This window comes from Cupriavidus laharis, assembly GCF_914271435.1.
Lineage (GTDB): Bacteria > Pseudomonadota > Gammaproteobacteria > Burkholderiales > Burkholderiaceae > Cupriavidus > Cupriavidus laharis.
This window is the reverse complement of record NZ_CAJZAI010000005.1, coordinates 115,344-173,014: the sequence shown is the minus strand read 5'-3', so window position 1 is coordinate 173,014 and position 57,671 is coordinate 115,344. Positions and strand designations below refer to the sequence as shown.

The 57,671-nt window shown below is 66.6% G+C and carries 46 protein-coding genes and 1 tRNA gene (2 of these 47 cut by a window edge); 13 read left to right on the top strand and 34 right to left on the bottom strand.

The window, feature by feature from the left end; translation table 11 throughout:
• The 8 genes from LDO29_RS12930 to LDO29_RS12895 form a co-directional block, all read right to left on the bottom strand.
• On the bottom strand, window positions 1-8 hold the 5' end (the start) of the coding sequence (locus LDO29_RS12930; protein ID WP_224080183.1) for a sulfite exporter TauE/SafE family protein. 751 nt of this gene lie to the left of the window's left edge; 8 of the gene's 759 nt are visible here — the first part of the coding sequence; it begins with the start codon at window positions 6-8; the stop codon falls past the left edge of the window.
• Between the two features lie 61 nt (window positions 9-69).
• A complete protein-coding gene (locus LDO29_RS12925; protein ID WP_224080182.1) occupies window positions 70-573 on the bottom strand; it encodes a hypothetical protein in 504 nt (167 codons plus the stop codon).
• 311 nt (window positions 574-884) lie between these two features.
• On the bottom strand, window positions 885-1,913 hold the full coding sequence (locus LDO29_RS12920) for a branched-chain amino acid ABC transporter permease (protein WP_224080181.1): 1,029 nt from the start codon (window positions 1,911-1,913) through the stop codon (window positions 885-887).
• Window positions 1,913-2,797: a branched-chain amino acid ABC transporter permease gene (locus LDO29_RS12915; RefSeq protein ID WP_224080180.1), complete on the bottom strand. Its 885-nt coding sequence runs from the start codon at window positions 2,795-2,797 to the stop codon at window positions 1,913-1,915. Before LDO29_RS12915 ends, LDO29_RS12920 begins: the two co-directional genes overlap by 1 nt.
• 94 nt (window positions 2,798-2,891) lie before the next feature.
• Complete coding sequence (locus tag LDO29_RS12910) at window positions 2,892-4,100, bottom strand: ABC transporter substrate-binding protein (protein WP_224080179.1); 1,209 nt, start codon at window positions 4,098-4,100, stop codon at window positions 2,892-2,894.
• 87 nt (window positions 4,101-4,187) lie between these two features.
• Window positions 4,188-4,907 carry an ABC transporter ATP-binding protein gene (locus tag LDO29_RS12905; RefSeq protein WP_224080178.1) on the bottom strand — a complete coding sequence of 240 codons (720 nt, stop codon included), beginning with the start codon at window positions 4,905-4,907 and terminating at the stop codon, window positions 4,188-4,190.
• Window positions 4,908-4,920: 13 nt separating this feature from the next.
• Window positions 4,921-5,697 (bottom strand): ABC transporter ATP-binding protein, encoded by a 777-nt coding sequence (locus tag LDO29_RS12900; protein ID WP_224080177.1) that lies wholly within the window; start codon window positions 5,695-5,697, stop codon window positions 4,921-4,923.
• A gap of 334 nt (window positions 5,698-6,031) precedes the next feature.
• On the bottom strand, window positions 6,032-7,651 hold the full coding sequence (locus LDO29_RS12895) for a GMC family oxidoreductase (protein ID WP_224080176.1): 1,620 nt from the start codon (window positions 7,649-7,651) through the stop codon (window positions 6,032-6,034).
• 306 nt (window positions 7,652-7,957) lie between these two features.
• On the opposite strand from LDO29_RS12895, the gene LDO29_RS12890 reads away from it, so the two are divergent.
• Window positions 7,958-8,845: a LysR family transcriptional regulator gene (locus LDO29_RS12890; RefSeq protein WP_224080175.1), complete on the top strand. Its 888-nt coding sequence runs from the start codon at window positions 7,958-7,960 to the stop codon at window positions 8,843-8,845.
• A 5-nt stretch (window positions 8,846-8,850) separates the two neighbouring features.
• Here the strand turns inward: LDO29_RS12890 and LDO29_RS12885 are convergent, their stop codons facing one another.
• Genes LDO29_RS12885 through LDO29_RS12875 form a run of 3 tightly spaced genes read right to left on the bottom strand, consistent with a single transcriptional unit; the run spans window position 8,851 to window position 12,768 of the window.
• Window positions 8,851-9,795 carry an alpha/beta hydrolase gene (locus LDO29_RS12885; protein WP_224080174.1) on the bottom strand — a complete coding sequence of 315 codons (945 nt, stop codon included), beginning with the start codon at window positions 9,793-9,795 and terminating at the stop codon, window positions 8,851-8,853.
• A 55-nt stretch (window positions 9,796-9,850) separates the two neighbouring features.
• Window positions 9,851-10,312, bottom strand: a complete 462-nt coding sequence (cueR, locus tag LDO29_RS12880; RefSeq protein ID WP_224080173.1) for a Cu(I)-responsive transcriptional regulator — start codon at window positions 10,310-10,312, stop codon at window positions 9,851-9,853.
• A complete protein-coding gene (locus LDO29_RS12875) occupies window positions 10,309-12,768 on the bottom strand; it encodes a heavy metal translocating P-type ATPase (RefSeq protein WP_224080172.1) in 2,460 nt (819 codons plus the stop codon). The genes cueR and LDO29_RS12875 overlap by 4 nt, the downstream gene beginning before the upstream one ends.
• Window positions 12,769-12,969: 201 nt before the next feature.
• On the opposite strand from LDO29_RS12875, the gene LDO29_RS12870 reads away from it, so the two are divergent.
• Complete coding sequence (locus tag LDO29_RS12870; protein WP_224080171.1) at window positions 12,970-13,170, top strand: heavy-metal-associated domain-containing protein; 201 nt, start codon at window positions 12,970-12,972, stop codon at window positions 13,168-13,170.
• 79 nt (window positions 13,171-13,249) lie between these two features.
• Here LDO29_RS12870 and LDO29_RS12865 read toward each other — a convergent pair whose 3' ends face one another.
• A complete protein-coding gene (locus LDO29_RS12865) occupies window positions 13,250-13,975 on the bottom strand; it encodes an OmpW/AlkL family protein (RefSeq protein WP_224080170.1) in 726 nt (241 codons plus the stop codon).
• 278 nt (window positions 13,976-14,253) lie between these two features.
• Window positions 14,254-16,215, bottom strand: a complete 1,962-nt coding sequence (locus LDO29_RS12860; protein WP_224080169.1) for an alkyl/aryl-sulfatase — start codon at window positions 16,213-16,215, stop codon at window positions 14,254-14,256.
• A 218-nt stretch (window positions 16,216-16,433) separates the two neighbouring features.
• On the opposite strand from LDO29_RS12860, the gene LDO29_RS12855 reads away from it, so the two are divergent.
• Window positions 16,434-17,054, top strand: a complete 621-nt coding sequence (locus LDO29_RS12855) for a TetR/AcrR family transcriptional regulator (RefSeq protein WP_224080168.1) — start codon at window positions 16,434-16,436, stop codon at window positions 17,052-17,054.
• Between the two features lie 6 nt (window positions 17,055-17,060).
• On the opposite strand, the gene LDO29_RS12850 is transcribed toward LDO29_RS12855, so the two are convergent.
• Both LDO29_RS12850 and LDO29_RS12845 read right to left on the bottom strand, forming a co-directional pair.
• The gene (locus LDO29_RS12850) at window positions 17,061-18,017 is read right to left on the bottom strand and encodes a delta(1)-pyrroline-2-carboxylate reductase family protein (RefSeq protein WP_224080167.1); all 957 of its coding nucleotides are present in this window, start codon (window positions 18,015-18,017) and stop codon (window positions 17,061-17,063) included.
• A gap of 71 nt (window positions 18,018-18,088) precedes the next feature.
• Window positions 18,089-19,102: an aldo/keto reductase gene (locus tag LDO29_RS12845; RefSeq protein WP_224080166.1), complete on the bottom strand. Its 1,014-nt coding sequence runs from the start codon at window positions 19,100-19,102 to the stop codon at window positions 18,089-18,091.
• 96 nt (window positions 19,103-19,198) lie between these two features.
• Between LDO29_RS12845 and LDO29_RS12840 the strand changes: the two genes are divergently transcribed.
• Complete coding sequence (locus LDO29_RS12840) at window positions 19,199-20,137, top strand: LysR family transcriptional regulator (RefSeq protein ID WP_224080165.1); 939 nt, start codon at window positions 19,199-19,201, stop codon at window positions 20,135-20,137.
• Here LDO29_RS12840 and pbpC read toward each other — a convergent pair.
• The 4 genes from pbpC to LDO29_RS12820 form a co-directional block, all read right to left on the bottom strand.
• Complete coding sequence (pbpC, locus tag LDO29_RS12835; protein WP_396022659.1) at window positions 20,114-22,372, bottom strand: penicillin-binding protein 1C; 2,259 nt, start codon at window positions 22,370-22,372, stop codon at window positions 20,114-20,116. The two genes, LDO29_RS12840 and pbpC, sit on opposite strands and share 24 nt — an antisense overlap.
• The gene (locus tag LDO29_RS12830; RefSeq protein ID WP_224080164.1) at window positions 22,369-23,079 is read right to left on the bottom strand and encodes a lysoplasmalogenase; all 711 of its coding nucleotides are present in this window, start codon (window positions 23,077-23,079) and stop codon (window positions 22,369-22,371) included. Before LDO29_RS12830 ends, pbpC begins: the two co-directional genes overlap by 4 nt.
• Window positions 23,076-29,138, bottom strand: coding sequence for an alpha-2-macroglobulin family protein (locus LDO29_RS12825; RefSeq protein WP_224080163.1), 6,063 nt, complete (start codon window positions 29,136-29,138; stop codon window positions 23,076-23,078). The genes LDO29_RS12830 and LDO29_RS12825 overlap by 4 nt, the downstream gene beginning before the upstream one ends.
• 97 nt (window positions 29,139-29,235) lie before the next feature.
• The gene (locus tag LDO29_RS12820) at window positions 29,236-29,709 is read right to left on the bottom strand and encodes an Lrp/AsnC family transcriptional regulator (RefSeq protein WP_224080162.1); all 474 of its coding nucleotides are present in this window, start codon (window positions 29,707-29,709) and stop codon (window positions 29,236-29,238) included.
• A gap of 156 nt (window positions 29,710-29,865) precedes the next feature.
• Here LDO29_RS12820 and phhA point away from each other — a divergent pair, with 156 nt between their 5' ends.
• From phhA to LDO29_RS12800, 4 genes are all read left to right on the top strand, one after another.
• Window positions 29,866-30,816, top strand: a complete 951-nt coding sequence (phhA, locus tag LDO29_RS12815) for a phenylalanine 4-monooxygenase (RefSeq protein ID WP_224080161.1) — start codon at window positions 29,866-29,868, stop codon at window positions 30,814-30,816.
• Between the two features lie 98 nt (window positions 30,817-30,914).
• Window positions 30,915-31,217: a 4a-hydroxytetrahydrobiopterin dehydratase gene (locus tag LDO29_RS12810; RefSeq protein WP_224080160.1), complete on the top strand. Its 303-nt coding sequence runs from the start codon at window positions 30,915-30,917 to the stop codon at window positions 31,215-31,217.
• Between the two features lie 175 nt (window positions 31,218-31,392).
• A complete protein-coding gene (locus LDO29_RS12805) occupies window positions 31,393-32,097 on the top strand; it encodes a response regulator transcription factor (RefSeq protein ID WP_224080159.1) in 705 nt (234 codons plus the stop codon).
• Between the two features lie 59 nt (window positions 32,098-32,156).
• The gene (locus LDO29_RS12800; RefSeq protein ID WP_224080158.1) at window positions 32,157-33,788 is read left to right on the top strand and encodes a sensor histidine kinase; all 1,632 of its coding nucleotides are present in this window, start codon (window positions 32,157-32,159) and stop codon (window positions 33,786-33,788) included.
• A 19-nt stretch (window positions 33,789-33,807) separates the two neighbouring features.
• Here the strand turns inward: LDO29_RS12800 and LDO29_RS12795 are convergent, their stop codons facing one another.
• A complete protein-coding gene (locus LDO29_RS12795) occupies window positions 33,808-34,329 on the bottom strand; it encodes an SET domain-containing protein (RefSeq protein ID WP_396022658.1) in 522 nt (173 codons plus the stop codon).
• A 1,053-nt stretch (window positions 34,330-35,382) separates the two neighbouring features.
• On the opposite strand from LDO29_RS12795, the gene LDO29_RS12790 reads away from it, so the two are divergent.
• Both LDO29_RS12790 and LDO29_RS12785 read left to right on the top strand, forming a co-directional pair.
• Window positions 35,383-35,661 carry an HU family DNA-binding protein gene (locus LDO29_RS12790; protein ID WP_224080157.1) on the top strand — a complete coding sequence of 93 codons (279 nt, stop codon included), beginning with the start codon at window positions 35,383-35,385 and terminating at the stop codon, window positions 35,659-35,661.
• Window positions 35,662-35,911: 250 nt separating this feature from the next.
• On the top strand, window positions 35,912-36,886 hold the full coding sequence (locus LDO29_RS12785) for a DUF2272 domain-containing protein (RefSeq protein WP_224080156.1): 975 nt from the start codon (window positions 35,912-35,914) through the stop codon (window positions 36,884-36,886).
• Between the two features lie 75 nt (window positions 36,887-36,961).
• Here the strand turns inward: LDO29_RS12785 and dinB are convergent, their stop codons facing one another.
• The 4 genes from dinB to ltrA form a co-directional block, all read right to left on the bottom strand.
• Window positions 36,962-38,047 (bottom strand): DNA polymerase IV, encoded by a 1,086-nt coding sequence (gene dinB / locus LDO29_RS12780; RefSeq protein ID WP_224080155.1) that lies wholly within the window; start codon window positions 38,045-38,047, stop codon window positions 36,962-36,964.
• Between the two features lie 151 nt (window positions 38,048-38,198).
• A complete protein-coding gene (gene rarD, locus LDO29_RS12775) occupies window positions 38,199-39,110 on the bottom strand; it encodes an EamA family transporter RarD (protein WP_224080154.1) in 912 nt (303 codons plus the stop codon).
• A 166-nt stretch (window positions 39,111-39,276) separates the two neighbouring features.
• On the bottom strand, window positions 39,277-40,410 hold the full coding sequence (locus LDO29_RS12770; RefSeq protein ID WP_224080153.1) for a TRAP transporter substrate-binding protein: 1,134 nt from the start codon (window positions 40,408-40,410) through the stop codon (window positions 39,277-39,279).
• Window positions 40,411-40,713: 303 nt separating this feature from the next.
• Window positions 40,714-42,426: a group II intron reverse transcriptase/maturase gene (gene ltrA, locus LDO29_RS12765; protein WP_224080152.1), complete on the bottom strand. Its 1,713-nt coding sequence runs from the start codon at window positions 42,424-42,426 to the stop codon at window positions 40,714-40,716.
• Window positions 42,427-43,829: 1,403 nt separating this feature from the next.
• Here ltrA and LDO29_RS12760 point away from each other — a divergent pair.
• Window positions 43,830-45,437 carry a carbohydrate porin gene (locus LDO29_RS12760; RefSeq protein WP_224080151.1) on the top strand — a complete coding sequence of 536 codons (1,608 nt, stop codon included), beginning with the start codon at window positions 43,830-43,832 and terminating at the stop codon, window positions 45,435-45,437.
• On the opposite strand, the gene LDO29_RS12755 is transcribed toward LDO29_RS12760, so the two are convergent.
• The 10 genes from LDO29_RS12755 to def all read right to left on the bottom strand — a co-directional run bounded on the left by LDO29_RS12755 (window position 45,421) and on the right by def (window position 55,655).
• On the bottom strand, window positions 45,421-46,149 hold the full coding sequence (locus LDO29_RS12755) for an aquaporin (RefSeq protein WP_224080150.1): 729 nt from the start codon (window positions 46,147-46,149) through the stop codon (window positions 45,421-45,423). The genes LDO29_RS12760 and LDO29_RS12755 overlap by 17 nt on opposite strands.
• Before the next feature lie 336 nt (window positions 46,150-46,485).
• On the bottom strand, window positions 46,486-46,977 hold the full coding sequence (locus LDO29_RS12750) for a hypothetical protein (RefSeq protein WP_224080149.1): 492 nt from the start codon (window positions 46,975-46,977) through the stop codon (window positions 46,486-46,488).
• 215 nt (window positions 46,978-47,192) lie between these two features.
• A tRNA-Phe gene (locus tag LDO29_RS12745) sits at window positions 47,193-47,268 on the bottom strand.
• A gap of 52 nt (window positions 47,269-47,320) precedes the next feature.
• A complete protein-coding gene (locus tag LDO29_RS12740; protein WP_224080148.1) occupies window positions 47,321-48,031 on the bottom strand; it encodes a response regulator in 711 nt (236 codons plus the stop codon).
• A gap of 51 nt (window positions 48,032-48,082) precedes the next feature.
• A complete protein-coding gene (locus tag LDO29_RS12735) occupies window positions 48,083-50,512 on the bottom strand; it encodes a sensor histidine kinase (RefSeq protein WP_224080147.1) in 2,430 nt (809 codons plus the stop codon).
• A complete protein-coding gene (locus LDO29_RS12730; protein ID WP_224080146.1) occupies window positions 50,509-51,375 on the bottom strand; it encodes a DUF4390 domain-containing protein in 867 nt (288 codons plus the stop codon). The genes LDO29_RS12735 and LDO29_RS12730 overlap by 4 nt, the downstream gene beginning before the upstream one ends.
• A gap of 9 nt (window positions 51,376-51,384) precedes the next feature.
• Window positions 51,385-52,758 (bottom strand): 16S rRNA (cytosine(967)-C(5))-methyltransferase RsmB, encoded by a 1,374-nt coding sequence (gene rsmB, locus LDO29_RS12725; RefSeq protein ID WP_224080145.1) that lies wholly within the window; start codon window positions 52,756-52,758, stop codon window positions 51,385-51,387.
• Window positions 52,759-52,941: 183 nt separating this feature from the next.
• Window positions 52,942-53,802 carry a zinc metalloprotease HtpX gene (htpX, locus tag LDO29_RS12720; RefSeq protein ID WP_041680095.1) on the bottom strand — a complete coding sequence of 287 codons (861 nt, stop codon included), beginning with the start codon at window positions 53,800-53,802 and terminating at the stop codon, window positions 52,942-52,944.
• Window positions 53,803-53,997: 195 nt separating this feature from the next.
• Window positions 53,998-55,002: a methionyl-tRNA formyltransferase gene (gene fmt / locus LDO29_RS12715; RefSeq protein WP_224080144.1), complete on the bottom strand. Its 1,005-nt coding sequence runs from the start codon at window positions 55,000-55,002 to the stop codon at window positions 53,998-54,000.
• 146 nt (window positions 55,003-55,148) lie between these two features.
• Window positions 55,149-55,655: a peptide deformylase gene (gene def / locus LDO29_RS12710; protein WP_224080143.1), complete on the bottom strand. Its 507-nt coding sequence runs from the start codon at window positions 55,653-55,655 to the stop codon at window positions 55,149-55,151.
• Window positions 55,656-55,816: 161 nt separating this feature from the next.
• On the opposite strand from def, the gene LDO29_RS12705 reads away from it, so the two are divergent.
• Together LDO29_RS12705 and dprA are read left to right on the top strand one after the other, a co-directional pair.
• Complete coding sequence (locus LDO29_RS12705; protein ID WP_224080142.1) at window positions 55,817-56,986, top strand: LysM peptidoglycan-binding domain-containing protein; 1,170 nt, start codon at window positions 55,817-55,819, stop codon at window positions 56,984-56,986.
• A protein-coding gene (gene dprA / locus LDO29_RS12700; RefSeq protein ID WP_224080141.1) for a DNA-processing protein DprA crosses the window boundary here: on the top strand, window positions 56,983-57,671 show its 5' portion. Its footprint extends 451 nt past the window's final position; the window shows 689 of its 1,140 coding nt (coding positions 1-689); the start codon lies at window positions 56,983-56,985; its stop codon lies beyond the right edge, outside the window. The genes LDO29_RS12705 and dprA overlap by 4 nt, the downstream gene beginning before the upstream one ends.

Genomic DNA, 57,671 nt, shown 5'->3' with positions numbered 1-57,671 from the left:
AACTCCATGATTGCAGGAAGAGAGAAACGAAAGGGGAAAGAAGAAGGGGGAATGCGACGGGCTGGGCGTTCAGCCCAGTACCTTGGGTGCCGGTGCCAGGTTTCGGTGCCACAACCCGTTGGCGTGCCGGGCAAATCCTGCCGGCGGGGTATCGTCGGCCAGGCCGGGTGCAAGCAGGATATGGCGGATGCCGTGGGCGCGGCACCACTCAGCCAGCGTGGCCAGGCAGGCCTCCAGGCGATTGTCACTGACGCCTGGCACCGCCGCGGCATCGGCCCACCACTCTGTCGCGCACGCCACTAGCCCGCCGAGCGCGAGGCTTGGCAGCAACGCCACCGGCAGGCAGGCGGCGATATCGCCACCGCTGGTTGCCGCCAGCAGGCATACCCCCTGCCCGGACTGCGCCAGCAGCCCTTCCAGCACCAGCCGCCGCGCTCGCGCCGCCGGCACGGGCAGCGGTGCGGCCGCCTGCAGCCAGGCGTCCAGCCGTGGCGCGTCGGCACTAGTGCCAAGGCGTACCTGGTGCTGCGGGAACGATTCGGAAGGATGGGAAGCGGCGGGATGGGACGGCATGGCAGGCTGCAAGGCAAGCCCGCATTGTCTCATGTGACCCCGAGCCCTGTTATGCCGTTACGGCATCGGCGCCCGGAATTGGTGCGGGTGAGGCAAAAGTCACCCAGGAATGAAAAAAGCGTTGCCGAGGATCACCCGGCAACGCCCTTTATTTTATAACGCTGCTACCCGACACCGGGTGCGCGCCTGTCGTCTCCTCGCTTCCGCCTCCATTTAACCTGCGAAAACCGTGTGTGAAATGTAACGAAGCGGTGCAGATGGGACAAGCTAGAAGAAACCCTAGCCCCAATATCGGGCATGTCGACCGGTGATCACTCCTGCTTGCGGCCGATGCGGGCGATCAGCTCGCCCATGATGCCGCGGCGGAAGGTCAGCACGCAGATCACGAAGATCGCGCCGATCACCATGGTCACGGACTCGCCAAGCGAATTGAACCACTCGATGCCCGTTGCCGAAGCCAGGAACGAGCCGATGTCGCCAAGCTTGTTTTCGAGCGCCACCACGATGAAGGCGCCAACAATCGGGCCCGACAATGTGCCCAGGCCGCCCACCAGCGTCATCAGGATCACCGAGCCCGACATCGACCAGTGCACGTCGGTCAGCGTCTCGAAACCCAGCACCAGCGCCTTGATCGAGCCCGCCAGCCCGGACAGCGCGGCCGACAGCACGAAAGCGGTCAGCTTGAAGCGGTCGACATCGTAGCCGAGCGAGATCGCCCGCGGCTCGTTCTCCTTGATCGCCTTCAGGATCTGGCCGAACGGCGAATGCACGGTGCGCACGATCAGCGCGAAGGCGGCCACGATGATCACCAGCGCCACGTAATACAGCGTCAGGTCGTCCGACAGCGACAGCACGCCGAACAGCTTGCCGCGCGGGATGCCCTGCAGGCCGTCCTCGCCGCCCGTGAACGGCGCCTGCAGGCAGATGAAGAACAGCATCTGCGCGAGCGCCAGGGTGATCATCGAGAAGTAGATGCCCTGGCGGCGGATGGCCAGCGAGCCGACCACGTAGCCGATCAGCGCGCCTCCGGCGGTGCCCAGGATCAGCCCGATCTCCGGCGTCACGCCCCACACCTTCATGGCCTCGCCCGAGATATAGCCTGCGCCGCCGAAGAACGCCGCGTGCCCGAACGACAGCAGCCCGGTATAGCCGATCAGCAGGTTGAAGGCGCACGCGAACAGCGCAAAGCACAGCACCTTGAGCACGAACACCGGATAGGCGCCGGCCATCGGCGCCACCACCAGCGCCAGCAGCAGTAATCCGTACAAGAGTTTCTTCTGCACGCCATGGCCCTCTTTTGCCTGTCCAGCCTTGATCGTCACGGTGGATTCTGCACGCATCACTTCTCCCTCCCGAACAGTCCGGCCGGACGCAGCAGCAGCACGATCACCATGATGAAGAACACCACGGTCGCCGATGCTTCAGGATAGAACACCTTGGTCAGCCCTTCGATCACGCCCAGCCCCAGGCCGGTCAGGATCGAACCCATGATCGAACCCATGCCGCCGATCACTACCACTGCGAACACGATGATGATCAGGTTCTGCCCCATTAGCGGCGAGATCTGGATCACCGGCGCCGCCAGCACGCCGGCAAACGCGGCCAGCGCCACGCCGAAGCCGTAAGTCAGCGTCACCATCAGCGGCACGTTCACGCCGAAGGCTTCCACCATCTTGGGGTTCTCGGTACCCGCGCGCAGATAGGCGCCGAGCTTGGTCTTCTCGATCACGTACCAGGTGGCAAAGCACACCGCCAGCGAAGCCACCACGACCCATGCCCGGTAGTTCGGCAGGATCATGAAGCCAAGATCCGTGGCGCCTTGCAGCGCGTCCGGCGTCTGGTACGGCAGGCCCGATACGCCGTAGATCGAGCGGAAGATCCCTTCGATCACCAGCGTGATGCCCAGCGTGAGCAGCAGGCCGTAGATATGGTCCAGCTTGTAGATCCAGCGCAGCATGGTCTTCTCGATGACCACGCCCAGCACGGCAACTACCAGCGGCGACAGGACCAGCATGATCCAGTAGTTGAGCCCGGCGTACTCCATGCCCATCCAGGCCAGCACCGCGCCGAGCATGAACAACGCGCCGTGCGCGAAATTGATGACGTTGAGCAGGCCGAAGATCACCGCCAGGCCCAGGCTCAGCATCGCATAGAAGGCGCCATTGACGAGGCCCAGCAGGAGCTGGGACAGCATGGCGGGAAGGGGTATTCCGAAGATGTCCATGGGCATCCGTTGCTGGTTGTGTCTTCCCTCTCCCGCATGCGGGAGAGGGAAGCAAACCGGCAGGCTCGCGCATTGCCCGAGCCTGCCTGCTGTCTTACTTCTTAAACATCGAGCACTTCGACTCTGCCACCGTCGTGAAGGCCTGATCCCCCGGAATGGTCGCCACGACCTTCAGGTAGTCCCATGGCTTCTTGGACTCGGCCGGCGACTTCACCTGCATCAGGTACATGTCGTGGATGCCGCGGCCATCCTGGCGGATATAGCCCTTGGTGTAGAAGTCGTTGATCTTGGTCTTCTTCAGCTCGGCCATGACCTTGTCCGGGTCGTCCGTCTTGGCCGCGGCCACGGCCTTCAGGTAGGTGCTGACGGCCGAGTAGTCGGCGGCCTGCAGGCTGCTCGGCATCTTCTTCATCTTGCTGAAGTACCGGTTCGCGAACTTGCGGGTGTCGTCGTTCATGTCCCAGTACCAGCTGTCGGTCATCAGCAGGCCTTCGGTGTTCTTCAGGCCCAGGCTGTGGATGTCGTTGATGAACATCAGCAGGCCGGCGATCTTCATCGTCTTGGTGATGCCGAATTCCTTGGCCGCCTTGATCGCGTTGATCGTGTCGCCGCCGGCGTTGGCAAGACCCAGGATCTGCGCCTTGGAGGCCTGCGCCTGCAGCAGGAACGACGAGAAGTCGGAGGCCGACAGCGGGTGGCGCACCGAGCCGGCAACCGTACCGCCGTGGGCCTTCACGACCGCCGCGGTGTCGTTCTCCAGCGAGTGGCCGAAGGCGTAGTCAGCGGTCAGGAAGAACCACGACTTGCCGCCCTGCTTCACCACCGCGCTACCAGTGCCCTTGGCCAGAGCGACGGTGTCATAGGCGTAGTGCACCGTGTACGGCGAGCACTCTTCGTTGGTCAGGCGGGCCGTGCCGGCGCCGATATTGATGTAGACGCGCTTCTTCTCCGCCGCCACCTTGTTCATGGCCAGCGCGGTACCGGAGTTGGTACCGCCGATCAGCGCGTCCAGGCCCTGCTGGTCCATCCATTCGCGCGCCTTCGACGCGGCGATGTCGGCCTTGTTCTGGTGGTCGGCCGTGACCAGTTCGATGGGCTTGCCGAGCACCTTGCCGCCCGCGTCCTCGATGGCCATCTTGATGGCCTCGACGCCGCCCTGCCCGTCGATGTCGGCATACAGGCCCGACAGGTCGGTGATGAAACCGATCTTGACGGTATCGCCCGATACCTGCGCAGCGGCGTTGAACGAAACAGCACCCATGACAATGGCCGCCATCGCGGCCGCGAGCCGAGTCTTTTTCATTGCATTGTCTCCTGTGTTGTGGCGGCAGCGCGCCACCCGTTCCTGCCAAACAACCGATCTGGCGATCCGTGCAACCGGACGCGCGGATCAGACCCCCAGCAACTCATGCAGCACCGGCATCTTAGCTTCCAGCGCATTGGCCGCGAAGCGCTCGACGATGCTGCCGTGCTCCATCACATAGAAACGGTCGGCCAGCGGCGCGGCGAATCGGAAGTTCTGCTCCACCATCACCACCGTGTAGCCCTTCTTCTTGAGCATCAGGATCATGCGCGCGAGCGCCTGCACGATCACCGGTGCCAGGCCTTCCGAGATCTCGTCGAGCAGCAGCAGGTTCGCGCCGGTGCGCAGGATGCGCCCCACCGCCAGCATCTGCTGCTCGCCGCCCGACAGGCGCGTGCCCTGGCTCTGGCGGCGCTCCTTCAGGTTCGGGAACATGTCGTAGATTTCGGCCTCGCTCATGCCCTGGCCTTGACCCTTCAACTGCGGCGGCAGCATCAGGTTTTCCTCGCACGACAGGCTCGAGAAAATGGCCCGCTCTTCCGGGCAGTAGCCGATGCCGTAGTGCGCGATCTTGTGCGTGGGCAGGCCAATGGTCTCGTTGCCGTCGACCTTGATCGAGCCCTTGCGCGCGCCCGTCAGGCCCATGATCGCGCGCAGCGTCGTGGTGCGGCCCGCGCCATTGCGGCCCAGCAGCGTCACTACCTCGCCGCGGTTCACGGTCAGGTCCACGCCGTGCAGGATGTGCGATTCGCCGTACCAGGCGTGCAGGTCCTTGATCTCGAGCGCGGGTACGTTGGATGTCGTCATGTCGATGGCCCCCTCAGTGCGCGCCTTGCAGCTCGGCGTCGGCGGTGCCCATGTAGGCTTCCATCACGCGTGGGTCTTTCGAGACCTCTGCATACGGCCCTTCGGCCAGGATGGCGCCACGCTGCAGCACGGTGATCTTGTCGGCGATCGACGACACCACGTTCATGTTGTGCTCCACCATCAGGATGGTGCGGCCTGCCGAGACCTTCTTGATGAGCTGCGTGACGCGGTCCACGTCCTCATGGCCCATGCCCTGCGTGGGTTCGTCGAGCAGCATCAGTTCCGGTTCCATCGCCAGCGTGGTGGCGATCTCCAGCGCGCGCTTGCGACCGTACGGCAGGTTCACCGTGACGGTCTGCGCGAACTCGGTCAGGCCGACCTGGTCGAGCAGCTCCATCGCGCGGCCGTTGAGCACGTCGAGCGAGCGCTCGCTGCGCCAGAACTGGAACGCGGTGCCAAGCTGGCGCTGCAGGCCGATGCGCACGTTCTCCATCACCGTCAGGTGCGGAAACACGGCCGAGATCTGGAATGAACGGATGACGCCGCGGCGCGCGATCTGCGCGGGCTTCTCGCGGGTGATGTCGATGCCGTTGAAGAGAATGGTGCCAGTGGTCGGCTCCAGGAACTTGGTGAGCAGGTTGAAGCAGGTGGTCTTGCCGGCACCGTTGGGCCCGATCAGCGCATGGATCGAGCCGCGGCGTACGCGCAGGTTGACGTCGCTCACGGCCGTGAAACCCTTGAATTCCTTCGTCAGGTTTCGCGTTTCCAGGATGGTTTCCTGTTGATTCATAGTCTCCTGCCCGCCCTGTTGCTGAACTGCCGGCTTGTGCCCGGCATCACTGACAATCGGTTCGAACTCGGCGTTTCGCCGTTGGGTCGCTTTGATGGTTGTTATGCGGGTTGTTATACGCGGCGCGACTTCCGCTGTTGCCGGCGGTACCCCTGACCATGTGCTGGGTGGTGCACCAACCGCAGGCGTCTATTGTGTGCGCCTGTTGCATCGCAAAACATCGGGGTTTGCACTATAAGACATGAACGATGTGTCAGGTTTTTGACGCGCTGCGACAAGGACTTGCAGGCGATCCGGTCCCCGGCCCCTCCCCATTTTGCGGCGCGTCCCATGCTCAGGCCGCCTGCCGTTCCCGGCGGTCCTCGCGCAGCATGTCGCTGGCCCGTTCCGCGATCATGATGGTCGGCGAATTGGTGTTGCCGGAGGTGATCAGCGGCATGACCGAAGCGTCCACCACACGCAACCCATCGATGCCAAGCACGCGCAGCCGGTGGTCCACCACGGCCAGCGGGTCATCCGCGCGGCCCATGCGGCATGTGCCGACCGGATGGAAGATCGTGGTGCCGATATTGCCCGCGGCCTCGGCCAGCGCTTCGTCGGTTTCAAAGCCGGGGCCCGGCAGCCATTCTTCCGGGCGATATGGCGCGAGTGCCGGCGATGCCACGATGCGCCGCGTGAGCCGCAGGGAATCCGCCGCGACCTTGCGGTCCTCCTCCGTGGACAGGTAATTGGGCGCGATTGCCGGCGCCCGGCGGAAGTCGGCGCTGTCGATATGCACGCTGCCGCGCGAAGTCGGACGCAGGTTGCAGACGCTGGCCGTGAACGCGTTGAACGCGTGCAGCGGGTCGCCGAACTTGTCGAGCGACAGCGGCTGCACGTGATATTCCAGATTTGGCCGCGCCTGCGATGCGTCCGAACGCGCGAACGCGCCAAGCTGCGACGGCGCCATGCTCATCGGCCCGCTCTGGTTGAATGCGTACTCCAGCCCGATGCCGAGCTTGCCCCACCAGCTTGCCACGCGCGTGTTGAGCGTGCGCACGCCGTTCACCTTGACCACCGTGCGCAGCTGCAGGTGGTCCTGCAGGTTCTCGCCCACGCCCGGCAACGCGTGCCTTACCTGGATGCCCAGGGCCTGCAGGCGCTCGCCTTGCCCGATGCCCGACAGCTCCAGCAACTGCGGCGTGTTGACCGCGCCCGCAGCCAGGATGACTTCGTGCCGCGCGGACGCACTGTGCGCCTGCCCGCCGCCGACATAGTTCACGCCGGTGCAGCGGCGCCCCTCGAAGGTCAGCGCGCTGACCTGCGCGCCGGTGACGATGGTCAGGTTGGGCCGGTCCGCCGCGCGCCGCAGGAAGGCCTTGGACGTGTTCCAGCGGATGCCGCGGCGCTGGTTGACCTCGAAGTAGCCCACGCCGAAGTTGTCGCCACGGTTGAAGTCGTCGGTGCGCGGTATGCCAGCCTGCTCGGCCGCTTCGATAAAGCGCTCCAGGATGTCCCACTGCAGGCGTTGCGCCTCCACGCGCCATTCGCCGCCGGCGCCATGGAATTCGCTCGGGCCGCGATGATGGTCTTCGCTGCGCTTGAACAACGGCAGCACGTTGTCCCACCGCCAGCCGTCATCGCCGCTCAGGCGTGCCCAGTCGTCGTAGTCTTCACGCTGGCCGCGCATGTAGATCATGCCGTTGATCGACGAAGAGCCGCCCAGCACGCGCCCGCGCGGATAGCCCAGCGAGCGCCCGTTGAGCCCCTTCTCCGCCACCGTGCGATACAGCCAGTCCGTACGCGGATTGCCGATGCAATACAGGTAGCCGACCGGGATATGGATCCAGTGGTAGTCGTCCTTGCCGCCCGCTTCGAGCAACAGCACATTCACGTCCGCGTCCTGCGTCAGGCGGTTGGCCAGCACGCAGCCGGCCGAGCCAGCGCCCACGATGATGTAGTCAAAGGTCTCCATGCGAGTCGTCTCGTCTCCGCTTGTGCTTGTTTTTGTGTTCTGGTGTTCTGATGTCCTGGTACCTGCCTGCATGCGCGCCGTAGCGGCTGCCGGCATCGTCCCATCTTTGCGTTGGGTGAAGATGCTGGCGCGCTTGCGGCCTCGCATCGGGTGTGCCGGCCTGCTTCCCGGGGCGCTCCGCGCGGCTTGTACCGGCTGCTGTGTCCGCAAGGTTGGCGCAGTTGCGCGGGCCCGTCCAATGATTTATCGTCAATTGCAATATAAGCCGGGCAAAATATTGCACCGCACACTCGCGCGCCCCTGACCGTGGATCTCCATCACCTGCGCGCCTTCGTTGCCGTCGCGCGCGAAGGCAATCTCACCCGTGCCGCCCAGCGGCTTCACCTGACGCAGCCGGCCGTCAGCCTGCAGCTGAAGGCACTGCAATCGGCCTGGCGCATCCGCCTGTTCGAACGCACCGCCGCGGGCCTCACACTCACTGCCGACGGCACAGCGCTGCTGCCGCTGGCCGAGCGCATCCTCGACAGTGCCGGAGACCTGCAGCACACCGTCGACGCGATGCACAACACGGTGCGCGGCAAGCTCGCCATCGGCACCATCCTCGACCCCGAGTTCACGCGGCTTGGCGTCATGCTGCGCACGCTGGTCGAACGCCATCCGCAGATCGGCACGGAGCTGCGTCACGGCATGTCGGGCTGGGTGCTGCAACAGGTACGCAGCGGCGCGCTCGATGTCGGCTTCTACCTCGGGCAGCCGCCCGATCCCGGCTTCCATGCGCTGGCGCTCACGCCGTTCTCGTATTACGTGGTCGCGCCCAAGGGCTGGAAGGAGCGCACCGCGCTGCGGTCCTGGGCGCAGCTCGCGACGCTGCCATGGATCTGGACGCCGCCCGAGTCCGCGCACAACCGGCTGCTCTCGGCACGCTTTGCCGAGGCCGGCGTGGACGCGGCCGGCGTGCACAAGGTCGCGCACGTGGACCAGGAAGCGTCGATGCTGGACCTCGTGCGCTCTGGCGTGGGCCTGTCGCTCGTGCGCGACTCCATCGCGCTGCGCGAGTCGCATGCGCATGGCCTCGTGGTCGTGGAAGGCATGTCGGTGCAGACCGGGCTGACGCTGGTCGCGCTGGCCAGCCGCCGCGACGATCCCGTGGTGAGTGCCGTGTTCGGCGTGGCGGAATCCGTGTTCCGCGGTTAGTGTCACTAGCGCTGCGGCTGCACCAGATGCCGCCGCAGCCAGTCCGTCAGCGCGGCGAACACTTCGCTGCGCAGGGGTTCGGCTTCGTTGAAGATCTCGTGGTAGCCGTGGTCGAACCACACTACGTCGCGCAGGTCGGCTGGTGCGTTGTCGAAGAAAGTACGGCTGCCGGCAGGGTCGACGATGCGGTCCGCGCCGCCCACCAGCATCAGCATGGGCGCCTCGAGCCGCGGCGCATCGGCCTGCGCCTGCGCCATGCCGCGAATAAAGCTCTCCAGCACGCCTGCCGTGATGGTGGTCTGCACCAGCGGGTCTGAGCGGTAGCGCGCCACGACCTGCGCGTCATGCGACAGCAGGCGCGCATCAATGGGGTTCGGCACGCGCAGCCGGGGCGCCAGCGTCAGCAGCACGCGGTGCAGCGTCAGCATGGCCGGCGACAGCCTCAGCGCCAGCGCAGGCGACGACAGCACCAGCGCGCGCACCGGCCGCACCCGCGCGGTAGCGAAACGCGCGGCCACCAGCCCGCCCATGCTGTGGCCGAGCAGGATCGGCAGTTCGTTCCAGACGCGCACTGCGGCATCGTAGATCTCCGCCAGGTCGTCGAGATAGGCGTCGGGATGCTCGGCCACCATGCGCGCGCCGCCGCTGGCGCCATGGCCGCGTTGATCGTAGGCGCGCACGCGCAAGCCCAGCCCGCACAGCACCTCCACGACATGCTGGTAGCGTCCGCTGTGCTCGGCCAGGCCGTGCACCAGCAGCACGCAGCCAAGCGGTTCGGGACAGGTGCGCGGATCCGGCTCCCAGGTACGCAGCAGCAGCTCGGTGCCGTCGCGCATGCGCTGCCGGCTTTCCACTGCCACAACGCCCGGTGCCGTGTCCGGCGCGTCCACGCGCGCGGAATGCCCGGCCTCGGCAGGATGAACGGGGTCTTCCGTCATGGGCTTGTCCATCCGCGCGTCTCCTCCCGTTGCCGCCCGTTCGCCGCGGGCGGCACTGCGTTTCTGATTATTGTTCGTCGTCCGCCGCGCCGCCACACGCGCCCGCGCCATGGCAATGCGCATGGCCGTCCGCATCGCCGTGAGGCTGCGCGAAGTCGGCAAGGATCGGGCAATCCGGCCGGTCGTCGCCGCTGCAGGCTTCGGCCAGCGCGTGCAGGGTATCGCGCATCGCGGCCAGTTCGGCGATGCGCTTCTCCAGGTCGGCCACATGCCGCAGCGTCATCGCCTTCACGTCGGCACTGGCGCGCTGGCGGTCATGCCACAGCGACAGCAGCCCGCGGATCTCGTCGAGCGAAAACCCCAGATTACGGGCGCGCCGCACGAAGCGCAAGGTATGCACGGCGCGCTCGTCATACCGGCGGTAGCCGCCTTCGGTGCGCGGCGGCGCATCGACCAGGCCGATCGCCTCGTAGTGCCGGATCATCTTGGCGGAAACGCCCGAGGCCTCCGCTGCCTGCCCGATATTCATGCCCTGGCTCCCTGCTCGCCGGCGCCAGCACCCGGATGCCAGCGGCGCAGCAGCAGCGCATTGCTGACGACACTCACGCTGGAGAACGCCATCGCCGCACCGGCGACCACCGGGTTCAGCAACCCTGCCGCCGCCAGCGGAATGCCCACCACGTTGTAGAAGAACGCCCAGAACAGGTTTTGGCGGATCTTGCGCACCGTGCGGTGCGACACGGCGAGCGCATCGGCCACCAGCGCGGGATCGCCGCGCATCAGCGTGATCCCGGCCGCATGCATGGCCACGTCGGTGCCGGTCGACATCGCAATGCCGACATCGGCGGCGGCCAGCGCCGGCGCGTCGTTGATACCGTCGCCGACCATGGCCACGACCGCACCGTCCTGGCCCAGCGCACGCACGCGCGCCGCCTTGTCTTCCGGCAGCACCTCGGCCTGCACATCGTCCAGCCCGAGCGCCTGTGCCACGCGTGCGGCCGCGCCGCGGTTGTCGCCGGTCAGCATCACGGTGCGCACGCCTGCCGCGCGCAGCCGCGCCATCGCAGCGGGCGCGCCGGGCTTGATGGCATCGCCAAAGGCCACCAGGCCGGCAACGCGCGGCGGCTGCGTTTCTACCAGCCACGATACCGTGCGGCCTTCTTCTCGCAGGCGGTCGGCCATGGTCTGCAGCGTACCTGTCTCAGCGCCCAGCGCTTCGCGCAGACGTTCGCTGCCGAGCTGCAGGGCCTGCCCGTCGACCACGCCGGCAATGCCGCGTCCCGGCAGCGCCTGCACATCGGTGGCGGCCGGCGTGGCGATGCCACGCGCCTGCGCCGCGTTCAGCACCGCGCGTGCCAGCGGGTGCTCGCTGCCGGCCTGCAGCGCAGCCAGCCGTGCCAGCAGCCGCGCGCCATCGGCATCGTCCGCATCGGCAGCATGCAGGGCCACGACTTCCGGCCGTCCGACGGTCAGCGTGCCGGTCTTGTCGAAGGCCACCACGCTCACGCGATGGGCGATCTCCAGCGCCTCGGCATCCTTGATCAGGATGCCCGCGCGCGCGCCGGCGCCGGTGCCAGCCATGATGGCCGTCGGCGTGGCCAGCCCCAGCGCGCACGGGCAGGCGATCACCAGCACCGCCACCGCATTGAGCAGCGCCGCTTCCCAGTCGCCCGCGAACAGGCCCCAGCCGAGCAGCGTGACCAGCGCAATGCCCAGCACCACGGGCACGAACACCGCGCTGACCTGGTCCACCAGGCGCTGGATCGGCGCCTTGGCCGCCTGCGCGTGCTCGACCATGCGGATGATGCGGGCCAGCACGGTCTCGGCGCCCACCGCCACGGTGCGCGCTACCAGCAGGCCTTCGAAATTGATGGCGCCACCGGTGAGCTTGTCGCCGGGGCCCTTGGGTACGGGCAGGCTCTCGCCGGTCAGCATCGATTCGTCCGCATGGCTCGTGCCCTCGATCACCACGGCATCGACGGGAATGCGCTCGCCCGGGCGCACCACCACCTCGTCATCCACGCGTACGGACGCCAGCGGCACGGTCACTTCCTGCCCGCCGCGGCGCACGCGCGCAGTGTCTGGCCGCAGCGCCGCAAGCGCGCGGATGGCGTCGGCGGTCTGGCGCTTGGCGCGCGTCTCCAGCCACTTGCCCAGCCGTACCAGCGTGATGACCACGGCCGCGCTTTCGAAATACAGGTGCGGCATGGCATCCGGCGAGCGCCACATCAGCCACAGCGACAGGCCATAGGCCGCGCTCGTGCCCAGGGCCACCAGCAAGTCCATATTGCCTGCGCCCGCGCGCACGGCTTTCCACCCGGCCTTGTAGAAGCGCCAGCCGAACACGAACTGCACCGGCGTGGCCAGCAGCCACTGCACCCAGGCCGGCAGCATCCAGTGCACGCCGAGCCATTCCAGCACCATGGGCAACACCAGCGGCAGCGACAGCGCCGCCGAGAGGATCACCGGCCACGGGCCGCTCCAGAAGTCCCGGGCGGCGGCATCTGGCGCGACGCCAGGCAATGTCTCCGTCATCGGCGTTGCGCCGTAGCCCGCGCGCGCCACCGCGGCCGCGAGCGTATCGGCATCGGCGCTGCCGCGCAGCAGCGTCACGCTCGCGCGCTCGGTCGCCAGATTGACCTGGGCATCGAGCACGCCGGGCACGGCGCGCAGCGCACGTTCGACGCGGCCCACGCAGGAAGCGCACGTCATGTCAGCGATATTGAGTTCCACCGTCTCGCGCGGCACTTCATAGCCGGCATCCGCGATGGCCTTGGCCGCGGCGGGCAGCACGGCGCCGCTGTCGGCGCGAAGCGTGGCCTGCTCCGTCGCAAGGTTCACGGCAACGTCCTGCACGCCAGGCACCTTGGCGAGCGCGTTCTCGACACGCCGCACGCACGAGGCACAGGTCATGCCGTCGATCGGCAGCCGCCACTCCGGCGCCTGGCTGCCCGTCAAGGATGGGGAAAGGCTGGCATTCGGCATTGCTGGGCTCATCCACAGTTTTGGTGACTGCATGATGGACCTTACCATCATAGGAAGGTCAAGGGGGATGTTGAGTGCCGTTACCTGCCCTTTCGGTTGCCAGCTTCCGGTTTTGCTTGCGCTTCCCACGATAGGAAGGTTCACACTACCTCTGTTGCGGCAATCGTGCTGCCAGTCCATGTCAATCAGGAGGTCCCAACCATGATCCAGTTCCAGGTCGAAGGCATGTCGTGCAACCACTGCGTCGGCGCCATTACGCGCGCGGTGCAGGGCGTCGATCCCGCCGCACGCGTCACGGCGGATGTGCCGGCCCAGTCGGTCAAGGTCGAAAGCGGCGCCGATGTGCAGGCATTGCGGGCGGCCATCGAGGAAGCTGGCTATCCGGTGAAGTCGGCGGCGTGAAGCCCGGCGCCGCTCATCAACGAATGAAACGAAACGGGGCGCCCAAGGCGCCCCGTTTTCACAACTGTCCTGGCGGAAATCAGAACCGGTAACCCACACTCAGGAACGTCACCACCGGATCGATCTTGATCTTGGTGTGCGAAATGATTGTCGTCGCGCCCGCCTGCGTGGTCAGCGTGGCATGCGTCGACAGCGGCAGGTAGGACACCGACAGGCCGACAAACCAATTGTCGGTAATGGCGTAGTTGGCACCGATATTGAACACCGGGTTCCACGAACTGTCGGCACTGGCGGTCATCTTGGCGCCGGGAATGCCAAACGCGTGGTTGACGAAGTTCTGGTTGGTAATGGTTTCGTCGGTGAACCACGTGTAGTTCACACCGAGGCCCACGTACGGGCGGAACCTGGTCTTGGCTTCGAAGAAGTGGTACTTCACCAGCACAGCCGGGCTCCACTGCCTGACCGATCCCAGCTTGCCATATTGGGCGTAGTCGCCGGTGCCCTTGACGTCATGCTTGGGCGGAATGCCCGCGACGAATTCGGCCGAGATGTTGTCCGTGAAGAAATGCGTGAAGGCGATGCCCAGCGTGTCGGCGCTCTCGATATCCGCGCCGGTGTTCGGGCGGGTCATGCCGACCGGGCGGCCGTTGATGCTGTCCACCGTCAGCGGATCGGCCGAGCTGTTCGGCATCACGCGGAACCAGCCCAGGCTGATGATGTTGCTGCCAGCCGATTGTGCCTGTGCGGTACCTGCCAGCGCCATGACAGCGCCTGCCGCCAGCATCTTCTTATAGGTCGATTTCATAGTCCTGATACTCCTCATTCGGTTGCTGCCGGCAGGCATTATCCGACCTGCCGCACCGGGACTGTTTCGTCGACGACACAGATTCGTAGAAGGACTCCCCTAACCTAAGGGTTAACCATTAAGAAAATCGTATCGAGGCTGGTACGGGCCCTCGGTATCGCAGCATGCGCGCAACGTTTTGCCGTGCAGCGCAAAAAACCCTCGAATATACGTGGTCTTGCGCAGGCGGCGGCAGGATTTCCATCAGGCCGCCGCCTGCGCAAACCAAGCCTGTAGCGTCAGGGCGTCACGATGGCGAAGTTGCTGTCGAACTTGTCCATCAGGCCCATCCACGTGCGCAGCGCGCCGGCATCGCCGTCGACGCGTGCCCGTCCGGCCTGCACTTCGGCCGGCAGCGTGGTCTGGCCAGCCAGTACGCCCATCAGCGTCGCGCGTGGGATGCTCAGCGTCACCTGCGGGTTCGCGTGCCGGGCGTCGGCCTTGTAGCGGAACACGCCATTGTCCACCGTCAGCGCGTAGCGCTTGCCGGTATCGGGCTGGACCCAGTCGATGGCCAGCTTATGCCCGGCCGCACGCTCGCCATTCAGGCGGATCGCCAGGTAGTCCAGGAGCATGGTGTCGGTCATCGCGCGCAGCACATCGGGGCTCGAGGTGCGCGTGCCCACATCCCTGGACAGGCCGCTGCGCAGTTCCTGCGCACCGCTCAGGAAGGCGCTGCGCCACGTGGCCGATTCGGTCTGGTAGCCGAGTTGCTCGAGCGCGTCGGCTTCCAGGTCACGCGCCGCCTGGTTGGACGGATCGGCAAAGACCACATGCTTCATGACCTCGGCCACCCAGCGGTACTCGCCGCGCGCGTACGAAGCCTTAGCCTGTTCGATCACCCTGGCCGCACCGCCCATGAACTGGACATAGTGCCTGGCAGCCTCTTCCGGCGGCAGCGGATAGAGGTTGGCCGGGTTGCCGTCATACCAGCCCAGGTAGCGCTGGTAGATCGCCTTGGCATTGTGGTTGACCGTGCCGTAATAGTCACGCAGGTCCCACTGGCTGGCCAGTGACGGCGGCAGTTTCACGCGCTCGCCGATCTCGGCCGGCGTGAAGCCCTGGTTGGCCAGGCGCAGCGACTGGTCGTGGATGTACTTGTAGGCGTCGCGCTGGTTGCCGAGGTACGTCACGATGTTCTGCTGGCCCCACTTCGGCCAGTGATGCTGGGCGAATACCACCTCGGTGCGGCCGCCGAAGCGGTCGATGGTCTCATCCAGCGCACGCCACCACTGGTTGGCGTCGCGCACCTGCGCCCCGCGGATGGTGTACAGGTTATGCAGGTTGTGGGTGGCGTCCTCGGCCGCACACAGCGCCTTCCACTGCGGGAAGTACATCAGCATCTCGGCGGGCGCCTCGGTGCCGGGCGCCATCTGGAACTCGATCTGCACGCCGTCGATCGTGCGCGTCTCGCCGGTCTTCGCGATCAGGTCCGTCGGCGGAATCAGCGTGATGGTGCCGTGCGACACCGCCTTGCCAAGGCCTGAATCGACATGGCCGGTGGCCGACCGCGGCAGGTTGGCGCCGTACATGTACTGCGCCCGGCGGCCCATCGCCGTGCCCGCGAACACGTTCTCGCTGACGGCCTCTTCCATGAACCCTTCGGGCGCCAGCACCTTGACGCGGCCGGCCTTGACATCCTCGTTGGTGGTCACGCCCTTGACGCCGCCGAAGTGGTCGCCATGGCTATGGGTGTAGATCACCGCCACCACGGGCTTCTTCGGACGATGCTTGTAGTACAGGCCCAGCGCCGCATGCGCGGTTTCCGTCGAGGTGAGCGGATCGATGATGATCAGCCCGGTATCGCCCTCGATGATGGTCATGTTCGAGATGTCCAGCCCGCGCACCTGGTAGATGCGGTCCGTGACCTGGAACAGGCCGTTGTTCATGTTCAGCTGCGCCTGGCGCCACAGGCTGGGATTGACCGTATCCGGCGCCTTCGCATCGCGCAGGAACGCGTAGGTCCCCAGCGACCAGACCAGACGGCCCTGCGCGTCGCGGATTTCGTTGCTGTCCAGCGTGCCGATAAAGCCGCGCTGTGCATCCTCGAAGTCCTGCCGGTTGGCGAAAGGCAACTGCTGCAGGACGGCCGCGTTGGCCTTCGCGGTAGCCGCCGTGGCGGGCCTGGGACCTTCGGCGGCATGGGCTGTGCCAGCCAGGCACAGCGCAGCGGCGGCCAGCGCCGCATATCGGTGAAGCATTGGGTACTCCTTGAGACATTGGCTCTGTGCGAGCCCGATGAAGCGACAAGGCGGCAGCCGAAGCTGCCGTCCACCAGCGGGGGCACATTGTCCTGAACATTCAGTACAATTTTGAAGTTTGGTTCGAATACCGTCACACTGTCAAATTCGAATAATCAGAATTTCTGCGCGGACGCGTCCGCACAGGTGATCTGAACGACCTCTTTGATTGCGCCCCGATGTCCGCTTCCGCCCCGCCGTCCGCTCCGCCAGCCGCCCAGAAAAACCGCCGCGGCCTGGAAACCCGCCAGCGCGTGCTCGCGGTCACGCGCGACCTGATCCGCGCGCACGGCTATGCCGACGTCACGCTGGACCAGATCTCCGGCAGCGCGGGCGTCGCCAAGAGCAGCTTGCTATGGCACTTCGGGAGCAAGGAAATGCTATTGGCGGAAGCCGCCACCAGCTTGTTCAAGCAGATCGGGCAGGAGACTGCGCCGCAGGTGCGTGCGGGTGAAACACCGGCTCGACGCCTGGACCGGGTATTCGAGCAGGTGGCGCAGGCCTTCGCCGCCAACCCGGAAGCCAAGGGTGTGGTGCTCGGCATGCTGTTCTCGGGCAGCGTGCCGGCCAGCGTACGCGCCGAAATCCGCCGCGGCTGGGACAGCCACGTGCAGGCGCTGGTCGACGCATTCTCGCTGCCCCAGCGGCCGATGCCGGCCCCGATGGCGCGGCTGATGCTGGCCACCTTCCAGGGCTGTTACTGCCACTGGTATGCCGGCGGCTGCAGCGAGCCGATTGCAACCTTCCTTGAGCCGGCGCGGGAACTGTTCCGTATGTGGCTGGAGTCCGCAGCGGCGTAGCGCCGGTCAGCCTTGCCGGCTGGCCAGCACGCAGGCCGCCAGGTCCCACAGCGCGTAGCCGACGCTCTTGAACACGAGCGGGCTGCCGGCGCGCGCCCGAATGGCCCCCGCCTCCAGGATGGCCGTTTCGAACGGCTGTACCGTAGCCCAGTCGATGCCCGCCTGGAGCAGGTCGCCGGCTTCGTCCTCGATACCGAACAGCGTATCGGCCAGCAGCCGACCGCTGGCCGAAGCCGCGTGGCACAGCGCGGGCGGCAGTTCGCACATGTCGGGGCGGAACGCGCCAACCGCGGCAATGAAATGGTCGTCCCGCCACAAGCCGCTGCCGATGTCCGGCAACACCGGACTGCGGCTCGATGTCACCGTCACCACCATCGACACGCGCGGCAGCACGGATGCAGGGTCATCCACGACTTCCGCCGCCACGCCGAGCGTGCCGGCATGCGCGGCCAGCGCCTCGGCCTTGTCGCGCGTGCGCGAATGCAGCCACACGCGGCGCACCGGCAGTCCGGCGACAAAGGCTTCCAGGTGCGTCAGCGCCTGCACGCCGGCACCGATGATCAGCAGCTCGCCGTCCGGCTGCGCGGCAAAGCGCTGTGCCGCCAGCAACGACACCGCCGCCGTGCGCCGGCCTGTCACCGTGGGGCCGTCGAGCATCGCCACGCGCTCACCGGTATGCGCGTCGGCCACCACTACTTCGCCAAGGATGTTCGGCAGCCCGCGCCGCGGATTGTCCGGATGCACGGTGATGTTCTTGGTCATCACCAGCCGCCGGTTGCGCGCCGGCATCACCAGCAGCGTGCCCTCTCCGTCCTGCGCGTCGCCTACCGGCAGCGCGATGCGCGGCGGCGCCATGGCCGTGCCGTCGCGCAGTTCGGCCAGCATGTCGGCGATCGCCGCGGCCAGCTCTGGGTAAGGCAGGCGTGCGGCCGTGCTGGCGGCATCGAGGGGGATCAGGGACATGCGGGCACTCCGGCGGGCGCGGTTCATGGGTTCAGGACCCGCCATTATGCGGCAGGCCCTGCGCGCCCCGATCAGCGCGCCAGCATCGGCATCACCTGTTCGGCATAGCGCGTACCCGACGCTGCGCCGGCCGGAAAGACGGCGTCGATCTCCGCGAGTTCCCTGGCATCGAGCCGCACATCCAGTGCGCCCAGGTTGTCGTCGAGGTTGGCGATGCGGCGCGTGCCGGGGATCGGTACGACCTGCGGCCCGCGCGCCAGCACCCAGGCCAGCGCCAGCTGCGCCGGCGTGCAGCCTTTGGCTACAGCCAGTGTGCGCACCTTGTCGACGAGCGCGAGGTTGCGCGCGAAGTTCTCGCCCATGAAGCGCGGATTGGTGCGGCGGAAATCGTCCGCGTCAAAATCCTCCGGGCTGCGGATGGCGCCCGTCAGGAAGCCGCGCCCGAGCGGACTGTATGGCACGAAGCCGATCCCCAGCCGCTCGCATGTGGCGAGGATGCCGTCGGACTCCACGTCGCGCGTCCACAGCGAATACTCGCTCTGCAGCGCCGTGACCGGGTGCACCTTGTGCGCGCGTTCGATGGTCTGCGCACCGGCCTCCGACAGGCCGATCCAGCGCACCTTGCCGGCCTTCACCAGGTCGGCCATCGCACCCACGGTTTCCTCGATGGGTACCTTCGGATCGATGCGGTGCTGGTAGTACAGGTCGATATGGTCCACGCCCAGCCGCTTCAGGCTGGCGTCGCAGCTCGCGCGCACGTACTCGGGCCGGCCGTTGACGCCGCGCACCGCCGGCTGGGACAGGTCGCGCACGATGCCGAACTTGGTCGCCAGCACGACCTGGCCGCGCCGCCCGGCAATGGCACGGCCTACGAGTTCCTCATTGGTATGCGGGCCATAGATGTCGGCGGTGTCGAGCAGCGTAATGCCGCGGTCTAGCGCACAGTGGATGGTACAGATCGATTCGGCATCGTCATGCGCACCGTAGAAATCGCTCATGCCCATGCAGCCGAGGCCGATGGCCGAGACCCGGGGGCCATGGTTGCCGAGCTGGCGGGTAGGAATCGGGGTAGTGCTTCCGGTCATGCTGGCTCCTGTCTGGTGGCGTCGCACGCGGCGACGAACGCAGGCAAGTATGGACAGTCGACGGCCCCGGAACCAGCGTGCTACGCTGCATGCATCATGAAGCCAGACTTCACAATCGATGCCGATTCCCTGCCTGCGCTGGCAGCGTTCGTGCGCGTGGCCCGCCACGGCAGCTTCACCGCGGCCGCCGCGGCGCTGGCGGTCAGCCCGTCGGCGGTATCGCAGACCATTCGCCAGCTCGAAGCGCGGCTCGGCGTGCGCCTCCTGCAGCGCACCACGCGCAGCGTCGGCCTGACCGAAGCGGGCGCGGCGCTGCTCGCGCGCATCGAGCCCGCGCTGCAGGAAATCGGCGCCGCCACCGACGATATCCGGCAGCAGCGCGACAACCCGGTCGGCACCCTGCGCCTGACCACGCCCAACACCGCCGGCGCCATCGTGCTGCGGCCCCTGCTGGCGGCCTTCGTGAGCGCGTACCCGGGCATCTGCGTCGACGTGGTCACTGATGACCGCTTTGCGGACCTCGTCGCCGAAGGCTTCGACGCCGGCCTGCGCCTGGGCGAGGCCCTGCAGCGCGATATGGTGGCGATCCCCGTCACCGGCCCGCTGCGCATGGTGGTCGCCGCCGCGCCGGCCTATCTCGCGCAATTCGGCACGCCGCAAACACCTTCCGACCTGCATGCGCACGCCTGCCTGCAATACCGGTTCGGCCCGCATGGCAGCGTCTACCGCTGGGAGTTCGTGGAAGACGGCCGCACCTTCACCGTCGACACGCACGCGGCGCTGATCGCCAATGACAAGACGCTGCTGCACCAGGCAGCGCTGGATGGCGTGGGGCTGATCTATGAATTCCCCCACCACATCCAGGCCGCGCTCGACGATGGCCGGCTCGTCACCGTGCTCGATCGCTGGCTGGCGCCGTTCGATGGCTTCTATCTCTATTACCCGGGCCGTGCGCTGATGCCGCCGAAGCTGCGTGCCTTCGTCGATTTTCTCAAGGCGCACGCACCGGTGTCAGCGGGCACCGCGTCCCGCTGAGGCGGCTGGCGCGCGCAGGCTCGCGCCGCGCACTTCGATGCCGATGCGGTCCACCACCTTGCCGGCGGCGTCCAGCAACTCGACCTGATGGCGGCCTGGCCACGGCAGCCACGCCACTTCGCCACCGCGTCCGAGCGGCTTGCCGTCCATGCGCCAGCTCACCGCGCGCGCAGTCTGTCCGGACACGCCTTCGGCATGAAACCATACGCGCTGCGCTGACGGCGGCATATCCGGATCGAGCGCGAACACCGTACCGTCGGCCGGGTTTGCGATGGCCGGCACACCGGCCAGTGCAGGCGAGGTGCCTACGCTTACGCGGGTGAGCGCCGTGCCTGCCAGGAACACTTCCTCGCGCGCGGGCTCCAGGTCGTCCGAGAAAGTCAGGGCCACGCGTTCCACGCCTGCCGGCATGTCCGGGGCTACGCTCGGCTGCGAACGGTGCAGTGCTTCCATCACGTCATGCCATACCGGCGCCGCACCCGAGACGCCGGACACGTCGTGCATGCTGGCACCGCTGGCATTGCCGACCCACACGCCCACGGTATAGCGCTGCGACCAGCCGATGCACCAGTTGTCGCGCATGTCCTTGCTGGTGCCGGTCTTTACCGCAGTCCAGAAGCGTGTGGTCAGCGGGCTGTCCAGGCCAAAGGTGCGCGCACGCGCATGGCGGTCGGACAGGATGTCGGCGATCACATAGCTCGCCGCCGGCGACATCACCGCCGTGGCCGGCGCCGCCACCATGCCCGCACGCGTGCGCACCGGCCCGTAGCGGCCGCCATTGGCGAGCGCGCGATACGCATTGGTCAGCGCCAGCAGCGACACATCCGCGCTGCCGAGCGCGAGGCTGTAGCCGTAGTAGTCGCCAGCCTCGGTCAACGGCAGCCCCAGCGCCACCAGGCGCTTGTGGAAACGGTGCGGGGTCACCATCACCAGCGTGCGCACGGCGGGCACGTTCAGCGATGCAGCCAGCGCCGCGCGCGTGCTGACCCAGCCCGCGTAGCGATGGTCATAGTTCTGCGGCACATACAGCCCGCCACCCACGGGCAGGTTGACGGGCTTGTCGTCGAGCAGCGACGCCGCAGTCAGCCGCCGCTCTTCCAATGCCTGCTCGTACAGGAATGGCTTGAGCGTTGAACCGGCCTGCCGCAGCGCCTGCGCATGGTCCACCTGCGCCGCGCCGGACAGTTCGCCGGAAGAGCCCACATAGGCCAGCACCTCGCCGCTGGCGTTGTCGATCACGACTACCGCGCCGTCTTCCACGTTGCGGCCCGACAGTTCGCGCAGATGACGCTGCAGGCTCGCCACGGCCACGCGCTGCAGCCCGGCGTCGAGCGTGGAACGCAGGTACGGCAGCACAGGCGCATTGGCTCCCGCTTGCGCACGCGCCTGGCTGACCAGCAGCCGGCCCAGGTGCGGGGCCAGTTGCCTTGGCAGCGGCGATGCTGCCGTGCCGCGCTGCGCGACGCTGCCCGTGCGCAGCAGCGCCAGTTGCGCAAAGCCCTCCAGCCCCTCGCATTCGCGCGGCAGCCGCATCTCGCGCAGGATGCCGCACGCGCGGCGCGCGACCTGCGCAGCCTTCGCATTGGGCGCGCGTACGAGCGCCACGGCCAGCGCGGATTCACGCGCATCCAGTCCCTCCGGGAACTTGCCGAACAGCGCCTGCGACATCGCCGACAGGCCAACCAGTTCGCCGCGGAACGGCACCAGGTTGAGATAGGCCTCGAGGATCTGGTCCTTGCTCCAGCTTCGCTCCAGCGATGCCGCGCCGGCAGCCTGCCCCAGCTTCTGCGTGAGGCTGCGGCCCTGCCCAGCGCCGCCTGGCCTGCGCAGGTCTTCATCGAGCAGCCCGGCGAGCTGCATGGTCAGCGTGGAAGCGCCGCGCGTGCGCGTGTTCCAGAGGTTGGCCCAGGCCGCCGCGGCCACGCCTTGCCAGTCGACACCGCTGTGCGCATAGAAGCGCTTGTCCTCCGACAGCACGATGGCGGCACGCAGCGCCGGCGAGGTTTCGGCCAGCGCGACCCAGTCGCCGCGGCGCACGCGGAAATCGTCACGCACGCGCGCAATGGTTTCGCCATTGCGATCGGTGATGGCGATGTCGGTGCTGCGCCAGTCGGCGCGGACCTGGGTGAAGGAGGGCAACGCCTGTGCCGGCAACGCTATCCATGTCAGCGCCATCGCGAACACGAAACCCGGCGGGGTGGGAATGGCCCGGAGCACGCCTGCCAACGCTTTCATCCCCCACGCTCTCCGCGATTCGCCACAATGCCCGCGACAATCAGCACCTGCGCGGCCGCATACGTCCACCAGATGCCGAGCTGGAAGCTGTCGAACGGCACCAGGAAGCGCGCAATGCCGATCATCATGTCCGAAGCCGCAAAGCACAGCGCGCCCAGCGCGGTGAGCGGCGTTGGCAGCTTCGCCACCAGTGCGCTGCACACCATCGCCGCCAGCACGATGACGTACACCGTGACCGGCCCCGCGAGCGTGCCCAGGTTGGGCCAGAAACGACCCAGCAGCGTGCCGGCCACGCCGATCATCGCGCCGCACGCGATCAGCCGGTGCGCGCGCCAGTCGCCCGCGAGCGGCACCAGCAGGCGCAGATATGCAAGGTGTGCGAGCAGGAAGGCTCCCAGCCCGCCCACGAAAGAGACATGCAGCCCAGGCACCGCCAGCAGGAAATCCCCGATCGACGAGCACACCAGCGCGATCACCAGCCAGCGCCGCTCGAACAGCGGCCGGTGGAACCACGCGGCACGCGCCAGCATCAGCGCCATCGCCGTCTTCCACGCGGGCTGCATCGCGATCTGGCCGGTCAGCGGCGCGCCGTCCGGCAACTCCATCGATACCTGCACCAGCAGCGCACCGTAGACCAGGCCCGCCAGGGTGCCGGCCAGCCACCACTCGCGCACGCGCGCCGGCATCATGAGGGCCAGCCAGCTCATGGGCGGGCCCCGACGGTCAGGCGCGCATTCGGTGCGGCGCCGAACACGTCCGGCGCGTACATGGCTTCGACGCGCGTCGGCGGCAGCGCAAAATCGCCGGCGTTGTTCAGGCGCACGGTGTACTCGACCGAGATGCTGCCCTTGGGCAGGTACTCGTAGTACTCGCGGTAGGCCTGCGGCGTGCGTTCGGTGTAGGCGGCCCAGGCCATGCCCTTGCGCCGCTCGCCACGCGTGGCGATTTGCGAATCGCGTCCCAGCCCGCTGCCAAGGATGGTCGCGCCAGCCGGTACCGGATCGCTCACCACCACCCACGTCATGTCGGCCTGCGCATCGATCTCGAGCTTCACGCGGTACGTATCGCCGCGCGACCACTTGCCCGACACTGCCTGTTCCACCGGCGTCACTGTGCGGCGCACGCGGTAGCCCGCCGCCAGCGGTCCCGACAGCGGCACCGCAGCCATGGCACGTACTGTGGCCCACGGGCGACCCGCGCCGGCATGTTCAAGCTGCAGCGTGCCACCGCCCTCCCCGGCCGGCCACGGCAGGTCCACGCTACCCTGCGTCACGCCGTCGCGACGTTGTGCGCGGCTCCAGTCGAAGCTGCGCGCGGATTCCCCGCCACCGCTCACCGAAAGGCGCGTGCTGCCCGCCACCGGCGTCTTCTCGAACACCTGCGCAAAGCGCGCGATCGCGAGCATGCCCCACGCATTGGCGTTGGTCGTGCCCCATGCGCCGCGCACCTGGCGCCCGATCAGGCCAGTGGCAAGCTGCGGCGCATCGTCCTTCCAGCCAGGCAGCTCCGAGGCCAGCGCCAGCAGGCGTGCGGCGTTGACGTCGCCGCCAGCCATCAGCCACCACCAGTCGTCGCTGCGCTCGGTCGAGAACGCCAGGCGCGTGCCCTGCACCGTCAGGCGCGCACGCAGCAGTTGCTGCGCTTCGGCCAGCCGCGCTTCGCGTTGCGGGATGTCCTGCATGCGCGACAGCAGCATGGTCCAGTCGATCAGCGCCGACGTGGGCCATTGCGCGGGCAGTATCTGGATCGACCCGAGCATGCGCGCCTGCGCGTGGCCCGTGCGCGACAGCGCTTCGAGCGCGGCCAGCTTGCGGACTTCGAGGTCCATCGTCGCCGACGAAGGACTCCACGCGTCCGGGCGTATGCGGCCTTCGACGAACGCCGCCAGACCGCGCTCCATCTGCGCGCGCAGTTCGTCGGGCACGCGCAGCGTCAGGCCCGCTTTCGCGGCTTCGTCGCTGACCGACAGCAGGTAGGCGGTCAGCGCAACGCTGCCGCTCTGGCTGTCGCTGCGCAGCGGGAAGTACGAGGCCAGGCCATTCGCATCGAGGTACGAAGGCAGCTGGTTCATCAGCGCCTCCCACGCCGTGCCGTCGGCGAGGCCGATGGCTTTGGACGCGCGCTGCTCCAGGCAGCTGAACGGGTAGTTGAGGAACCACTCGCGCACGCCCGGCATGCCGCCCGCGAGCGATGACTGCAGGTTCACCTGCAGGCCGCCGCGCAGCTTGCCCGTCGGATCCGTGAGCGCGCCCGGCGGTGCCTTCACAGGCACCGATAGCCCCGGTGTCAGCTGCGCCAGCGTAGCCTGCTGCGCCGTCACCGGTTCCGCCGGCACGATCTGCTGCGATACCTTGATGCGGTCCGCCGCACCGCCGCTGCCCTGCTCCGCGGCCTGCACCTCCCACTGGACCGTGCCGCTGCGCGAGAACGCGAGCAGTGCCGGCGCGGTGACATCCCAGCCGATCTCGCGTGCTTCGCCTGCGGGAATCTGGACGGTCTGCGCGGGCAGCGCGTTCGCATCGCCGACCAGCGTGGCGCGCGCGCTGGCCTGCACCGTCATCGCGCGTTTGGTCGTATTGCGCAGCGTGAACATCGCGCGGTAGCGGTCGTCCTCGCGCACCAGCAGCGGCAGGCCGGAGATCACCTGCAAATCCTGCGTGGCCGCGATGGTCACGCTGCCGGTACCGAATCGGCCCACGCCAAGATCAGCGACTGCAACGATGCGGAAGCTGGTCAGCGAGTCATTGAGCGGAACCTCCACCGTGGCCCTGCCCTCCGCATCGAGCTGCACGCGCGGGTTCCACAGCAGCAGCGTGTCGAACAGTTCGCGCGTAGGGCTTTTGCCGCCACCGCCGCCTGCCGGTACCGCCTTGCGCCCGTAATGGCGGCGCCCGATGATTTCCATCTGCGCGGTGGCGGTCTCCACGCCGTAGCTGCGCCGCTGCAGCATGGCGTCGAGCAGGTCCCAGCTATTGTTGGGCATCAGTTCCAGCAGCGCCTGGTCCACCGCCGCCAGCGCGACCTCGCCGTTGGCCGCGGGCTTGCCGTCAGGCAGCTTCACCTGCAGCGCAACGCGCGCCTTGCCTCGCACGGTATAGGACGCCTTGTCGGGCGTCACGGTGACATCGAGCCGGTGCGCCTCGTTGCCGACGCGGATCTCTGCGAGGCCAAGCCGGAAAGCCGGCCTGGACAGGTCCACCAATGCCGTCGGCGCGGCGTATTCCTTGCCCTCGCTGCGGAATGCGCGCCACCATTCGCCCGGCTGGCGCCAGCCCCATGTGAAAAACGAATACCAGGGCACTTCGTGCAAGCGTCCGCGGATCGTCATCACCGACACGTAGACGTTGGGGCCCCACTCGGGCTTGACCTTGACGCGTACGGTAGGATCGCTGCCGTTGAGTTCGACCACCTGCGTTTCGAGCACGCCTTCACGCTCGACCGCGACGAGCGCCGTGGCATGGCGGAACGGCATGCGCACCTGGAACACCGCAGTATCGCCGGGGGCATATTGCTTCTTCTCGGGCAGCACGTCGATGCGGTCATGGTTCTCGCCACCGAACCAGAGCTCGCCCTGACGCGTGACCCACACCGTGGACGCGGCCTGCGCACTGCGGCCGTCCTTGTCGCGAGCGATTGCGATCAGTTCCACCTGTCCTGCCTGGTCCAGCGCCACATCGCAGCGTGCGCGGCCCTGCGCGTCGGTGCGCGTCTCGCACACCGTGCCCAGGTCACGGCTCTCGCTGCGGTTGTCGTAGCGATAGAAGCCACCCACCACGCGCTTGCGCGTCGACGTGGTGATGCGTGCGCGAGCATTGACCTTCACCGGCGCATCGGCCACCGGCTTGCCCTGGATGTCGAGCACCAGGCCATGCACAGCCAGCTTCTGCTTCATCGACACCCAGCCATCGGTGCGGATGCCCGCCACCACCGCGGCCGGCCATACCGGCACGGTCTGGCGCAGCGTCTGGACCTCGCCGTTCGGGTCGGCAAAGCCGGCTTCCAGCACGAGGTCGCGCGGCGCATCGGTCTTCGGCATCTTGCGCAGCGTGACAGTGCCGTTGCCGTTCTTGTCCAGCGTCAGCGGCAGCTTGTCGGCGATCAGCTTCTGGCCGCCGTCGCGGGCCTGGCCTTCATCGGCCTGGTCCATCTCTTCGTCACCCGCTGCGTTTTCACGCGTGGCGCGCGGCGGATTGAACGAGTACTCGTCGTAACCGGGAAAGCTGACCCACTTGTCTCGCAAAAGCGCCGACACGCTGACCGGAAGGCCGATGGCGGCGCCACCGGACACGTAGTGCACCTCGACACCTACCGGCACCTCGGCCGGCGCCACCACGGCGCCGCCCTTGCCCGCTTGTGCGCCCGCGACCTGCAGCGTGCCGGTCAGCACCGGCAGGCGGAACGCTTCCACGCGGAAGCTGCCGCTGGCATAGGACCGCGTGCTGTTGTCGTCGACATCGTCGCCACGGCTGCCTTCGGCCTGCAGCTCGACGTTGTAGACCCCGAGCTTGGCCGCGGGCGGCACCTGGAAGCTGCTTTCCGCGCTGCGCCCGCCCGTGGCGGTATTGCGCCACTGCAGCGGTAGCTCGTAGGTCTGGCCGCTGCCTTCATGGCGGATCACCACCGTATCCGGCAGCTTGCGGTTCGCCGGCGGCAAGGCAAAGCCCTGCGCGGTCTCGGCGCGGATGAAATGCTTCATCGACACGGTTTCGCCGGCGCGCAGCAGCGTGCGGTCGAACACGGTATGCGCGCGCACGGTCTGCGTAGCGCTCGCATCGGTCGGCACGTTGAAGCGCCAGGTCTCGATGCCGCGGTTCCAGTCGGACATCACAAAAGCCATGTCGGCCTTGCCGCGCGCTTCCGGATGCGTAGCCGCGATGCGCGCGGAGACGAAATAGCCCGACAGGCCATTGCCGTCGCAGCGCCGGCCGCGCATGTCGTCGAGCTTCGCGAAGCACACGATGCCGCTGGCGTCGGTGCGGCCCTCGCCGAGCAGCCGGCCCGAGCAGTCGCGCACGGCCACGGCAGCGTCGCGCACGGGCTTGCCATCGTCGAGCGCGGTGACCCAGGCGAGGCCGCTCATCGAACCATCACCGTCGCCGCGCGCGAGCTTGAAATGCACGCCCAGGTTGGTGACCAGCGCGGCGGTGCGCACGTACATGGGCGCGCGCTTGCCCAGCAGCGCTTCGCCGAGCATCGGCGAGGCGATCTCCACCACATGGAAGCCCGGTTCCGGCAGCGGAATGCCGACCACCTCGAACGGCCGCGGTGCGTCGCCCGAAGGCTTTGGCACCGAGAGCTTCTGCACGCCCGCGGCGCGTTCCAGCAGCGACACCGAGCGCGCTTCGATCGACGGCGCATTGCGCGGGTTGTTCACGCCGTAGGGCGAGCGGCCGGCCAGTACCGCATCGAGTTCCGCGCGCGTCCAGCTGGTCTCATGCATGCGGCGCACCAGGCCCAGCCAGCGCAGCACGGCACCGTCGTCATCGACCTTGAGCTTCATCACCGTGCCCGCCTGCGCCTGCACGCCGCGCACCTGCAGGTCGGCTTCGACATTGCGCAGCGTGACCGGCAGCAACGGCGGATAGTCGGCCGGCGACTTGCCCTTGGGCAGCTCGCCGAAGCGCTCCACCACGCCGAACGGCGCCGCGGCGAACTTGGCCAGCGGCGGCATGGCGGCGGTCGACACCTTGAGCGGGAACAGGTCGGCATTGGACAGCGTGCGGCCGCTGTCGTCCTTCAGGTCGCGCGGGATCTCGATCGTGAAATCGGCTTTCTCGGGAAATGGCGCGGCGAAGGTGAGCGACGTCACGCTCGCGTCCGGCGCGAGGTTGGCATCGAACCGCGGCGCGCGCGGGCCGGACGGCGTCTTCAGCACCACGTGCTCGGCCAGCTTGCGCGTGATCGGCGCCGAGAACGAGACCGTCATCGGCCGCAGCGGCGTGCATGGCGACTGCGCGTGCTCGCGCTCGCAGGTGAAGCTCGCGGTGAAGGGCTCGCGCACGGTGTAGTCAAAGCGGCGCTCGTCGCGCGTGGCAATGCCGGACGGCGTGGCGATGCCGGCGCCCAGCACCAGTTGCATGCGTGCGCCGGCCGGCAGCCGCTGCTGGCAGGCCAGCAGGTGGATCGCGTCGGGCGCGTCCCTGGCGATGCGCTTCCAGTAGATGGCGTCGAGCACGGCATCGCGCTCCTTGCCGGCCAGCAGGCGTACGGGAATACGCTCGCCGAGGCCCGCCGCCTGGCACCATGCATGATCGCGCACCGAGGCCACAGTGGCGGCGCCATTGAAGCGCAGCGCAAAAACCTGGTCTTCCTCGATCTGGCCGCCCGACGGCCGGCTGGCCACGACCGTGGGGCCGCCGGTCTCGAACCGGTACTCGGCCTTGCCCGCGTAGGGCTTGCCGGCCACGCTGCGCAGGCTGGCCGACATCCTGACCGAACACCGGACACCCGGCGGCAGGTCGCGCTCGAAGTCGAACACCCAGTTGCTGGCGTCGACCCAGCGTCCCTGCCCCGCCGTGGCCGCGCCGGTACAGGAGATCGCCGCGGGCGCTGTCGCCTGCACGTCGCCCATCGGCACCATCGCCTCGTCGAAGCGGATCGCCACCTGACGCACTTGCGGAACCGTCCCCTCGGGCGAGAAACGCGTCACCTGGGCCGCGGGCGCGGACGATACCGAGAGCCACGCCAGCACGCCGGCCATCGCGGCGCGGCATGCCCACGCGCTTCCGCCAAGACCCCGACCCCGTCGGGCAACGACTCCCTTCATCCTGCGATCCTCCCGTCAAAGCACCCGGCGAGCGTGACATGTGACGTTTAGGAGTGCAAGGCCGGCACGCAAACCTGCAATGCGGCCGCCAGAAATTTCAGCGCAGGTGCGACAGCGGCAAGGCGCCTTCGCACTTGAGCGCGGTCAGGACGATGTTGGAACGTATGCTTTCCACGCCGGGCACCCGCATCAGCCGCTTCATCGTGAATTCGGCCAGGGTGGGCAGGTCGGGCACGACCACGCGGATCAGGTAATCGGCCTCGCCCGCCACGGAATAGCACTCCTGTACTTCCTCGAGCAGCAGGATTTCCTCGCCGAAGCGTTCGATGATGGTGTCGCCGTGGTGCGCCAGCTTGACGCTGATGAAGACCTGCACGCCCAGCCCGAGTGCCTGGGTCGACAGGCTTACGCGATAGCCCGTGATGACACCGTCGGCTTCCAGCCGGGCCAGCCGCCGGCCGACCTGGCTCGGCGACAGATGCACCCGCTCGGCAAGCTGCTGGTGGGTCGAGCGCCCGTCGGCCTGCAGGGCCGCGATCAAGGCCAGGTCGAATTGATCAAGGGACACCATACGCATTTTCCGCATTCGCTGGCCACATGACGCGGATTATACGCACCTCAATCGCCATACAGGCCAATTTTGCGGCCAGATTGCAGTAGCACACGCCTAAACTACGCAGATAATCCGCATCACGGCGCACAGCGCCAAACCCAGGAGACAAATTCGATGTCCGCTACCGCCAGCGCCCCCGCCCACGAGGCTTCCGGCCAGTTCGACGGCGCCTTCCAGGGCACCATGACCGACAAGCTCAGGGAGCAGTTCGACGCCGGCCTGCTGTCCGGCCAGGAACTGCGCCCGGACTTCACCATCGCGCAGCCGGTGCACCGCTACACCAGCACCGACCACGCCATGTGGCGCAAGCTCTACGAACGCCAGGCCTCGATGCTGCGTGGGCGCGTCAGCAACGAATTCCTGCAGGGCCTGGCCACGCTGGGCATGGAAAAGGACCGCGTGCCCGACTTCGACCAGCTCAACGAGACGCTGATGCGCGCCACCGGCTGGCAGGTCGTGGCCGTGCCGGGCCTGGTGCCGGACGAGGTGTTCTTCGACCATCTGGCCAATCGCCGCTTTCCGGCCAGCTGGTGGATGCGCAAGCCCGAGCAGCTCGACTACCTGCAGGAGCCGGACTGCTTCCACGACGTGTTCGGCCATGTGCCGCTGCTGATCAACCCGGTGTTCGCCGATTATATGGAAGCCTACGGCAAGGGCGGCCTCAAGGCGGCCGGCCTGGGCGCGCTGGACATGCTGGCCCGCCTGTACTGGTACACAGTGGAATTCGGCCTGATCCGCACGCCCGAAGGCCTGCGCATCTATGGCGCCGGCATCGTGTCCAGCCAGGGCGAGTCGATCTACAGCCTGGATTCGGCCAGCCCCAACCGCATCGGCTTCGACGTGCGCCGCATCATGCGCACGCGCTACCGCATCGACACGTTCCAGAAGACCTACTTCGTGATCGACAGCTTCGAACAGCTCTTCGACGCTACCCGGCCGGACTTCGGGCCGCTGTACCAGGAACTGCGCGACCAGCGGACGCTGGGAGCCGGCGATGTGGTTGAAGGCGACGAGGTGCTCAACGTCGGCACCCGCGAAGGCTGGGGCGACAGCGACGATATCTGACCAAGGCCGGTTGACCGCACGGTTTTCCGCTTTGTGAAACAATGCCGGCAAGCCCGCCAGGGCGGGCCGGTTTTTTCTTTCCCCTGATCGAGCCCATCATGACACCCCTTTCGCCCCAGGCACGCGCCACGCTGCTCGCCGAACTGCCCGGCTGGACCGACGTCGACAACCGCGACGCCATCCAGAAGCGCTTCACCTTCACCGATTTCAACGCTGCGTTCGCCTTCATGACGCGCGTGGCCATCCAGGCCGAAAAGGCCGACCACCACCCCGAGTGGTTCAATGTCTACAACCGCGTGGACATCACCCTGTCCACCCACGACGCCAACGGCCTGACCCAGCGCGACATCGACCTGGCCCATTTCATCGAGCGCGCCGCCGCCTCGCTGCAGGCGGCGTAAGGCTCGCACGCGGGCCTTGCGCCGCGGCTGTAGGGAAACCGAAAGGAAGACAAGGGCCCAGGCCTGTACAATCTGCGGATCGCGGTTCCGCGTGTGCGCCATGCCGCGCCTGCCGCATCCTGTCTTCCCTCCCGGCTGATCCAGCCATGCCCGACGTCCTGCCCGAACTGCCGCCATGCGTATCCTGCTGATCGAAGACGACCGCCAGATCGCCAGCGGCGTCGAAGCCGGCCTGGCGCGCGCCGGCCATCAGGTCCGCGTGGTCCATGACGGCGTCTACGCCACCGAACACCTGCTGCGCGAGCAGCACGATCTCGTCATCCTCGACCTGGGCCTGCCCGGCATCGACGGCATGACGCTGCTGGCGCGCTATCGTGCCCGCAACCGCACCACGCCCGTCATCATCCTGACCGCGCGCGACGAGCTGGAAGACAAGCTGTCCGGCCTGAACGCCGGCGCCGACGACTACCTGGTCAAGCCCTTCGCCCTGCCCGAGCTGGAAGCACGCGTGCGCGTCCTTCTACGCCGCAGCCAGCATGGCGAAGCCGTCCCCGACCGCGACGTGCGCCTGGGCCGCCTGCGCCTGTCCGGCAACGACCGCCGCATGTTCATCGACGGCAAGCCGCTGGAACTGTCGCCGCGCGAGTTCGCGGTGCTGGAACTGCTGCTGCAGCGCCAGGGCCGCGTGGTCAGCAAGGCCCAGCTGCAGGACCACCTGGCCACCTTCGCCCACCCGGCCGGCGAAGGCGGCGATACCGTCGGCGACACCGCGATCGAAGTCTATGTGCACCGCGTGCGCAAGAAACTTGAAGAAAGCGACGTGGAGATCGTGACGGTACGCGGCTTCGGCTACCTGCTGCAGGCCCGCGCCGGCCAATGAACACGCGCCTGCGGCGCTGGCCGGGACCGCGCCGGCCGGCTCTCTGAAGCGCCAGCGCCATGTGGCCGCGATCCCGCACCTCCCGTTCCGCTACCGCCCCCGCCGCCGAGCCGCCGCTGTCGCGACCCGGGCGCGGCATGGCCCAGACGCCGCGCGTGGCGGCAACCGCCAGCCTTCGCGTACACCTGCTGCGCGCCCTGGCCACCCCCCTGTTCGCGCTGGTGCTGGTCAGCGGCTCGCTCTCCTACTGGCTGGCCGCCCACTACACCACACAGGTATTCGACCGCGCGCTGTATGGCGTGGCCAACAATATCGCGCAGCAGATCCGCATAGCCGGACCGCGGCTGGAGCAGGACATCCCGATGATTGCCCAGACGCTGGTCGAGGCCGAGGGAACCGATCGCATCTACTGGCGCATCCACGGCCCCGACGGCCTGATCGGCGGCATGGACACCTGGCTCGGCTATGGCACTGGCCAGACCACCCTGCACGACGCGCGGCTGTTCTACGCCTGGTTCAGCGGCCGCCAGGTGCGCGCGGTACGGCTCCCGGTCATGCTGCCGAGTCCCGCTACCGACGAACTTGGCACCAGCGAAGACGGCAAGGCGACACGCGGCCCCATCGTCGTGGAGGTGGCGGAACTGCTGGATCGCCGCGAAACGGCAGCCAACGAAATCCTGCTGTCGGTATCGGTGCCGCTGATCCTGCTGCTGCTGGTGGGCAGCCTGATCCTCTCGCACGTGCTCAAGGAAGAGCTGGTGCCGCTGCAGATCCTGACCGACAAGCTGAACCGCCAGACCGCGCGCTCGCTGGCCGCGCTGGACGAAACCCAGGTACCGGCCGAAGTGGCGCCGCTGATCCGTGGCCTGAACGCGCTGCTGTCGCGGCTGCGTGATGCACTGGACGCCCAGCGCAAGTTCATTGCCGATGCCGCGCACCAGCTGCGCACACCGCTGACGGCCGTGAAGCTGCATGCCGACCGCGCCATGGAAGCCGATTCGCTGGAAGTGGCCCGCCATGCCCTGCGCGAGCTGCAGACCGCCGCCGACCGTGCGGTGCGGCTGTCCAACCAGTTGCTGTCGCTGGCGCGCGCCGAGCCAGGACTATCGCTGGAGCGGCTGGGACCGGTGGAGTATTTCGACCTGGCGGAACTGGCTTTCGAGACCGGTGCGGAATGGGTGCCGCAGGCATTGGCACGGCGCCTCGACCTCGGCTTTGAAGTTCTACCCGGGCCCACCTTCACGGGCGGCTCGCCGGCCATGGTGCGTGGCAATCGCCTGCTGATGCGCGAAGCACTGTCCAACCTGATCGACAACGCGGTGAAGTACGTGCCCCCGGGCGGGCGTATCACGGTGCGCGCCGGCGGCGAGGCACTGGGCAACCGCGGCATGGCGGTGGTGATGGTGGAAGACAACGGCCCCGGCATCCCCCCTCAGCGGCGCGAAGAGGTCTTCAAGCGCTTCTTCCGCGGCGACCGCCAGGGCGACCATGCCCCCGCCGCACCGACCGCCGGTGCCGGGCTGGGGCTGGCGATCGTGCACGAGATCATTGGCCTGCACCACGGCACGATCCGCATCGAGGACGTGCCGGCCGGGGACACTGCCGGCGAATCCGCCACGAGCAGCGAACGGCGCCCGACCATGCGCTTCGTGATCCGCATCCCCTGCGAAGCGGCCGGGCTGGCCGCCTGACGCCTGCGGCGGGCGGGCCTTATTTGCCGCCCGACTTCCTGTTCTTGGGCGCCAGCATGGTGCCACGGCACTCAGGACTGCCGCAGCGGCATTCGAATTCCTTCTTCAGCTTCTTCGTATAGCGGGCTTCGATCACCAGTCCGTAGTCATAGAAAAGCTCTTCGCCAGCGGCGATATCGCGCAGCGCGTGGATAAACACCCGGCCCTTCTTCTCGCGCGCCTCGCAGTTCGGCGCGCAGGCATGGTTGATCCAGCGCGCGCGGTTGCCGCCGTACTTGGCGTCAATCACGCTGCCGTCGTCCAGGCTGAAATAGAACGTGTGATTGGGATCGTTCGGGTCGTGCGGGTGGCGTTCCAGGGCTTTTTTCCAGGAAATGTGCTCGCCCTTGTACTCGATCACCCGCTCGCCCTCCGCGATGGATGCAATCGCATAGACCCCCTTGCCGTGCACGCCAGACTGGCGCACCTCGATGCGGTCGCTCGCCGACTTGCCCGCCTTCTTTTCCTTGCCGCTGTCCTTGCGCTTTGCCTTGTCAGCCATTTGCCTTTCCGTGCTGGTCGCTTTCCGTTGCATTGCAGGCGCCTGTCGCGCCGACGCGATCGGCATGATACCGGCGCGCTCAGGGAGCGTATACGCATACCTCATGACAGGCGCCACGTATACGTCAGGCCACAACAGAACAGCCGTTAACGGGCAGCGCCCTCGTTTACGTCGCAACCGCAATGTGGATAAGGCCGCCTGTTTCTGTGGATAAGAGGCCAGATTGCATGTGGGCTGCCTGGGGCTGGCATGGGGATGCTGCTGGAACAAGTTCGGCCATCTGCACGGACACCCTCGCGCCAACCCGGGAGTCATCCACGCCCGCCAACACTGCATCCCTGCAGTTCTCGTTTACGTAAACCTTTGATCTGCCGGTGGTTTACCTGCTTATCCACAGCACGGCCCGCCGTTTACCTACTACCACTATTTGTATACATGAAAAGAAAGAGGTAAACCCAGTGGTCCGCTTCTGCCGGTGGCCCGAATGCAGGGAAGCCATGCCCGCGAACGTAAACCCGGGTTGAGCGGTATACGCGGATCTGCGGCGTATACGTCGCACGTGCCGATTCCCGCTCCGAGTCATCATTCGCCCGGCGAATGCCGGTGAGCGGAGCTGGAAAATGCGGATGGCGGGCATGCAAGATAGTGCATATTCATCGCCAAGGAGCGGCAAGCGCACGATGAGGAGGTCGGCAGAGGCCCTGCAAGGGCCCTGGAGCCTCTCAGGCCCGCATAGGGCACCCAGCCCACCCCTTGGAGCTCGCAGGGGCGCTGAGGGCGTATACGGGGCCAGGCAAACCCTTCGGTGTTCAGGAGGCAGGGCCGGCGTAAACGTCACACGCTGGGCACGCGTCAGGGCTGCCTGGCGTGGCCTGAGCCCGCCGGAATCACTGCCCGAAGCGGCTTTCCGGAAAAGGCCTCGTAACAATCTCATCCGGTGCGCCTTGTCCGGCACGGTATCATGTGGCCCGCGACGTCTTTGCCGGTCCGGTCCATTCATGGGCCACCCGTGCCCGGACGTCTGTGTTTTATCAACTCGATACGGAGTGAAGCATGACGAAAACCGAACTGATCGACGCTATCGCAGCCGGTGTGGACGGTCTGACCAAGGCTAAGGCCGAACAGGCACTGAACGTGACGCTGTCGGCCATCATGGACGCCGTTGCCAAGGGCGATACGCTGAGCCTGGTCGGCTTTGGCACGTTCAGCAAGGGCGAGCGCGGCGAGCGCATGGCCCGTAACCCGCGCACCGGCGAAGAGATCAGGGTGGAAGCGGCCAAGACGGTGAAGTTCAAGGCCGGCCAGAAGTTCAAGGACGCCGTCAACCAGTAAGACCGGAAAGCCTGGCGGGCCACTGCGGCGCCCCGGCTTTGCTTGACCCCGCCATGCCGCCACCGTGTCGCCCAAGGGCGCAGGTGCGCGCCAGGCGGGGAACGTTATCCACAGTACTTGCAAGATACTTCTGCAGAGTCCTCTGCACCCCGGACCGGCCCGTCTTACGGCTGGCCGGCCAGACCCGCAAACAGCCGTTCAGCCACGATTGATCAAGGCCGTAGCGAATGCGGCGCATCATGGGGGCCATATGCTTCCCCGATCGCTCCAGGGCACATTTCCACAGCGTTATTCACAGCGCTTTCCACAGCGGATTCCACAGGCTTCTCCACAGGCCCTGCGTTCAGCCTTATGTGCCGCACTGGCCCTGGCATGGCTCGCGGGCTGCAGCACCGTGAGCGAACCTGCGCGCCCGCAGACGACTCCCTTGCCCGACCTGGAGCGGCCAGTGACCACACCGGGAGCGACCACGCGCGAACGCATCGTGGAAATCGCCATGCAGGAGTGGTGGCGCTGGGGCTCGCAGACCGTGCGCCTGGGCCGCGACGATACGGCCTGCGTGACGTTCAGCCCGCTGCCTGCGCCGCAGCCGATGGCCGTGCCCCCCGCCGCGGATGCCAGCTCGCCTGCCCAAGGCACCGCCGACCGGGAAGCGGATCCCGACGGTGTCGAGGCTGGCTGCGTGTCGTTCCCTGACGGTACCGGCATGGAAGCCACGCTGCCCGGCTGCCGGATGGCACGGCGCTACTGGGGCATCGTTGGCGAAGCGCCCGATTGCACGCAGGTCACGCAGTCGTCCTGGGCGTGGTCGGCGGTGTTCATTTCCTGGGTCCTGCGCAAGGCGGGACTCGACGAGCGCCAGTTCCTGACCGGCCAGTCACATTCCATGTATGTCGTGGACGCGCGCGACGGGATCCTGCCCCGCCCTGCCTTTCATCTCGAACCCGTTCCTGCGCTGCCACGAGCCGGCGACATCATCTGCGCGCCGCGCGGCCGCGACAAATACATCGAGGACATCGCCGAGATCGGCTTTGGCACGACGCCCATGCATTGCGATATTGTGGTCTCGGTGGATCCCGCCGCACGGCTGGTGAAGGCCATCGGCGGCAACGTCCAGCAGTCGGTGTCGATGGAGGAAATCGAGCTGGGCGACTCGGGCAGGCTCGATGGCGTGACCAACTCGCACATGCCCTGGCTGCTGATCATGCGCAACGATCTGCAATAGGGTCCAATAGGGTATTAGCGCGACAAATCAACCATCTATCTTTTTTGGTTGCGTGATTTGTCGTGCAAATGAATATCAGCGAAACAACTCGAGCTGCGCCGTATCGCGGTCGCTGGTGCCCACGCCGACCCCAAGCAACCGCACCGGCAGGCCACGCCGCGCATGGCCTTCGGCCAGCAGGCGGGCGTAGGTATCGCGGTCCGGCGCATGGCCGCGGCATTCTACGGTGGTCTGGCGGAAGTCCGAGAAGCGCAGCTTCACTGTGAGCTTGTCGATGGTGCCGTGCGCCTGCGCCCGTGCAATGCGGGCCTCGAGCATTGCGATCAGCGGTTCCAGCTCAGCCAGGCAGGCCTGCAGGTCCGGCAGGTCGTCGGCGTACGTTTCCTCGACGCTGATCGACTTGCGTTCGCGCTCGGGCGATACCGTGCGATGGTCGAGGCCGCGGCACAGGTTGTAGAGCCGTGCGCCAAAGGTGCCGAATTCGCGATGCAGCCGGTCGGCCGGCCATTCCCGCAGGTCGCCGCAGGTGCTGGCGCCCAGGCGCTTGAGCTTGGCCGCGGTGACCGCGCCCACGCCGTGGATGCGTCCAACGGGCAGCTCGGCGACAAAGGCGTCCACCGCCGCCGGCCGTACCACGAAGAGCCCGTCGGGCTTGTTCCAGTCGCTCGCGATTTTGGCGACGAACTTGTTCGGGCCGACACCGGCCGACACCGTGACACCGACTTCTTCCCGCACGCGTTGGCGGATCTCCTCGGCAATGAGCGTGGCGCTGCCGCCATGGTGCGGGCACTGGCTGACATCGAGATAGGCCTCGTCCAGCGAAAGCGGTTCGACCAGGCTCGTGTACTCCCGGTAGATTGCAAAGATCCGGCGCGACACCTCGCGGTACTTGTCCATTGCCGGACGCAGGATCAGCAGGTCCGGACAGCGCCGCAGCGCCTGTGCCGACGACATGGCCGAGCGCACGCCGAACGCGCGCGCCTCGTAGTTGCAGGTGGCGATCACGCCGCGCCGGTCAGGGCTGCCGCCTACCGCCATGGGCCGGCCGCGCAGCGACGGGTCGTCGCGCATCTCGACCGACGCGTAGAAACAGTCGCAGTCGCAATGGATGATCTTGCGCTGGACGGCCGGTTCGCTGGGCGGGGACGGGGTGGCGGGCATGCGGTACAGGGAGGGAAGGATCCCTCCATCCATCGGTGCTATTTATGATGACTCTTTCGTTGGTCAATTAATGATTAATCACATCGATGAAATTGAGTCGTGCTTCCGCGATTCTTCATTCCATTTCATCCATGTGACGAATGAATTCTGATTACTGGCTTGCAGTTTCATCTTTAACATTCATGGTTTCGGGCTTCTGTCGCGTGCTGACCCACAGCCCTTCCGCCGCATACAAGGCCAGGGACACCCAGATCAGCGCGTAGCCAAGCTGCTTCTGCGGCGGAAACGGCTCATGCCATAGCCAGACGCCAAGCAGCAGCTGAAGTGTCGGGCCCGTGTACTGGAGCAGGCCCAGCAGGGACAGCGGGATACGGCGGGCACCGGCGGCAAAGAACAGCAGGGGCACGGCGGTAATCGGCCCCGCCATCAGCAGCAGGAACTGCGTACCTGGTGCTGCGTGCCGGAAGCTGTCCTGGCCGGTTGCGAACAGGTAGGCGAGTGCCGCACCGGCCAGCGGAAACAGCAGCAATGTCTCGAGCGACAGCCCTTCCAGAGCGCCCAGGGCTCCCGTCTTGCGCAGCAGCCCGTAGCCGCCGAAGGTGGCCGCCAGCGCCAGCGCAATCCATGGCAGCTGGCCCGCCGCCACCGTCAGCCAGGCCACCCCGCCCGCCGCCACGGCGATCGACAGCCACTGTCCCGGCCGCAGCCGCTCGTGCAGGAACACCACGCCCAGCAGCACGCTGAACAGCGGGTTGATGAAGTAGCCCAGGCTGGCATCGATCACGCGGTTGGCGGACACGGCCCAGATGTAGAGGAACCAGTTGCCGCACAGCAGCGCGGCGCTCGCGGCAAAGGACAGGATCAGGCGCCGGTCCGTGGCCACCTTGCCAAGCCAGGCCCACTGGCGCCGGGCGGCCAGGATGACGGCCAGGAACACCAGCGACCACACCATCCGGTGCAGCAGGATCTCGGCCGGCGCAATGCCGGGCAGCGATTTGATGTAGAGCGGGAGCAGCCCCCAGATGGTGTAGGCCAGGAGTGCGTAAAGGATGCCGAGTTGCATAGGGAATTCCGATAGATGCTGCGCGCGATTCTACCGGCGGGGGTGTTTTGTTGCCGGAGCCGGCTGCAGGCTACGGCATTGCACTCACGCAAAACAAAAACCCCGTGCCCTTATGGGAACACGGGGTTTGTGCCGACGGGGGCCAGTCTGCCCCCGCGGGTCGGCGTTACAGCTTGTGCGAGTAGCTGAACTGCGCGAACGCCTGCTCGGCCACGTTGAACCAGGCGGCCTCGTTGTTGCGGAACACGCGCCAGTCGTCGTAGATCTTCTTGAACGACGGGTTCTTGGCGACTTCGTCGGCGTAGGCTTCCTGGGTGGCCTTGAAGCAGGCTTCCATGATTTCCTTGGAGAACGGGCGCAGCTTCACGCCGTTTTCCAGCAGGCGGGCCAGCGCCTGCGGGTTGACCGTGTCGTACTTGGCCATCATCGTGGTGTGAGCCTCGATGGTGGCGGTTTCCAGCGCGCGCTTGTACAGCGCCGGCAGCTTCTCGAACTCGCTGGCCGACGCGTAGAACGACAGCTGCGCGCTGCCTTCCCACCAGCCCGGGTAGTAGTAGTACGGCGCCACCTTGTAGAAGCCGAGCTTCTCGTCATCGTACGGGCCCACCCACTCGGCCGCGTCAATGGTGCCTTTTTCCAGCGCGGGGTAGATGTCGCCGCCGGCGATCTGCTGCGGCACCACGCCCAGGCGCGACAGCACCACGCCGGCAAATCCGGCAATGCGGTACTTCAGGCCTTGCAGGTCGGCCACGGTCCTGATTTCCTTGCGGAACCAGCCGCCCATCTGCGCGTTGGTGTTGCCGCCCAGGAAGTTGATGACGTTGTATTCCTTGAAGAACTCGCGCATCAGCTTCATGCCGTTGCCTTGCAGCATCCAGGCGTTCTGCTGGCGCGCGGTCAGGCCGAACGGGACAGTGGTGTCAAAGCACAGCGTCGGGTTCTTGCCGAAGTAGTAGTAGCCGGCGGTATGGCCGATCTGCACGGTATTGTTCTGCACCGAGTCCAGTACCTGCAGGCCCGGCACGATTTCACCGGCGGCGAAGACCTTGATGTTGAACTTGCCGTCGGTCAGTTCCTTCACCCGGGCCGCCAGCAGTTCGGAGGCGCCGTAGATGGTGTCCAGCGACTTGGGGAAGCTCGATGCAAGGCGCCATTCCACAGCAGGGTTGCTGCCGACGACGGCTGGGGCGGCGGGGGCGTTCGCGGCCGGCGCGGCGGCCTTTTCATCCTTGCCGCATGCGGCAAGTGCCCCGGTAGCGGCCACGGCCGACGCTTTCAACAGGAAGGAACGACGTTGCATTAACTTCTCCTCTTTTTTAGATATTGGTTCGGATGCGGGCCTGGGGCGCCGATCGTGTCATCGCGCCTTGCGCCGGACCGTGACGCGCCCGTGGCCGGGATGGTGCCGCGAGCGCAACGCTGTGCCTGTTACGGACGGGAACCCCTGTCGATGCCGGGACGATGTTCAACCGCCATTGAGACACCCGTTCGTAACAGGCCGCGGCTGTCTTACCCGAAAGAGTAGGGTAGGGACGAAGGTCATTACTGACCTGTCCCCCCCTAGGAACCGTACGTGCGAGTTTCCCCGCATACGGCTCGAGTCTCAACTAAATGCCCCTTCGGACACCGGCTTCACAACAGTTCTACCTTGGTGATGCACTTGCTTGTGACAGTTCGGATGCAGCAGCACGCGATTCCCTAGCGCATCGGAGCCCCCGCGTATGCGAGGTTCGATGTGATGATCTTCCCATCCTGTTTCCTTGGTTATCTTGCACTGACACACTGCGCACAAGCCTTGCTGGGATAGATACAACTTGATCCACTGCTTCCGGTGCGCCATGTTTTCCAACATACGCTCCTGTCGCAGCTTCTCGCCGTACCGTTCCTGCGTTGGATCGAAGGGATTGTAATCCCCCCGAATCTTCTTGTGCCGTCGGATAGGCGTACCCGCGAGCGAGTACAACTCCGTCCAACCTACACTGCCGTTGCCGCTCACGAACTTGGTTCCAAACACCCAGTTTCGTTCGCCGACGGTCGCAAAGTATTTCCTACGCACCCATTCGACGGACTTATGTGGATGTCGCCGCTTTGCCCACCGTCGCAGAGCATTAAAGATTTCATGCTCCACGCGGGCGAACACCGCTTTCGCCACCACCGGACTGTGATACTGTGCCCAGCCCCGTAGCATCGGGTTTAACAGTCGAATTAAGTCCGACTGCTCCACCGTCTTGTTGGTGCTGATGACCGCCTTTACCTTGCGATAGAACGCTTGCGCGTTTTTCTTGCTCGGCTTTATGAGCAGGGTTCCCGAGTACTTCCGGAAATTCCACCCTAGGAAGTCAAAGCCATCAGTGATGCTGACGATCCGCGTTTTCTCCGTAGACAGCGACAGCCCCCGTACTGCAAGGAACTGTTCTACCCACGGCTTCACTTCGTCCTCTAGGACCTCCGGCGTATCACCGGTGATGACGAAGTCGTCCGCGTAACGCACAACGTTCACTTTGAGCCTTTTCGCCTTGGTCGCTCCTAACTTCGTTCTGAGGAACTCGATCAGTTGCGTTTCCAAGCCGTTCAGCGCCACATTTGCCAGAGTCGGGGAAATGATGCCTCCCTGCGGTGTTCCGGCTTCGGTCGCCTGAAACTGGCCCTGAAATACCACGCCAGCTTTCAACCATTTGCGCAGGATTGCTTTGTCCATGGGGACATTGCTCTCCAGCCAGTCGTGACTGATATGGTCAAAGCATCCTTTGATGTCTGCTTCCAGTACCCATTGAGCCGAGGCCTTCTGAGATAGGGAAACAAACAGCTGGGACATGGCATCCGCGGTGGATCGGTTGGTCCTGAACCCATAGGAGTTCGGATCGCTCGTTCCTTCGGACACCGGCTCCAGCGCCAGCAAATACAGCGCTTGCATGGCTCGGTCCAACATGGTTGGAATGCCCAGAGGGCGCTCCTTCCCATTGGCCTTGGGGATGAAAACCCTCCGTAATGGCAAAGGTCTGTACCCCCGGCGCTTCAACCTCCCAATGGCTTCCCACCGGGCTTCAGGCGTTGTCCACTTTTCGCGATCGACGCCTGCCGTTCGCTTACCTTGGTTCATCGTCACTCGTCGTACCGCCAGTGCTTTGGCGGAGAACGAGCGGGTCAGAGACCGTTGCAGGGCTTTCACCCTACGCCAGTCCCCTTCCTGTGTCGCCTTCGCAATTCGAATCTGCATTTCTCGAACGTTCCGCTCCACGCGGCGCCAATTAATGGCGCCCCAGGTTTGCGGCACGCCGGAGAGCGCAGATTCATCCTTGCGGATCAATGCTTCCATGCTGCTCTCCTATCTTGAGGATCTCCCCCAACATCAAGAGACAGCACGCCCCTTGAGGGACGTGTTGCCCCTCAAGGGAAGAAAATTTAAACAAGCGAGATCAGTCAGCCGTCCTGCGACGATTGACCAGTTGGAAGTCTGCCCGCTTTCGCGTGGGATGATGTCTCAACCCCTATCCGGACGATTACAGCCCGGCATTCGCTTTTTCCAACCTCCCATACCCGCACAGCCAACAGCGTTCCTTGCGGTTCGCCTGCCTGAGCCAAACTGCGCTCCGGCAGCCATACGGGCTTACCACGTTCCCTGCGCATTACACGACTGGGTTAGGGTCTGCCTTTCCGCCGGTGGTCATCGTGGCGACGTGTCCCAAGGCTTGAGTAGGACAACCGACCACACACCTTTTGGTTAATGCCTAGCAGCAGCTTTGGCATCTCAATCGTTACGACGTTTATCAGCAGTTCACTTACGTTACCCATACCAGTCAGCCTAGCGCCTCAACCCCGTTGCTGCTCGGAGCCTCCACCATCCTGTCTCGCGACCTGATGGCACCCTTTCGGGGGCTACATTGTCAGGAGAGCTTCACACCCCACCGTTACCAGTGACGCATGTCTCCCTAGGCTACTGCTAGTCGCATAGCAGGTTCTCTATCGTGTAACCCTTTCGGGCATATCCGACCGAACCATAATGCACAGAGCTACCGCTCCGGGACCTCACTTACCTACCACTGTGCTCCTATGCAAGCGAGCGCTTGACGGCATCGGTCGCTCTTGCGAGCGCTGGCTGCCGTCCCAAAGAACGTAGCGCCGTTCCATCCAGAACGGTTTGAATGCTATGTTGCGGCGATACAACGGAATCTCCGCTGTTTGGCCGCATACACCCTCCGTTAGGGGGATGTCTACAGAGAACTCGCCCAAAGGCGAGCGTCCCCGCCCTTGGGCAATGGCTGGAAATCCATCCAGCAAAAAGCAAGCTGCAAGTCGGCCAGCGTTCCGGCTTCCTCACAACACATCGGACTCCCCTCTGGCTGTTCGGCCGGGTTCGTCTAAGCAAGTAATGGTCGAGATTGGACGGTTCAGGCCGAGGCCCTCCCCTTGTCTCGACAAAGGTCGATGCTCCTTACGTTGGAGCTACCCGGACACGAGAATGCGTGTCGCACCAAGCCCACCGATTATAGCGGTGCCTTTTTCTGCACGGAGCCCTGCGGAAGTCCGGGTTTTCGCTAGTTCTGTCCGGCTGTTTCACAGTGGGAAAACCATGTTTGAACCGAGCCGCAGCCATAGGTTTTCGTATTGTGAGAAGGCGAACGTTGTGATGGATTTTGTAACCCGGCTTGCGGTCAAACCGTGCGGCTGTTAAAAAAAGACCCCCGTATCGGCGGTCTGGCCGTTCGGCCCGTTCGTTGCATGCTGTCCGAATTCCTTGTTGCTTCCTGCCGTCGCTTTCCCCGCCGCCGCCTGAGCGTAGCCGTCCTGGCTGCCTGGGGGATGGCGGCGTGCGCGCAGACGCAGCAGAGCCTCCAGTCACTGGCGCCGCCGCGCATCCAGGAAGCGCGGCCGGCTCCGCGCGTGCTCGCCATGGCGACGCCGGCCGATGATCCGCTCGGCGCATTGATCGCTGGCGAACAGCCGTCCGGGACTGCGCAGCAGCCCGCCGCTCCGGCACCTGCAGAAGGCGAGGCAAAGGTGGCGGAAGCCGCCGCGCAGTCCGACGACACCTTTGTCGGCCCGCCTGATTCCGCCGCCCCGGCGCCTCCGCCAGTGGTGCTGTTTCCCTCGAGGCTCGGGCACTTCGTGGCCGAACCGCGTGCCGACGAGGCTGCCGGCGCGGACGCAACGCCGTCCGACGCGCCGCCGGTGCTGCGCTCGCAGCTTCCGGCCGACGATGCCGCGGTCGACTCGGTCTGGCGCCTCAGCTATAGCGGCCGGGCCGCCGTGGAAGAGCGTGATGCCAGCATGCGCGCCTGCGCCGGCGGCGCGCTGTCCACGGGCATCGGCCACGGTGTGGCCTGCCGCAGTTCTGGCGAGGTCAAGATCCGCGAGTCGGTGCTCGACCTCGACGGCGGCGCCCAGGTCATGCTGATTGCCCAGGCCCGCGGCACCGATGCCACGTCCGTCAACGGCAGGCCTGCCGCGGTCGATCCTTACGCGCTGGTGCCGCAGTTCTACACCGCCGTCAGCGGCCTGTCGGTGCTGGACGGTGCCACCATGTGGGCCGGCCGCCGCGACAGCAACCCGTTCCTGATGTCATCGGGCCTGCTGCCGCCCAATTCGGCAGCCATGCGTTTCGGCGTGGACAATGCCCGCGTACTTGGCGATATCGGCCTGAACTACCAGTACACGGCCCGCAATGACCAGAATGGGCAGAACCTGCCCAGCTACCATTCGCTGCGCACGGCACCGATTTCCACCAATCCGCAAGGGTCGGTGCAGCTTGGCTTCACGCGGGTCGAGGCCCAGTCGGTGGTCGCCGATGCGGGCAGCGCGTGGTGGGCATCGGCCCTGCACGAGCAGAAAGGCGTGCTGGCGGGTACCAACCGCGTCGGGCTGCAGTTCGGCTCCGGCGCGCGCAGCGCCATGGCGGGCTACACGGGAATGGGTCCGTCGCTGTCGCGCGTGCGCGTCGCGGAGTCGCTCGAGTGGAAGGGGCAATCCGGGCTTGGCGGCTCGGTCGAATCGAGCATGCAGTTCGACCGTTCACCGATCGGAACGCTGCAATGGTCGGCCACGCGGGTCCGCCCGGCGTATGTTGCCAGCGACCAGTTCAAGCTTGTTTTCGAGGTCGCGCGCGACCAGATCTCGTCCGGTTTCGGCGCCAGCGGCCAGCGCACCGCGCTGACCATTGCGCCGACGCTGACGCTGGGCAAGTCTGCAGGCAATGCAAACTTGCGCGCGTTCTATACCTACAGCCGCGCCAACGATGTGGACGGGATCGCGTTCACGGCACCGGCCGAGGCCTGGGCCACGCAGAACAGCGGCTCGATCTTCGGCGTACAGCTCAATCGGCGCTGGTAGCGGCCGGCTTGCCCGGGTGCCAGCGCGTCGCGCGCGCGGCCTCTGCCGGCGTTGCCGGCCTGCGGCACAGCCAGTGGAACAGCAGGGTGGCGCACAGTCCGCCCGCAATCTGCGCGAGCACGAAGCCCGGCACGTCGACGGGCCGGATGCCGGTGAAGGTGTTGGTCATCGCGCATGCAATGGTCAGCGCCGGGTTGGCGAACGATGTCGATGACGTGAACCAGTAGCCGGCGGTGATGTAGCCTGCCACGACAAAGGGCACCAGGCCTGGCCGGCTGCGCAGCGTGCCGATGCCGACCCCGACCAGCCCGAACGTTGCCACGAACTCGCTCCACCACATCGGCAGGCCCGTGCGGCTCTGGGCCGACCACGCCAGGGCCGGCTCGCCGAACATGGCATGCGCGGCCATCACGCCGGCAATGCCGCCGCCGATCTGCACCGCCGCGTAGCCCAGCGCGGCCCGCGGCGAGAGCGCGCCTTGCACCAGCGCCGACAGGCTCACCACCGGGTTGAAATGCCCGCCCGACACGGGCCCCAGCGCAACCAGCAGCGCCACAAGCCCGGCACCGGTAGCCAGCGCATTGCACAGCAGCGCCAGCCCGATATCTCCGCCGGCGAGCCGCTCGGCGCGGATGCCCGACCCCACCACTACGGCCACCAGCAATGCCGTGCCCAGTCCCTCGGCCACCAGCCGGCGCGAAAGCGTACTCACTGCTGCGCTCCCGGCGTGCCGATCATCAACGGTTTGGTCATGGGAAGCGGCCGCGTCGCGCGGTACGTGGTCATCGGAGGCATGTCTGGCCAGGGTGCGGGCATGTCCTGCAAACAGGACATCAGGCCGAAAGAGAGGACGACAGCGGCGTGGCGGCGGGATGCGCAACGTCGCCTGAGACGACGCCTCGATCGGGGGGCAAACCGGCGCCCAGGCATGGTGCGCCGGAACGCGAAGTGTTCCGCTGGCGCCAAAGCGCGTCAATGCGCCCGCACGATGTTGTGAACAGACGGCGGGTATCGAATCAGGGCGCGCGCAAGGTGTGCCCGGCCGCGCTCAGCGCAACAGGAAGGCGATATCCTCCACGCCGATCTTTGCGACAGGAATGCCGCGGCGGCGCTGGAACAGGATGTGCTGCTGCACGCGGCTGCGCTGCTCGGCAAACACATCGGGATTGATAGGCGTGCCGATGCGCATGTAATGCTGCACGAGCAGCTTGTAGGCGCGATGGCGTATCTGCAGGGTTTCGGTTTCGGCGCGCAGCCGCTTCATCTCGGCCGGGCTGCGGTCCACGGCCTGGTGGAGTTCGTCCACGGTGCGGGCGTGCAGTTCGCGGTAGACATCGCGCTCGGCCTCGGCCTGGTGCAGTTCATCGCGCAACGCGCGGATCTTCTGCTGCAGCTTCAAGGTCTGCGCCATGGCCTGCTGCACATTCCTCGCCGCACCCAGCGCCTGGCTGGCAGCGGCCATGGTGCTCTTCCAGATGCCGCGCTCGGCACCGTCGGATTCCTGCGGCCAGCCGAGTCCTGTTTCGGACAGCGTATCCATATTGACCCCCGGTAGAAACTGCCTGACCCGGCCGCGCATTCTTTGTGCGCGATGCCGATATCCGTCCTGCGTCAGGCCATCGTAGAGATATGTCTATCGGCAGCCAAGTCAAAAGTTTTTAGATCTGGATTGAGTGGGGGAACCGATGGGGAGAGGCAGGGCAGCGCGCGCAGAAACAAAAAACCCGACTCGGAAGAGTCGGGCTTTTACTGTTCTGGTGGCCTGGGACGGAATCGAACCGCCGACACAAGGATTTTCAATCCTCTGCTCTACCGACTGAGCTACCGGGCCAAAGAAGCGAAACTATAACAATGGATCCTGCGCCCGTCAAGCGTTCATTGCATCACTGTTCAGCCGGTTCCTGCTTGTTGCGGCTCAGTTCGACGCCGAGCTGCTTGAGCTTGCGGTACAGGTGCGTGCGCTCCAGGCCAGTCTTCTCGGCCACACGGGTCATGCTGCCGTGTTCGCGCACCAGGTGGTACTCGAAGTAGGCGCGCTCGAACAGGTCGCGTGCTTCGCGCAGCGGCATGTCGAACGAGAAATGCATTTCCGCTTCGGGCGGACGGGCCACATTGCTGCCATTGGGGGCAGCTTCGCCGCCGGCCTCGGTGGCCGCCGGCACCAGCGCAGCATCGACAGCAGGCGCCGCAGGCGCGGGCGCCACTGCAGGAGCCGCGCGCGGGCGTTCGATGCCTCGGGCGAGGCCCTGCTCCACCGCCGACAGCAGCTTCTGCAGCGCGATCGGCTTTTCCAGGAAATTCAGTGCGCCGATCTTGGTGGCCTCGACCGCGGTGTCGATGGTGGCATGGCCCGACATCATGATCACGGGCATTGTCAGCTGGCCTTGCGCGGACCACTCCTTGAGCAGCGTCACGCCGTCGGTATCGGGCATCCAGATATCGAGCAGCACGAGATCAGGGGTGGTGCCCGCCCGGTATTCGCGCGCCTGCTGCGCATTCTCGGCGACCTCGACCACATGGCCTTCGTCGCTCAGGATTTCCGAGAGCAGTTCCCGGATTCCCATTTCGTCATCGACTACGAGGATGGTTGCCATACTTCCCCTCTTAACCCCACCAAAGCGTTCCGTGACGGACCGCCAAGTTGACTATGCCAGTTTAACGAACAGGATCGAGATCTGTGCACCGACGATCTCGGCACCTTCCATTCGATTGCGCAGTTCTATGCGCGCGCCGTGTTCGTCAATGATCTTCTTTACCATTGCCAGCCCGAGACCCGTACCCTTGGCTTTGGTGGTCACATAAGGCTCGAACGCACGGCTCAGGATGCGCGGTGCGAAGCCCGGACCATTGTCCGCAATGGTTAGCTTGACTGCCTGACGGTTTTCGCCGGCAGAATCTTTATATTCTACAGTCTCGGTGTGTAGAGCGATATGGGGCGCCGCCCTACCGGCCGCGACGTTCTCGGCCGCGGCATCCTGCGAGTTCTGCAACAGGTTGTGGATCACCTGGCGCAGCTGCGTCGGGTCTCCCTTGATCTCGGGAAGGTCCGGGTTCAGCGTCGCATGGATCACCGGATGTTCCTGTACCGCCGGATCGTCGATGCCATACAGGTGCAGCACCTCGGTCACCAGCGCATTGATCTGCAGCGACTGCAGCACCGCGGGCGGCGTGCGCGCATAGTCACGGAAATCGTCGACCATGCGTTTCATCGCCGCCACCTGGTTGACGATCGTGGCCGCGCCGCGCTTTAGTACCTCGGCATCTTTATCTTCGAGCTTCGGCGAGAGCTTCATCTGCAGGCGTTCGGCCGAAAGCTGGATCGGCGTGAGCGGGTTCTTGATCTCGTGCGCGAGGCGCCGTGCCACCTCGCCCCACGCCACGGACCGTTGAGCCGAAATCACGTCCGAGATGTCATCGAACACGACCACGTAGCCGGGCTCGTCGCGCTCGCCGCCGGGCAGGCGCGCACCGCGTACGAGCAGCGTCAGCGGCTGCTCTTCATGGCCCTGAGGCAGCTCGATCTGCTTCTGCCAGTGCTCGGCGCCGCCCAGCACTTCGCGGGTGCTCTGATCGGAAAAGGCCTGGCGCACGATCTCGCCGAACGGGCCCATGCCCGGAATCTGCTCCACCGGCAGCCCCAGCACGGCGCCGAACGGCTGGCGGAAGATGCGTTCGGCGCCGGGGTTGGCGGTGATCAGCACGAAGCGCCGGTCGAAGACCAGCACGCCGGCAGTGAGGTTCTGCAGCACGCTCTCGAGATAAGCCTTGGACTGCTCCAGCGCCGAGCGGTTTTCTTCCACCGCCAGCCGCGCTTCGGCCAGCTGGCGGGTCATCTGGTTGAACTGCTGCGTGAGCATGCCGAGTTCGTCGCGGCTCTTCAGTTCGCGCTTTGGCGAGAGGTCGCCTTCGGCCACCTCCTTGGTTCCCTGCAGCAGCATCAGCAGCGGACGGGCGAGCTGGCCACCGAGCAGCAGCGCAAGCATTACCGCGATGAACACCGCGAGGAACAGCGTGAGCGTCAGCGTGCCGATGTACATCTTGCGCAGGCCGGTGCGGCCCAGCGCCTTCTCCTGGTATTCCTGGTAGGCACGCTGTACTTCATCGGCGTTGCGCGCGAGTACCGCCGGCACGGGATGCACGACCTGCAGGTAGCGCTCTTCGCGCACGGTGTCGCCCACCAGGCCGAACCCGCTCGACGGCGACTCTTCGGGCCGGCGCTCCACCGACAGGCCGGAGCCGGCCCAGCGCGTCTTCGGCGCGGCGGCGCGTGGCACGCTTGCCGCCGCCGTAGTGTCGCCGGCAGGCGCAGCGCCAAGCGGAATGATCACGCGCAGGCGGTACAGGTGGCTGCTGTCGATGTGCTCCCGGCGGTTGCCGTCCGCGGACGGGTCCAGACCGCCTTCCACGGCGGCATAGCCGCCCGCCAGGCGAGCCTGCTCGGCCAGCACGCCCGAAGGCAAGTCGGGAACCAGCGTCGCATAGCTGCTGGAAGCTGTCGCCAGCACGCGGCCGCTGCCGGTGAAGATCGCCGCTTCCTGTACGCCGTACTGTTCGCGCAGGCGGTTGAGCTGCAGCGAGGTGGCCATGCCGGACGGCCCGCTCAGCTGTTCCGCCATCAGGCGCGCCTTGCCCTGCAGGTCGGCCAGGGCGCTGTCGATGGTGGACCGGCCCAGGTTCAGGCCCGCTTCGAGCGCGGTTTCCACGCGCACATCGAACCACGATTCGATGCTGCGCGAAACGAACTGCAGCGACACCAGGTAGATCAGCACACCGGGCAGCACGCCGACCACGCCGAAGAATACGGCGAGCTTGGTCATCAGGCGCGTGCCGAACTTGCCGCGGCGATAGCGCAGCCACAGTGTCACCGCCAGCGCCCCGATGATGATCACCAGCAGTGCGCCGACCACCAGGTTGATCTTGAACAGCAGCGTGAAGTAGCGGTCGAAGAATTCCGTGTTGGCCGAAGCGCCGGCCAGCAGGCCTACCAGCACCAGGGCCAGGAAGACAATGATCCCGGCTACCACCCGGTAGAGCACGCGGCGGAACCGGCTGTCCCAGAGACTGCTGCTGTTCATGGCTGGACAGGAGCGGGCTGCACCAGCGCAGACGGCGAGAGCGCGGCCGACACGGCTTGAACGAAGGGGCCGGTGCGCGTGTCGGCGGACGCGGCTGGTGCGGAGGCGGGTACCGGAGGCGACGCCGGCATGGCAGGCGAGGCCGGTAGCGCGGGCGCTGGCGGTGGGGGTGGCGCAGGTGCAGGTGTGGGCGGTGCTGGTGGCGCGTTCAGGTCGGTGGGCACCGTATAGGTGAAGCGGCGCCAGTCCGAAGCCAGGTTCCATTCGCGTGTATTGACCGCATTGATCTGGAAGGGCTTGGGCAGTTGCGACAGGTCCAGCTTCATGCGCACTTCGGCATGGTAGGACTCGCCGGGCTTGACCGCGCCGCGGTCGAACACGCGCCAGCCATGCACGCGCTGGATGAACTGCAGTGCGCTCTTCAGGCGCGCGAACGGGAGTTGCAGGCCGCCCGTGGAAACGCGGTACTGGCGCGTGAGCGGCTGGTATGACAGGCGGATGGTACGGCTCGTATTGACGGGCTTTTCGTCGAACCAGTACCAGCGCGGGCGGGTGAGCTGGAACTCGACCGTGAAATACAGCGAGATGCCCTTGTTCAGCGCGTCTTCGAGCGCCGGAGGGAGGTCGAAGTCGAAGCTCGCCGTCAGTTCGAAGCCGTTGTCCTGGTATTCGATGCGCGCTTCGGTGGCCTCGATGACCTGCGCGGCGGCGGCGCCAGGCCACAGCAGGCAGGCCAGCATCAATGCAAGGGCAGCGCATGCGCGCCGCAGCCAGCCGGCCGTGTCACTGCACCATGCCCCGGCAACCGTGTGCGCTCGGTCGCCAGGGACGTGGAAGTCTGACAAGCGCAGCGTGCTCACCATCGGATCAGATCAGGCGCGTTTCTGGAAGCGGGCGTAGAAGAAGCCATCATGATCAGACGGCAGGCTGTCCCGGCCAGCATCGTCGTCGCTGGCGGGCTGTGTTGCATGGGAACCGGGCAGCAGCTGCCCCGGCGCCTGCAATCGTATCGCATCTGTCAACTGTGCACCAAACCAGCGCGCCTGCTCCTCCCCTTCCGTTGGGAAAATAGAACAGGTGACATACACAAGAATGCCGCCTGGCTTGAGCAGTGGCCAGAGTTGCGAAACGATGCGTCGCTGTTCATTGACAAGCCGGGCAATATCGGCTTCACGGCGCAGCCAGCGGATATCGGGGTGGCGGCGCACGATGCCCGATGCGGAGCAAGGCACGTCGGCCAGGATGCGGTCGAACGGTTGTCCGTCCCACCAGTCGCCGGGCCGGCTGGCATCGCCCACCACGATGTTCGCGCGCTTGCCCAGGCGCGACAGGTTTTCGTCGATGCGCGCGGCGCGCTGGGCGTCGCTTTCCACAGCGGTCACGTCGATGTCGGCCAGTTCCAGCAGGTGGCCGGTCTTGCCGCCGGGCGCGGCGCAGGCATCGAGCACGCGCATGCCGTCGGCGACCTCGAGCAGCGGCGCCGCGAGCTGCGCACCGGCGTCCTGCACGGAGACATCGCCGCGCGCAAACCCCGGAATCTGCGCGACCGGCACGGCGCGCACCAGCCGCACGGCTTGCGCGCCGACCGCGCGGCCGGCCAGGCCGGCATTGGCCAGCTCGGTCAGGTATTGCTGCAACGGGATGCGTGCCGTGTTGACGCGCAACGTCATCGGCGGACGGACGTTGGCGCTTTCTGCCAGCGCGGTCCACTGTTCGGGGTAGGCGTCGCGCAGCATGCGCAGCCACCATGCGGGCAGGTTCCAGCGTGCCTGCTCGTCGCGGTTGACTTCCGCCATCAGGGCCTTGCGTTCGCGCAGGAAACGCCGCAGCACCGCGTTCACCAGGCCGCGCGCATGCGCAGTCTTGGGTTCGGAGGCGGCGGCGCTGACGGCCTGGTCCACCACCGTGAACGCGCTGTAGCCGCCGCGGCCGGCCTTGGCCGCGTCGCCCTGCTCGCCTTCGAGCAGCAGCGACAGCGCGACGGCCAGCAGCGAATCGACCTGCGCGCCGGGCGGGCGCGTGACCAGCTGCGTCACCAGTGCGCGCGCGGTGCCGAACTGGCGCATGGTGCGGTAGGCCAGGTCCTGCAGGGCGCCACGCGTGGCGGCATCGCGCACGCGGTCCAGGCGCAGCTGCGCGGCGGTATCTTCAATGGCCTGCGGCAGGGCCGTGCCTTCATTGACGGCACGCACGGCCATGGCGGCACCGAGCATCTGGAAGGCAAGCGATTCGTGGGGCAGGCGCATATCGGGTAAGGCGTAAGACGTAAAAATGGAACAAAGGCAGGCGTGGCAACGGCTGCCCGGCCATGCAGGCGCACGCGGCGCCACGCGGGCAAGAAAAAGCCCGCTGGCTCGACGGGCAAGACAGCGGGCAGTTTACCCTGTGCGCGGGCGAGCCCCGGTTTTGTGCGCCGGGGCCTTGGGGCTTCAGGCCGGGTACGTGCCGGTCTGGGCCATCTGCATCAGCCGCGCGATGCGTTCCTCGGTTGCCGGATGGGTCGAGAACAGGTTGGCGATGCCGCCGCCCGACAGCGGGTTCATGATCATCATCTGCGCCGTGGCCGGATGCTCTTCCGCGGCCTGGAATGGGATGCCCTGCGCATAGCGGTGGATCTTGTCCAGCGCGCTGGCCAGCGCCTGCGGGTCGCCGCTGATCTCCGCGCCGCCGCGGTCGGCTTCGAATTCGCGCGCGCGGGAAATCGCCATCTGGATCAGCGAAGCCGCCAGCGGCGCGAGGATGGCCACGGCAATGCTCGCGATCGGATTGGTCCGGTTGCCGTTCTCGTCGCGCCCGCCGAAGAACATCGCCATGTTCGCCAGCGCCGAGATGGCACCGGCCATGGTGGCGGCGATGGTCGAGGTCAGGATGTCGCGGTGGCGCACGTGCGCCAGTTCGTGCGCCATCACGCCGCGCAGCTCGCGCTCGGACAGCACGCGCAGGATGCCGGTGGTAGCAGCCACCGCGGCGTGTTCGGGATTGCGGCCGGTCGCGAACGCATTCGGCGCATCCTCGTTGATCAGGTAGACGCGCGGCATCGGCAGGCCCGCACGCTGCGCCAGTTCCTGCACCATGCCGTAGAACTGCGGCGCGCTGCCCGCATCGACTTCCTGCGCGTTGTACATGCGCAGGACCATCTTGTCCGAGAACCAGTAGGAGAAGAAGTTCATGCCCAGCGCCATCAGCAGCGCGAACATCATGCCGTTGCGTCCGCCGATCATGCCGCCGATGACGATGAACAGCGCCGTGATGGCGGCCATCAGCATGAAGGTCTTGACCCAGTTGAACATTGACGTGATCTCCGTGTAGTCGTGTCCCGCGCCGCGGATGCGGCCGGGCGCGCTGACCATTAGATAGGGATGAAACGCTGAAAATTCAACGGCTTTGCGTCGGCGGCGCGATTCGGCGCTGCGCACAGGCCAGCCGCGCGCCCAATCCGGTGAAGGCCATGTCCGCCAGGCGGCCCGGGCAGCACTCCAGGTGGGTCAGCGTGCCTCCACGGGCACGGCGAAGCGGGTTCCCGGCGGCAGCGGCGTGCCCTGCAGGAACTGCTGCGCGGGCTGGCGGCGGCCACCGGGCTTCTGCAGCTCGGTGACCTGCAGCGCGCTGCCGTTGCCGCAGGCGATGATCACGCCGCTCGCATCCGAGGCCAGCACCGTGCCCGCCGGATGCGGCAGGTTGCTGCCGGCGGACAGCGGCACCGCTTGCCAGCACTTGATCACGGTACTGTCGAGCTGCAGCGTGGCACCGGGGAACGGGTTGAATGCACGGACCTGGCTGGCCAGCTCGGCCGCCGGGCGGCGCAGGTCCAGCGGGGCCTCGTCCTTGCCGATTTTCTCGGCGTAGGTGACGCCGGCATCGGGCTGCGGCGTGGCGGGCAGCGTCTCGCCCGCGGCGAGCTTGTGCAGTGCGTCGACGATCATGCGGCCGCCCAGTGCCGCGAGCTTGTCGTGCAGCGTGCCTGTGCTGTCGTCGGCCGCGATCGGCACCGACTCGCGCGACAGCATCGCGCCGGTGTCGAGGCCTTCGTCCATCTGCATCAGCGTGATGCCGGTCTCGGCGTCGCCGGCCTCGATCGCACGGTGGATCGGCGCGGCGCCGCGCCAGCGCGGTAGCAGCGAGGCGTGGATGTTCAGGCAGCCGAGCTGCGGCAGCGTCAGCACCTCGGCCGGCAGGATGAGGCCGTAAGCGGCCACCACCATCACGTCAGGCGCGATCTTCGCCAGCGTGTCGACGGCCTCTGCGGCCTCTTCGGGATACTTTCCCGTGCGGCGCAACGAGCGTGGCTGCAGCACCGGTTCGAACCCGCTGGCAACGGCGTACTGCTTGACGGGGCTCGCCTGGAGCTGCATGCCGCGGCCGGCCGGGCGGTCCGGCTGGCTGAGCACGGCGACTACCGGGAACCCGGCGGCATGGATGGCTTCAAGCGCGACACGCGCGAACTCGGGCGTGCCGGCAAAGGCGACACGCAGGGACTTGGCTTCGGACATGACTGGCTCCCTGATGCGGACCTGAAAGCAGAACCGGCCGCATAGCGGCCGGTACGTTTTTGACTTTGGAAGCCATAACGATAGCAGACACGGCGCGGCTGTCCCAGCCTGGGCGCCGCGTGCGTGCTGGTGCGTGCTGGTGCGTGTTACATGCGCACGCGTTCGCGCTTGTGCAGCTTGGACTTGATGCGGTTCTGCTTGAGCGGCGACAGGTACTCGACAAACACCTTGCCATGCAGGTGGTCTATCTCGTGCTGGACGCAGACTGCCAGCAGGTCGTCGGCGTCGAGTTCGAAGGTTTCGCCCTTTTCGTTGAGCGCGCGCACGCGCACGCGGTCCGGGCGCTCGACGCGGTCATAGACCTCCGGCACCGACAGGCAGCCCTCTTCCCAGACCTTGCGGTTGTCGCTGGCCCAGACAATCTCGGGGTTGATGAAGACCTGGAGCTGGTCACGCGTCTCCGACACGTCGATCACCACTACCTGCTCGTGCACATTGACCTGCGTGGCCGCCAGGCCGATGCCGGGTGCCTCGTACATGGTTTCCGCCATGTCCTTCACCAGCTGGCGGATGCGGTCGTCCACTTCCTTGACCGGCTTGGCCACGGTATGCAGACGGGGATCGGGATAGGTCAGGATGTCGAGTTTTGCCATGATGCTAGGGCGCAACGCCGGCTGCTCTGGGCTGTCCGGCCGCGTTGCGGCGGCGGGGGATTACATGCAGAATCGGGGCGCTAGTACAAAAATTCAAGGCGCGCCGCAGCAGGCACGCTCTCCAGGGTCAATCCGGCTGTTCTACCGGCCGGTTCACGAAAATGCGCGATCTTACCAAAGAACACCAGGCGGCGTCGGGCCGCAGGCTGCATGCGTTCACCCTTGCCATGTTGGGTGCAGTTGGCGTCACTATGACGACGACTGCTCCGGCCCTGGCGGCAGACCTGACGGTCACGCCCGCCCAGCACGCCGAAGCCCAGCGTGTGGCGCAGCAAGGGATTCCTTCCACGGACCTGGCGCCCAATGCGCCGTCCCGGTACATGGTGCGCAAGGGCGATACGCTCTGGGGCATCTCCGGGCAATACCTGCGGCAGCCATGGCGCTGGCCCGAGCTGTGGGGCATGAACCGGCAGCAGATCCGCAATCCTCATCTTATCTATCCTGGCCAGGTCCTGTACCTGATCCAGCGCGATGGCCGGGCCTGGCTGTCGACCACGCCGGGCGCCAACGATACCGTCAGGCTCACGCCGGCGGTGCGTGGCGACGCCGAAAGCGCCGCGATCCTCAGCATCCCGGCCAAGGACATCGAGCCGTTCCTGATCCGCCCGCTGGTGGTGGACCAGGGCACGCTGGAAACCTCGGCGCGCATCGTGGCCGTGCCGGAGTCGCGTGTCTACCTGGGCCGGGACGACACCGCCTATGCGCGCGGCATTGCGCCCGACACGGCGGCGGTCGGCAGCGACTGGCAGGCCTTCCGGCCGGTCACGCCGGTGCACGATCCGGTCACCGGGCAGGTGCTCGGGTATGAGGCCGAGTACGAAGGCAATGTGCGCCTGACCCGCGGGCCCGGTGGTCCGGATGCGGTGTCCACCCTGCGTGTGACGCAGGCCCAGCAGGAAATGGGCGTGGGCACGCTGCTGCTGCCCCAGCCGATGCGCGAGTCCGTGCGCTACGTGCCGCGCGCGCCGGATACCCAGATCGACGGCCGCGTCGCCAAGGTCTACGGTGGCGTGCAGTACGGTGGCGCCAAGCAGGTCGTGGTGCTTAACGTCGGCGCCAACGCCGGACTGGAGCCCGGCAACGTGCTGGCGCTGTCGCGCGCCGGCGAGGTCGTCACGGACCGGACCGACGGCAACCGCAATATCGTGCTGCCCGACGAGCGTTACGGGCTGGCCTTCGTGTTTCGCGTGTTCCCGGGCGTGTCATATGCCCTGGTGACCGATGCCTCGAACGTGATCGAAGTCGGCGATCGCGTCATCTCTCCGCGTTGACGGCCGGCCAGGCGCCGGCCGCCGCATGGCCGGACGCGGCACGGGACCCGGACGACACGCTGGCGTGGCTGCGCCTGGCGAGCGCGCCGGGCATCGGCCCGGTGACGGTGCGCCTGCTGCTGGCGGCATTCGGCCTGCCGCAGCAGGTATTCGCGCAAAGCGTGGAAGCGCTGTCGTCGGTCGTGCCACGCAAGCTCGCCGCTGCCGTCCTGGCTGCACCCGGAGCGACCATGGGCCAGGCGCTGGCCAAGACCATGGCGTGGCTCGATCAGCCCGGCAACCATCTGCTGACGCTGGTCGATCCGCGCTACCCGGTGCGCCTGCTCGACCTGACCGATCCGCCGCCGCTGCTATATATCAAGGGCGACCCCGCCGCGCTGGCGCGGCCCTCGCTCGCGATTGTCGGCGCACGCGATGCCACGGCGCAGGGCAAGATCGACGCTGAGGCCTTTGGCCGTTCCTTCTCCGAGGCAGGCCAAACCGTGGTTTCGGGACTGGCGCTGGGCGTGGATGCCGCTGCCCATGAAGGCGGACTGGCGGGCGAAGGCGGCACGGTCGCGGTGATCGGCACCGGCGCCGACCGCGTCTATCCTGCCCGCAACCTGAAGCTGGCCCACCGCATCGCCGAGCATGGCGCGATCGTCAGCGAATTCCCGCTGGGCATGCAGGGCTTCAAGGACAACTT

Coding starts and splice junctions, on each gene's coding strand:
- def (WP_224080143.1), bottom strand. CDS start 55,655: ATGGCAAAACTCGACATCCTGACCTATCCCGATCCCCGTCTGCATACC.
- LDO29_RS12740 (WP_224080148.1), bottom strand. CDS start 48,031: ATGGCAACCATCCTCGTAGTCGATGACGAAATGGGAATCCGGGAACTG.
- LDO29_RS12790 (WP_224080157.1), top strand. CDS start 35,383: ATGACGAAAACCGAACTGATCGACGCTATCGCAGCCGGTGTGGACGGT.
- LDO29_RS12925 (WP_224080182.1), bottom strand. CDS start 573: ATGCCGTCCCATCCCGCCGCTTCCCATCCTTCCGAATCGTTCCCGCAG.
- LDO29_RS12735 (WP_224080147.1), bottom strand. CDS start 50,512: ATGAACAGCAGCAGTCTCTGGGACAGCCGGTTCCGCCGCGTGCTCTAC.
- LDO29_RS12905 (WP_224080178.1), bottom strand. CDS start 4,907: ATGACGACATCCAACGTACCCGCGCTCGAGATCAAGGACCTGCACGCC.
- LDO29_RS12825 (WP_224080163.1), bottom strand. CDS start 29,138: ATGAAGGGAGTCGTTGCCCGACGGGGTCGGGGTCTTGGCGGAAGCGCG.
- LDO29_RS12705 (WP_224080142.1), top strand. CDS start 55,817: ATGCGCGATCTTACCAAAGAACACCAGGCGGCGTCGGGCCGCAGGCTG.
- cueR (WP_224080173.1), bottom strand. CDS start 10,312: ATGAATATCGGGCAGGCAGCGGAGGCCTCGGGCGTTTCCGCCAAGATG.
- LDO29_RS12850 (WP_224080167.1), bottom strand. CDS start 18,017: ATGTCCCTGATCCCCCTCGATGCCGCCAGCACGGCCGCACGCCTGCCT.
- LDO29_RS12760 (WP_224080151.1), top strand. CDS start 43,830: ATGCTGTCCGAATTCCTTGTTGCTTCCTGCCGTCGCTTTCCCCGCCGC.
- LDO29_RS12730 (WP_224080146.1), bottom strand. CDS start 51,375: ATGGTGAGCACGCTGCGCTTGTCAGACTTCCACGTCCCTGGCGACCGA.
- LDO29_RS12915 (WP_224080180.1), bottom strand. CDS start 2,797: ATGGACATCTTCGGAATACCCCTTCCCGCCATGCTGTCCCAGCTCCTG.
- LDO29_RS12805 (WP_224080159.1), top strand. CDS start 31,393: ATGCGTATCCTGCTGATCGAAGACGACCGCCAGATCGCCAGCGGCGTC.
- LDO29_RS12840 (WP_224080165.1), top strand. CDS start 19,199: ATGAAGCCAGACTTCACAATCGATGCCGATTCCCTGCCTGCGCTGGCA.
- LDO29_RS12770 (WP_224080153.1), bottom strand. CDS start 40,410: ATGCAACGTCGTTCCTTCCTGTTGAAAGCGTCGGCCGTGGCCGCTACC.
- rsmB (WP_224080145.1), bottom strand. CDS start 52,758: ATGCGCCTGCCCCACGAATCGCTTGCCTTCCAGATGCTCGGTGCCGCC.
- pbpC (WP_396022659.1), bottom strand. CDS start 22,372: ATGAAAGCGTTGGCAGGCGTGCTCCGGGCCATTCCCACCCCGCCGGGT.
- phhA (WP_224080161.1), top strand. CDS start 29,866: ATGTCCGCTACCGCCAGCGCCCCCGCCCACGAGGCTTCCGGCCAGTTC.
- LDO29_RS12885 (WP_224080174.1), bottom strand. CDS start 9,795: ATGGACAAGCCCATGACGGAAGACCCCGTTCATCCTGCCGAGGCCGGG.
- LDO29_RS12810 (WP_224080160.1), top strand. CDS start 30,915: ATGACACCCCTTTCGCCCCAGGCACGCGCCACGCTGCTCGCCGAACTG.
- htpX (WP_041680095.1), bottom strand. CDS start 53,802: ATGTTCAACTGGGTCAAGACCTTCATGCTGATGGCCGCCATCACGGCG.
- LDO29_RS12860 (WP_224080169.1), bottom strand. CDS start 16,215: ATGCTTCACCGATATGCGGCGCTGGCCGCCGCTGCGCTGTGCCTGGCT.
- LDO29_RS12910 (WP_224080179.1), bottom strand. CDS start 4,100: ATGAAAAAGACTCGGCTCGCGGCCGCGATGGCGGCCATTGTCATGGGT.
- LDO29_RS12750 (WP_224080149.1), bottom strand. CDS start 46,977: ATGGATACGCTGTCCGAAACAGGACTCGGCTGGCCGCAGGAATCCGAC.
- LDO29_RS12845 (WP_224080166.1), bottom strand. CDS start 19,102: ATGACCGGAAGCACTACCCCGATTCCTACCCGCCAGCTCGGCAACCAT.
- LDO29_RS12895 (WP_224080176.1), bottom strand. CDS start 7,651: ATGGAGACCTTTGACTACATCATCGTGGGCGCTGGCTCGGCCGGCTGC.
- ltrA (WP_224080152.1), bottom strand. CDS start 42,426: ATGGAAGCATTGATCCGCAAGGATGAATCTGCGCTCTCCGGCGTGCCG.
- LDO29_RS12785 (WP_224080156.1), top strand. CDS start 35,912: ATGCTTCCCCGATCGCTCCAGGGCACATTTCCACAGCGTTATTCACAG.
- LDO29_RS12800 (WP_224080158.1), top strand. CDS start 32,157: ATGTGGCCGCGATCCCGCACCTCCCGTTCCGCTACCGCCCCCGCCGCC.
- LDO29_RS12830 (WP_224080164.1), bottom strand. CDS start 23,079: ATGAGCTGGCTGGCCCTCATGATGCCGGCGCGCGTGCGCGAGTGGTGG.
- fmt (WP_224080144.1), bottom strand. CDS start 55,002: ATGTCCGAAGCCAAGTCCCTGCGTGTCGCCTTTGCCGGCACGCCCGAG.
- LDO29_RS12820 (WP_224080162.1), bottom strand. CDS start 29,709: ATGGTGTCCCTTGATCAATTCGACCTGGCCTTGATCGCGGCCCTGCAG.
- dinB (WP_224080155.1), bottom strand. CDS start 38,047: ATGCCCGCCACCCCGTCCCCGCCCAGCGAACCGGCCGTCCAGCGCAAG.
- LDO29_RS12795 (WP_396022658.1), bottom strand. CDS start 34,329: ATGGCTGACAAGGCAAAGCGCAAGGACAGCGGCAAGGAAAAGAAGGCG.
- LDO29_RS12920 (WP_224080181.1), bottom strand. CDS start 1,913: ATGCGTGCAGAATCCACCGTGACGATCAAGGCTGGACAGGCAAAAGAG.
- LDO29_RS12900 (WP_224080177.1), bottom strand. CDS start 5,697: ATGAATCAACAGGAAACCATCCTGGAAACGCGAAACCTGACGAAGGAA.
- LDO29_RS12865 (WP_224080170.1), bottom strand. CDS start 13,975: ATGAAATCGACCTATAAGAAGATGCTGGCGGCAGGCGCTGTCATGGCG.
- LDO29_RS12855 (WP_224080168.1), top strand. CDS start 16,434: ATGTCCGCTTCCGCCCCGCCGTCCGCTCCGCCAGCCGCCCAGAAAAAC.
- LDO29_RS12875 (WP_224080172.1), bottom strand. CDS start 12,768: ATGCCGAATGCCAGCCTTTCCCCATCCTTGACGGGCAGCCAGGCGCCG.
- rarD (WP_224080154.1), bottom strand. CDS start 39,110: ATGCAACTCGGCATCCTTTACGCACTCCTGGCCTACACCATCTGGGGG.
- LDO29_RS12870 (WP_224080171.1), top strand. CDS start 12,970: ATGATCCAGTTCCAGGTCGAAGGCATGTCGTGCAACCACTGCGTCGGC.